This is a genomic window from Pseudomonas sp. RIT409, from assembly GCF_003052515.2.
Taxonomy (GTDB): domain Bacteria; phylum Pseudomonadota; class Gammaproteobacteria; order Pseudomonadales; family Pseudomonadaceae; genus Aquipseudomonas.
This window is the reverse complement of sequence record NZ_QARE02000008.1, coordinates 173015-230396: the sequence shown is the minus strand read 5'-3', so window position 1 is coordinate 230396 and position 57382 is coordinate 173015. Positions and strand designations below refer to the sequence as shown.

51 protein-coding genes, 4 tRNA genes and 1 riboswitch (2 of these 56 cut by a window edge) are annotated in these 57382 nt (G+C 60.0%); of the genes, 37 read left to right on the top strand and 18 right to left on the bottom strand.

Features of this window, described 5'->3' with window-relative positions; genetic code table 11:
* The 6 genes from DBP26_RS12905 to arfB all read left to right on the top strand — a co-directional run.
* Positions 1–441, top strand: the 3' portion of a protein-coding gene (locus tag DBP26_RS12905; RefSeq protein ID WP_177411051.1) for a ScpA family protein. Its footprint begins 258 nt before the window's first position; only the last 441 of its 699 coding nucleotides appear in the window; its start codon lies beyond the left edge, outside the window; its stop codon occupies positions 439–441.
* A gap of 17 nt (positions 442–458) precedes the next feature.
* On the top strand, positions 459–1250 hold the full coding sequence (scpB, locus tag DBP26_RS12900) for an SMC-Scp complex subunit ScpB (RefSeq protein ID WP_108240331.1): 792 nt from the start codon (positions 459–461) through the stop codon (positions 1248–1250).
* Between the two features lie 97 nt (positions 1251–1347).
* Entirely contained in the window at positions 1348–1539 is a 192-nt protein-coding gene (locus DBP26_RS27290; RefSeq protein WP_256600452.1) for a DUF1289 domain-containing protein, read from the top strand.
* Between the two features lie 184 nt (positions 1540–1723).
* On the top strand, positions 1724–2869 hold the full coding sequence (gene rluB, locus DBP26_RS12890; protein WP_108240333.1) for a 23S rRNA pseudouridine(2605) synthase RluB: 1146 nt from the start codon (positions 1724–1726) through the stop codon (positions 2867–2869).
* Positions 2870–3124: 255 nt separating this feature from the next.
* On the top strand, positions 3125–4549 hold the full coding sequence (locus DBP26_RS12885; RefSeq protein ID WP_108240334.1) for an amino acid permease: 1425 nt from the start codon (positions 3125–3127) through the stop codon (positions 4547–4549).
* 153 nt (positions 4550–4702) lie between these two features.
* Positions 4703–5116, top strand: coding sequence for an alternative ribosome rescue aminoacyl-tRNA hydrolase ArfB (arfB, locus tag DBP26_RS12880; RefSeq protein ID WP_108240335.1), 414 nt, complete (start codon positions 4703–4705; stop codon positions 5114–5116).
* Between the two features lie 51 nt (positions 5117–5167).
* Here arfB and DBP26_RS12875 read toward each other — a convergent pair whose 3' ends face one another.
* The 6 genes from DBP26_RS12875 to phhA all read right to left on the bottom strand — a co-directional run bounded on the left by DBP26_RS12875 (position 5168) and on the right by phhA (position 9549).
* The gene (locus tag DBP26_RS12875; protein ID WP_108240336.1) at positions 5168–6382 is read right to left on the bottom strand and encodes an MFS transporter; all 1215 of its coding nucleotides are present in this window, start codon (positions 6380–6382) and stop codon (positions 5168–5170) included.
* A gap of 177 nt (positions 6383–6559) precedes the next feature.
* Positions 6560–6739: a hypothetical protein gene (locus DBP26_RS12870; protein ID WP_108240337.1), complete on the bottom strand. Its 180-nt coding sequence runs from the start codon at positions 6737–6739 to the stop codon at positions 6560–6562.
* 78 nt (positions 6740–6817) lie between these two features.
* A complete protein-coding gene (locus DBP26_RS26860) occupies positions 6818–7108 on the bottom strand; it encodes a hypothetical protein (RefSeq protein ID WP_146749630.1) in 291 nt (96 codons plus the stop codon).
* A 68-nt stretch (positions 7109–7176) separates the two neighbouring features.
* On the bottom strand, positions 7177–8373 hold the full coding sequence (locus DBP26_RS12865) for an amino acid aminotransferase (protein ID WP_108240338.1): 1197 nt from the start codon (positions 8371–8373) through the stop codon (positions 7177–7179).
* Positions 8374–8730, bottom strand: coding sequence for a 4a-hydroxytetrahydrobiopterin dehydratase (locus tag DBP26_RS12860; RefSeq protein ID WP_108240339.1), 357 nt, complete (start codon positions 8728–8730; stop codon positions 8374–8376).
* Between the two features lie 15 nt (positions 8731–8745).
* On the bottom strand, positions 8746–9549 hold the full coding sequence (gene phhA / locus DBP26_RS12855; protein ID WP_108240340.1) for a phenylalanine 4-monooxygenase: 804 nt from the start codon (positions 9547–9549) through the stop codon (positions 8746–8748).
* 279 nt (positions 9550–9828) lie between these two features.
* Between phhA and DBP26_RS12850 the strand changes: the two genes are divergently transcribed.
* Positions 9829–11382 carry a sigma-54-dependent transcriptional regulator gene (locus DBP26_RS12850; RefSeq protein WP_108240341.1) on the top strand — a complete coding sequence of 518 codons (1554 nt, stop codon included), beginning with the start codon at positions 9829–9831 and terminating at the stop codon, positions 11380–11382.
* A 123-nt stretch (positions 11383–11505) separates the two neighbouring features.
* Here the strand turns inward: DBP26_RS12850 and DBP26_RS12845 are convergent, their stop codons facing one another.
* Complete coding sequence (locus DBP26_RS12845; RefSeq protein ID WP_108240342.1) at positions 11506–11772, bottom strand: DUF2790 domain-containing protein; 267 nt, start codon at positions 11770–11772, stop codon at positions 11506–11508.
* 448 nt (positions 11773–12220) lie between these two features.
* Here DBP26_RS12845 and acs point away from each other — a divergent pair, with 448 nt between their 5' ends.
* Positions 12221–14176, top strand: coding sequence for an acetate--CoA ligase (gene acs / locus DBP26_RS12840; protein ID WP_108240356.1), 1956 nt, complete (start codon positions 12221–12223; stop codon positions 14174–14176).
* A gap of 594 nt (positions 14177–14770) precedes the next feature.
* Here acs and DBP26_RS12830 read toward each other — a convergent pair.
* The gene (locus DBP26_RS12830) at positions 14771–15733 is read right to left on the bottom strand and encodes a hypothetical protein (RefSeq protein ID WP_108240344.1); all 963 of its coding nucleotides are present in this window, start codon (positions 15731–15733) and stop codon (positions 14771–14773) included.
* Between the two features lie 10 nt (positions 15734–15743).
* On the bottom strand, positions 15744–16232 hold the full coding sequence (locus DBP26_RS12825; RefSeq protein ID WP_108240345.1) for a type VI secretion system tube protein Hcp: 489 nt from the start codon (positions 16230–16232) through the stop codon (positions 15744–15746).
* Between the two features lie 674 nt (positions 16233–16906).
* Between DBP26_RS12825 and DBP26_RS12820 the strand changes: the two genes are divergently transcribed.
* The 13 genes from DBP26_RS12820 to astE all read left to right on the top strand — a co-directional run bounded on the left by DBP26_RS12820 (position 16907) and on the right by astE (position 30485).
* Entirely contained in the window at positions 16907–17683 is a 777-nt protein-coding gene (locus DBP26_RS12820; protein WP_108240346.1) for an ABC transporter substrate-binding protein, read from the top strand.
* A 90-nt stretch (positions 17684–17773) separates the two neighbouring features.
* Positions 17774–18463 (top strand): ABC transporter permease, encoded by a 690-nt coding sequence (locus tag DBP26_RS12815; protein WP_108240347.1) that lies wholly within the window; start codon positions 17774–17776, stop codon positions 18461–18463.
* The gene (locus DBP26_RS12810; RefSeq protein ID WP_108240348.1) at positions 18460–19158 is read left to right on the top strand and encodes an ABC transporter permease; all 699 of its coding nucleotides are present in this window, start codon (positions 18460–18462) and stop codon (positions 19156–19158) included. Before DBP26_RS12815 ends, DBP26_RS12810 begins: the two co-directional genes overlap by 4 nt.
* Position 19159: 1 nt before the next feature.
* A complete protein-coding gene (locus DBP26_RS12805) occupies positions 19160–20272 on the top strand; it encodes a succinylglutamate desuccinylase/aspartoacylase family protein (protein ID WP_108240349.1) in 1113 nt (370 codons plus the stop codon).
* Positions 20273–20293: 21 nt separating this feature from the next.
* Positions 20294–21058: an ATP-binding cassette domain-containing protein gene (locus DBP26_RS12800; protein ID WP_108240350.1), complete on the top strand. Its 765-nt coding sequence runs from the start codon at positions 20294–20296 to the stop codon at positions 21056–21058.
* 143 nt (positions 21059–21201) lie between these two features.
* Positions 21202–22185, top strand: a complete 984-nt coding sequence (gene argR / locus DBP26_RS12795) for a transcriptional regulator ArgR (RefSeq protein WP_108240351.1) — start codon at positions 21202–21204, stop codon at positions 22183–22185.
* 362 nt (positions 22186–22547) lie between these two features.
* Complete coding sequence (locus tag DBP26_RS12790; protein WP_108240352.1) at positions 22548–23768, top strand: aspartate aminotransferase family protein; 1221 nt, start codon at positions 22548–22550, stop codon at positions 23766–23768.
* A 175-nt stretch (positions 23769–23943) separates the two neighbouring features.
* Positions 23944–24975, top strand: a complete 1032-nt coding sequence (gene aruF / locus DBP26_RS12785) for an arginine/ornithine succinyltransferase subunit alpha (protein WP_108240353.1) — start codon at positions 23944–23946, stop codon at positions 24973–24975.
* Between the two features lie 91 nt (positions 24976–25066).
* On the top strand, positions 25067–26092 hold the full coding sequence (astA, locus tag DBP26_RS12780; RefSeq protein ID WP_108240354.1) for an arginine N-succinyltransferase: 1026 nt from the start codon (positions 25067–25069) through the stop codon (positions 26090–26092).
* Entirely contained in the window at positions 26089–27561 is a 1473-nt protein-coding gene (astD, locus tag DBP26_RS12775) for a succinylglutamate-semialdehyde dehydrogenase (protein WP_177411050.1), read from the top strand. The genes astA and astD overlap by 4 nt, the downstream gene beginning before the upstream one ends.
* A 187-nt stretch (positions 27562–27748) precedes the next feature.
* Positions 27749–29095, top strand: a complete 1347-nt coding sequence (gene astB, locus DBP26_RS12770; RefSeq protein WP_108238162.1) for an N-succinylarginine dihydrolase — start codon at positions 27749–27751, stop codon at positions 29093–29095.
* Between the two features lie 76 nt (positions 29096–29171).
* Positions 29172–29459, top strand: a complete 288-nt coding sequence (locus DBP26_RS12765) for a topoisomerase II (protein ID WP_108238163.1) — start codon at positions 29172–29174, stop codon at positions 29457–29459.
* 18 nt (positions 29460–29477) lie between these two features.
* Positions 29478–30485, top strand: coding sequence for a succinylglutamate desuccinylase (astE, locus tag DBP26_RS12760; protein WP_108238164.1), 1008 nt, complete (start codon positions 29478–29480; stop codon positions 30483–30485).
* A gap of 54 nt (positions 30486–30539) precedes the next feature.
* Here the strand turns inward: astE and DBP26_RS12755 are convergent, their stop codons facing one another.
* Complete coding sequence (locus tag DBP26_RS12755; RefSeq protein WP_108238165.1) at positions 30540–31034, bottom strand: 6,7-dimethyl-8-ribityllumazine synthase; 495 nt, start codon at positions 31032–31034, stop codon at positions 30540–30542.
* Positions 31035–31162: 128 nt separating this feature from the next.
* Positions 31163–31321, bottom strand: a riboswitch (FMN riboswitch).
* Between the two features lie 186 nt (positions 31322–31507).
* Here DBP26_RS12755 and ltaE point away from each other — a divergent pair.
* The 7 genes from ltaE to DBP26_RS12720 all read left to right on the top strand — a co-directional run bounded on the left by ltaE (position 31508) and on the right by DBP26_RS12720 (position 37527).
* Positions 31508–32512: a low-specificity L-threonine aldolase gene (ltaE, locus tag DBP26_RS12750; protein ID WP_108238166.1), complete on the top strand. Its 1005-nt coding sequence runs from the start codon at positions 31508–31510 to the stop codon at positions 32510–32512.
* A gap of 144 nt (positions 32513–32656) precedes the next feature.
* Positions 32657–35281: an alanine--tRNA ligase gene (gene alaS, locus DBP26_RS12745; protein WP_108238167.1), complete on the top strand. Its 2625-nt coding sequence runs from the start codon at positions 32657–32659 to the stop codon at positions 35279–35281.
* A gap of 91 nt (positions 35282–35372) precedes the next feature.
* The gene (locus DBP26_RS12740; protein ID WP_108238168.1) at positions 35373–36605 is read left to right on the top strand and encodes an aspartate kinase; all 1233 of its coding nucleotides are present in this window, start codon (positions 35373–35375) and stop codon (positions 36603–36605) included.
* Between the two features lie 183 nt (positions 36606–36788).
* Positions 36789–36977: a carbon storage regulator CsrA gene (csrA, locus tag DBP26_RS12735; protein WP_002554426.1), complete on the top strand. Its 189-nt coding sequence runs from the start codon at positions 36789–36791 to the stop codon at positions 36975–36977.
* Between the two features lie 62 nt (positions 36978–37039).
* A tRNA-Ser gene (locus DBP26_RS12730) sits at positions 37040–37130 on the top strand.
* Positions 37131–37237: 107 nt separating this feature from the next.
* Positions 37238–37314, top strand: a tRNA-Arg gene (locus DBP26_RS12725).
* Positions 37315–37450: 136 nt separating this feature from the next.
* Positions 37451–37527, top strand: a tRNA-Arg gene (locus DBP26_RS12720).
* A 42-nt stretch (positions 37528–37569) separates the two neighbouring features.
* On the opposite strand, the gene DBP26_RS12715 is transcribed toward DBP26_RS12720, so the two are convergent.
* Positions 37570–38073, bottom strand: coding sequence for a cell envelope protein SmpA (locus DBP26_RS12715; protein WP_108238169.1), 504 nt, complete (start codon positions 38071–38073; stop codon positions 37570–37572).
* Positions 38074–38449: 376 nt separating this feature from the next.
* Between DBP26_RS12715 and mgtE the strand changes: the two genes are divergently transcribed.
* Positions 38450–39892, top strand: a complete 1443-nt coding sequence (gene mgtE, locus DBP26_RS12710; RefSeq protein ID WP_108238170.1) for a magnesium transporter — start codon at positions 38450–38452, stop codon at positions 39890–39892.
* Between the two features lie 133 nt (positions 39893–40025).
* Here the strand turns inward: mgtE and DBP26_RS12705 are convergent, their stop codons facing one another.
* The 3 genes from DBP26_RS12705 to DBP26_RS27285 form a co-directional block, all read right to left on the bottom strand.
* Positions 40026–40349, bottom strand: coding sequence for an Arc family DNA-binding protein (locus tag DBP26_RS12705; RefSeq protein WP_108238171.1), 324 nt, complete (start codon positions 40347–40349; stop codon positions 40026–40028).
* 437 nt (positions 40350–40786) lie between these two features.
* Positions 40787–40984, bottom strand: coding sequence for a PA3371 family protein (locus tag DBP26_RS12700; protein WP_108238172.1), 198 nt, complete (start codon positions 40982–40984; stop codon positions 40787–40789).
* Between the two features lie 53 nt (positions 40985–41037).
* Positions 41038–41451, bottom strand: coding sequence for a hypothetical protein (locus DBP26_RS27285; RefSeq protein WP_256600479.1), 414 nt, complete (start codon positions 41449–41451; stop codon positions 41038–41040).
* A 130-nt stretch (positions 41452–41581) separates the two neighbouring features.
* On the opposite strand from DBP26_RS27285, the gene DBP26_RS12690 reads away from it, so the two are divergent.
* Both DBP26_RS12690 and DBP26_RS12685 read left to right on the top strand, forming a co-directional pair.
* A tRNA-Arg gene (locus tag DBP26_RS12690) sits at positions 41582–41658 on the top strand.
* 89 nt (positions 41659–41747) lie between these two features.
* Positions 41748–42242, top strand: a complete 495-nt coding sequence (locus tag DBP26_RS12685; protein ID WP_108238174.1) for a GNAT family N-acetyltransferase — start codon at positions 41748–41750, stop codon at positions 42240–42242.
* Between the two features lie 68 nt (positions 42243–42310).
* Here the strand turns inward: DBP26_RS12685 and mqo are convergent, their stop codons facing one another.
* A complete protein-coding gene (gene mqo, locus DBP26_RS12680) occupies positions 42311–43948 on the bottom strand; it encodes a malate dehydrogenase (quinone) (RefSeq protein WP_108238175.1) in 1638 nt (545 codons plus the stop codon).
* A gap of 426 nt (positions 43949–44374) precedes the next feature.
* A complete protein-coding gene (locus DBP26_RS12675; RefSeq protein ID WP_108238176.1) occupies positions 44375–46015 on the bottom strand; it encodes a methyl-accepting chemotaxis protein in 1641 nt (546 codons plus the stop codon).
* Positions 46016–46460: 445 nt separating this feature from the next.
* Between DBP26_RS12675 and DBP26_RS12670 the strand changes: the two genes are divergently transcribed.
* Positions 46461–48065 (top strand): tetratricopeptide repeat-containing response regulator, encoded by a 1605-nt coding sequence (locus tag DBP26_RS12670; RefSeq protein ID WP_108238177.1) that lies wholly within the window; start codon positions 46461–46463, stop codon positions 48063–48065.
* On the top strand, positions 48062–48754 hold the full coding sequence (locus tag DBP26_RS12665) for a HAMP domain-containing sensor histidine kinase (protein ID WP_108238178.1): 693 nt from the start codon (positions 48062–48064) through the stop codon (positions 48752–48754). The genes DBP26_RS12670 and DBP26_RS12665 overlap by 4 nt, the downstream gene beginning before the upstream one ends.
* Before the next feature lie 406 nt (positions 48755–49160).
* On the opposite strand, the gene DBP26_RS12660 is transcribed toward DBP26_RS12665, so the two are convergent.
* Together DBP26_RS12660 and DBP26_RS12650 are read right to left on the bottom strand one after the other, a co-directional pair.
* Entirely contained in the window at positions 49161–49877 is a 717-nt protein-coding gene (locus tag DBP26_RS12660) for a FadR/GntR family transcriptional regulator (protein ID WP_108238179.1), read from the bottom strand.
* Between the two features lie 1273 nt (positions 49878–51150).
* The gene (locus tag DBP26_RS12650; protein ID WP_108238181.1) at positions 51151–52893 is read right to left on the bottom strand and encodes an IlvD/Edd family dehydratase; all 1743 of its coding nucleotides are present in this window, start codon (positions 52891–52893) and stop codon (positions 51151–51153) included.
* A gap of 220 nt (positions 52894–53113) precedes the next feature.
* Between DBP26_RS12650 and DBP26_RS12645 the strand changes: the two genes are divergently transcribed.
* The 4 genes from DBP26_RS12645 to DBP26_RS12630 all read left to right on the top strand — a co-directional run.
* Positions 53114–54427 (top strand): MFS transporter, encoded by a 1314-nt coding sequence (locus DBP26_RS12645; RefSeq protein WP_108238182.1) that lies wholly within the window; start codon positions 53114–53116, stop codon positions 54425–54427.
* An 84-nt stretch (positions 54428–54511) separates the two neighbouring features.
* Complete coding sequence (gene araD1, locus DBP26_RS12640) at positions 54512–55504, top strand: AraD1 family protein (RefSeq protein WP_108238183.1); 993 nt, start codon at positions 54512–54514, stop codon at positions 55502–55504.
* Between the two features lie 134 nt (positions 55505–55638).
* On the top strand, positions 55639–57219 hold the full coding sequence (locus DBP26_RS12635) for an aldehyde dehydrogenase (NADP(+)) (RefSeq protein ID WP_108238184.1): 1581 nt from the start codon (positions 55639–55641) through the stop codon (positions 57217–57219).
* Positions 57220–57327: 108 nt separating this feature from the next.
* Positions 57328–57382: the 5' portion of an MFS transporter gene (locus DBP26_RS12630; RefSeq protein WP_108238185.1), read on the top strand. 1271 nt of this gene lie beyond the right edge of the window; 55 of the gene's 1326 nt are visible here — the first part of the coding sequence; it begins with the start codon at positions 57328–57330; the stop codon falls past the right edge of the window.

The window sequence follows — 57382 nt, the reverse complement described above, 5'->3', positions numbered from 1 at the left end:
GCCGAACTGATTCGCCGCTTGCAGGAGTACGAGCGCTTCAAGGCGGCCGCCGAGGCTATCGATGAATTGCCTCGTGTCGGCCGCGAAGTGGTGGTGCCCAAGCTCGATGCGCCGCAGGCGCGGGCGCGCAAGCTGTTGCCGGATGTCGCGCTGGAAGAGCTGCTCATGTCCATGGCCGAGGTGTTGCGCCGGGGGGACATGTTTGAAAGCCATCAGGTGAGCCGGGAAGCGTTGTCCACCCGCGAGCGTATGAGCGACGTGCTTGAACGGTTGAAAGGCGCGGGTTTCGTCCCCTTTGCCGAGTTGTTCACGGCAGAGGAGGGGCGACTGGGTGTCGTCGTGACGTTCATGGCGGTGTTGGAACTGGTCAAGGAGCAACTGGTCGAGCTGGTGCAGAACGAGCCGTTCGCTGTCATTCATGTACGGGCGCGAGCCGAGTAATAAGCAAGAGCGAATTGATGAACCTCAACGACCCCCGTGAACTCGCCCCTCTGCTTGAAGCCTTCCTGTTGGCGTCCGGCAAACCGCAATCGCTCGAGCGGCTCTACGAGCTGTTCGAAGAAGGCGAACGCCCGGAACCGGCGGTGTTCAAGAAGGCCCTCACATTGTTGGGCAAATCCTGCGACAACCGCGCGTTCGAGCTGATGGAAGTGGCGTCCGGTTATCGCCTGCAGATTCGCGAGAAATTCGCGCCTTGGGTGGGGCGCCTTTGGGAAGAACGACCGCAACGCTACTCGCGCGCGCTGCTGGAAACCATGGCGCTGATCGCCTATCGCCAGCCGATCACAAGGGGAGAGATCGAGGATGTACGGGGTGTGGCGGTCAACAGCAACATCGTCAAGACGTTGATGGAACGCGAGTGGATCAGGATCGTCGGCTACCGTGACGTGCCGGGCAAACCGGCGATGTTCGCCACCACCAAGGCATTCCTTGATCATTTCAACCTCAAGAGCCTGGAGCAATTGCCACCCTTGGCCGACTTGCGTGAGATGGAGGCCGAGCCCGTGCTGGAGTTCGACGACGCGCCGGTGCCCGACCATCTGCAAGCCATGGCGGACGCCACGTTGGCTGAAGAGGGCGAAGCCGAGCCGGAACCGCCTCGGGACGAAACCAGCTTCCGCAGCCTGCTCGCCGAACTGGACACCATGGAGCAGGGTCTTAAAACCGACTTCGATGACCTGTTGCCCGATGAGGCCGATAAAGTCTCTGAATTGGAAGATTCGCCGCCAGACGACCAAGATCCACGCTGATGGCGTGGGCTGCGAGAGCGTGTGTCTCGCCCCTGGGCCGTCGAGCACCGGCGGAAGCCCCCTTCAGCGCAGCGAAACAATTCACCAGGTCTCTCACGTGAGCACGAAAGATCCCTGCATCAGCATTTGCAAATTCGATGACGACATCTGCCGCGGCTGCGGGCGCAGCAAGCGGGAGATCAAGTCCTGGAAGAAAATGGACAAGGACGAAAAACGCGCCGTGCTGGCGGCGTCGGCAGCGCGCCTGAAAGACATGAAGAAGGCCGCCGGTCGGCGGAAAAAGAAATAAGGCGGACATTTTCATCTAGTCTCTGATGCGCGACGTGCGCCATGGGCGTATGATTCGCGGCCTTTTGGCGAACCTCACTCGCCAAGACATTTCAGTTTCAGCCCACGCTCTGGCCTTCAGAGTCGGGCAACAGGCCATGCCCGCTCGCGCATGACCCTGATTCGACACACCGGGAGGTGCCCAGATGAGTGAACAAGACAAGCAAGAAACCGAGATCCGCCCTGCAGGCGAGAAGCTGCAGAAAGTGCTGGCGCGGATCGGCGTAGGGTCGCGTCGTGATGTCGAAGCCTGGATCGGCGAAGGCCGGATCAAGGTCAATGGCGTCGCGGCCACCCTGGGCCAGCGCGTCGACCTGCACGATGCGATCACGGTCGATGGCCGAGTGATCAAGCGTGAGGAAGGGGCCGAAACGGTCCGTCGCGTGATCATTTACAACAAGCCGGATGGCGAAATCTGCACCCGCGACGACCCGGAAGGCCGTCCAACCGTGTTCGACCGCCTGCCGCGCCCGAAAGAAGGCCGCTGGATCAACATCGGTCGCCTGGACATCAATACCACCGGTCTTCTGATGTTCACCACCGACGGTGAACTGGCAAACCGCCTGATGCATCCGTCGTTCGAAATGGACCGTGAATACGCCGTGCGCGTGCGCGGCGAGGTCGATGACGACATGCTGTTGCGCCTGAAGAACGGCGTGATCCTCGAAGACGGTCCGGCGCGTTTCACCGATATCCAACAAGCGCCGGGTGGCGAGGGTTTCAACCATTGGTACCACTGCGTGGTGATGGAAGGCCGTAACCGTGAGGTGCGGCGTCTGTGGGAATCCCAAGGTCTGGTGGTCAGCCGCCTGAAACGCGTGCGTTTCGGTCCGGTATTCCTCAATTCCGACCTGCCAATGGGGCGCTGGCGCGAAATGAGCCAGCAGGAAGTCGACATCCTCAGCGCAGAGGTCGGCCTCAAACCTGTGGCGATGCCGCAGATGAACGCCAAGGCCAAAGACCGTCTGGAGCGCTTGCAGCGGCAACACTCCCGCCCGCTGAGCAAGAACGAGCGGGTGCGTCAGTTGCGTCCGGCGCGTGATGCGTCGTCGTCCGAAGCAGAGCGTCCTGCACGCAGCCCAGCCGACAGCGGGCGCCCCGCGCGTACGCCGCGCCCAGCGGTGGAAGGTCGTACCGGCGGCCGCGCGACGCCAGTGGCGGAGCGGCCGAGCGAGGTGGCCAAGCGGCCAACCAAGCCGAAAGCGACGCGTCCCGGCATCAAGCTGAGCGACGACAAAGCGCCTGCGAGCAAGCGCCGCGGTGCTCCCAATGGTCGCCGCAAGCCTGAATGACGCAGGTTTGAGCTAAAAAAACGCCAGTCCCTGTGACTGGCTTTTTTTTGGGGGACATCCTCCTACGCCCACGTAGGGTGGACATCGGTTCGGCACCGTCTGGTTTGGGGTGTACAATGCCGCGCGTTTTTTCTGTGATCCATGGGCGCCTGCGCGCCATCCATTCGGGGTTACCCACCTCGTTTCCATTCCGCTGCGCCATAAGCGCGTCGGGTTCGATTCCGTCACAGACAAGAACAATAAGGTGACACTGAAATGAGTGAACACATGTCCCATTCGGGTGACTTGAAGCGCGGCCTCAAAAACCGCCATATCCAGCTGATTGCCCTCGGTGGTGCTATAGGCACCGGGCTTTTCCTGGGATCTGCCGGGGTTCTCAAATCGGCCGGCCCGTCGATGATTCTGGGCTATGCCCTGTGCGGTTTCGTTGCCTTCATGATCATGCGCCAACTGGGCGAAATGATCGTCGAAGAGCCGGTCGCCGGGTCTTTCAGCCATTTTGCGCACAAGTACTGGGGTGGCTTCGCCGGCTTTCTGTCCGGCTGGAACTGCTGGGTGCTGTACATTCTGGTGGGCATGTCGGAATTGACTGCCGTCGGCAAATACGTCCAGTACTGGTGGCCGGAAGTCCCTACCTGGGCCTCGGCCGCGGTGTTTTTCGTGATGATCAACGTCATCAACCTGGCCAACGTCAAAGTGTTCGGCGAGACCGAATTCTGGTTTGCGATCATCAAGGTCCTGGCCATTCTGGGCATGATCGCTCTGGGCAGCTACCTGCTGGTCAGCGGCAACGGTGGCCCGCAGGCCTCGGTCAGCAACCTCTGGGACCGCGGCGGGTTTTTTCCCAATGGCGTCAGCGGGCTGGTCATGGCGCTGGCTTTCATCATGTTCTCGTTTGGCGGCCTTGAGATGCTGGGCTTCACCGCTGCCGAAGCCGATCAACCGAAAACCGTCATTCCCAAAGCCATCAATCAGGTGATCTACCGCATCCTGATCTTCTACATCGGTTCGCTTGGGGTGTTGTTGTCGTTGACTCCCTGGGATGCTCTGCTCACTGACCTCAATGCATCGGGCGATGCCTACAGCGGCAGCCCGTTCGTGCATGTGTTCTCCATGCTCGGCAGTACGACGGCGGCTCACATTCTCAACTTCGTGGTACTGACCGCCGCGCTGTCGGTGTACAACAGCGGCACGTATTGCAATGCGCGGATGCTGTTCGGCATGGCTGAGCAGGGCGATGCGCCGCAGTCGCTGGCGAGGGTGGATGAGCGTGGGGTACCCGTGCGGGCCATCCTGGTCTCGGCGGCCGTCACGCTGATTGCGGTGCTGCTGAACTACCTGATTCCGCAGGACGCGCTGCAGTTGCTGATGTCTCTGGTGGTTGCGACGCTGGTGATCAACTGGGCCATGATCAGCATCTCGCACCTCAAGTTTCGTCAGTACCTCATCAGCAAGGACCGCCAGCCAACGTTCAGGTCGCTCTGGTATCCGTTCGGCAATTACGTGTGCCTGGCCTTCGTGGTGATGATTCTGGTGATCATGCTGATGATTCCCGGCATCCGCATTTCGGTCTACGCGATCCCGGTCTGGCTGGTCGCGATGGGGCTGTTCTACATCGTCAAGATCCGGCGTCATGCCGAAAGCCAGTCGATGGCGCAACGCAATTCGATTATCAAGTAGTGTGGGGGGGCGCGCCGATGGCCCGGTGCGCATTCACTCCTGCGTAAAGCGTCGGCTGAAGCGACCGTTCTGCCGACGCTGACTCCCCGCCAGTGAAACCCTCCTCACCGAGCGGTGAAGGCCCTGATATGACGTCTCGATACGGGCAACCCCATGTTGATCATTTCCAACAACGTCCACCTGCCTGACCACGAAGTGGAACTGACCGCAATCCGCGCTCAGGGCGCTGGCGGGCAGAACGTCAATAAGGTCTCGAGCGCGGTGCATCTGCGTTTCGATATCAACGCATCGTCCCTGCCGTCATTCTATAAAGAGCGGCTGCTCGCTTTGCGTGACAGCCGCATTACCAGCGATGGTGTGATTGTCATCAAAGCTCAGCAATACCGAACGCAAGAACAGAATCGCGCGGACGCGTTGGAGCGGCTGACCGAGTTGATCGTCAGTTCGGCGAAGGTCGAGAAGAAACGCCGACCGACAAAGCCGACGCTGGGGTCGAAAACCCGTCGGCTGGAAGCAAAGTCCAAACGCGGATCGATCAAGGCAGGGCGGGGGAAGGTCGACTTTTGACGAGCTGTCGCGGGCCGCTCTTGGCCCTTGATCGGCGGCAGGTTCAGTTCCTCACAAACCCGTAGCCGTTTCTCGCATCACCTTCGCCTGTTTGTACAAGTAGATGCTCAATCCCAGCCCGCCCAGTGACGCCAGCGCCGCGAACAGGAATATCGAGGAAAAGCCAAAGCCTGACGCCACTGCCCCGGCCAGAGGGCCGGTGATACCCAGGGAAAGGTCGATGAACAGGGAGTACGCACCCACGGCGGCGCCACGGCTCGAAGCGGGTACCAGGTTGACCGCCTCGACCCCCAGCGCCGGAAACACCAGCGAGAAACCAAAGCCGGTCAGTGCCGCCCCGGCCAGCGCCAGGTTTGGATTGGGAGCCAACCACAGCAGCAGCAACCCCAGCGCTTCGACGGACAGGCAGGCAATGGCCACACGAAAGCCACCGATTCGGTTGATCATGTTGCCGAACAACAGCCGTGCACAGATGAAGCAGGCGCCGAACAGGCTCAGGCACAGCACTGCATTCGGCCAGGCGTGGCTGGCGTAATACAAGGTGATGAAGGTCGCGATGGTACCGAACCCGATTGACCCCAGGGCCAGCCCCGTACCGTGGGGCAGCACGCGGCCAAGCACATGGAGAAAGGGCATCCGTTCCCCGTGGACGATCGGGGCCGGTGTCTTTTTCCAGGCCAGCGAAATGCCCAGCGCCGCCAGGAGTATGATGCTCACCCCCATCGCCCACAGGCCTAGGGATTGGACCAGCAACACGCCCAGAGGAGCGCCGATCGCCAGCGCGCCGTAGCTGGCGATGCCGTTCCAGGAAATCACCTTCGCGGTGTTCCTGGCCCCGACCCGACCGATGCCCCAGCCTATCGAGCCGGAACCGACCAGGCTTTCCGCGCTGCCCAACACCAGACGACCGACGAACAGGCACACCAGGCTGACCATCGGCCAGGCATCGAGCCAGCCCGCGAGCAGCATGAACACCCCGCTCAGACCACAACCGAACAGCCCGATGATCACGGCCTTTTTGGGCCCCTTGTTGTCGATGATCTTGCCGGCCTGAGGGCGGCTGAGCAGCGTGGCGAGGTACTGCACGCTGATGACCAGCCCCGCGGTGACTGCGCCGAAGCCCAGGTCGGTGTGCACATACCCCGGCAGAACGGCCAGTGGAATCCCGATGTTCAAGTAACCGATGAAGGTGAAAAGGACGATGGAAACGACCTGCAGTGTGACGGCGATAGGGCGTTGGGGTGCGGCGCTTGAAGCGTCTGGCATGAGCAACAATCCACGATTACGGCTGGAAAGGAGGGGCGAGGGGGTAGAACTGAATGAATCGTAGACGCTTGAACGGCAAGCGGTGCCACATGATAACGAGGCTTTCCCGTTCGTGGCAGTCGAAGGTTGAACCTGAGGTGAATGGAAACTGGATCGCGTGGGGTCAGACGCTTCGGATCATTTAGCGGCGGGCGCCAGAAGCTGTGTCGTGACCAAGGCAGCCAGGGCATTTTCCAGGGTGCCGAAGCGAGCCAGCAGGGCCTGTTGTTTTTCTGGGGGTAAGCGGCTCCAGATCTCGATCATTTTCTCGGTGGTGCCGATCAGTGTTTGTGCCTGGGTGTCGGTAAATTCGGTCATGGTCCGTTCTCGAAGCCTGTCAGCCCTTATGGAAGTACGCCTGCGAGACGCTCTTGCATAGGGGCTGAGCGTCAGCCTTCAGCGTTGGCCTTGGGCTTTTTTGCTTTCACTCTTTTTTACACCCGCCTCCCGCTCGATCGGCTGACCGAGTTCACGACGGGCTGCTGCGCTTTGTTGGGTTTGGCTTGGGAAGGGGAAGTTCGGGATTTCGTGCATCGTCTGTCGCTCCTCACAAGTTGCTTGGTTCAGTCCGCTGAAGGTGCAGGTTACCCCATTCAGCGAACCTCCCTGAGCTGCCGGGCCGGCAGCGCGTCCATAAAACGCCACCGGAGGATACAGCACAACGGATGACAAACAGACGTTCAGCATGGCCGTTGGTCATGTAGTGGGCGTCTTGGCGCACAACCCGCCATCGACCTCGGCCTTACCCCGGCGATTCAGTCCCTGCACACCGCCGCGAACGCTGCCGCCAGCGCGTCCAGGCGGCTGGCATCGATGCCGGCGACGTTGGCCCGACCGGCGGCGACCATGTACACGCTGTGTTCTCTGCGCAGCCGAGCCACTTGGTCGTCGTTCATGCCGGTGTAGGAGAACATGCCCCGTTGCACGCCGATGTGTGCAAAGCGTTCGCCGAGCCCCAGGGGGGTCAGGGCCTCGACCAGCCCCTGACGCAATTGCGCGATACGGCTGCGCATGGCTTCCACTTCGTCCGCCCAGAGCGACTTGAGCTGCGGATCACCCAGAATCTCGGCCACGACTGCGGCGCCATGATCCGGTGGATTGGACCACAGGTTGCGGGCGGTGGCGGAAAGTTGGCTGCGGACATCGGCCAGTTTCTCACTGCTGTCGGCACACACCAGCAATGCGCCCGTGCGTTCACGGTACAGGCCGAAGTTCTTCGAGCAGGAACTGGTGATCAGCAGCTCCGGTAATTCGGCGGCGAACAGGCGCACGGCCCAGGCATCTTCGTCCAGCCCTTCGCCGAAGCCCTGGTAGGCAAAGTCGATCAGTGGCAGCAGATTGCGGCGTTTGACGATTTTCAACACTTCATGCCAGTCATCGTGACTCAGATCGAAACCGGTGGGGTTGTGGCAACAGGCGTGGAGCAGGACGACATCGCCTTCCGGAATCCTGTCCAGGGTGTCGAGCATGGCCGGTACGTTGAGCCTGTTGTCGCTCCCCACGTAGGGGTAATGGCTGACGTGCAAGCCGGCTGCGGCGTAGATGGTCTCGTGGATCGGCCAGGTCGGGTCGCTCAGCCAGATGCCCTTGCCCGGCAGGCAGTTGGCGATGAAATCGGCGGACAGGCGCAGGGCGCCGGTGCCGCCAGGAGTTTGCGTGGCGCCGACGCGCTGATGCCGGATCAGCGGAGAGTCAGCACCCATGACCAGTTCACAGATCAGCGTACCGAACCGCGGCTCGCCATGACCGCCGATGTACGTCTTGGTCGGCTGGGCGTCCACGAGGCGCTGCTCGGCCAGCTTGACGGCCCGGGGGATGGTGGTCAGCCCCTGCGCATCCTTGTACACACCGACGCCCAGATCGAACTTGTTCGGGTTCGGATCCTTGGCATACGCCTGGATCAGGCCCAGGATCGGATCATCGGGTACACGCTGAATCTGTGAGAAATGCATTTACTTACGGCCCTCGGCGCTCTTGGCCACCTCGTCAGTGCGGGCGGCCATGATGAAATCGTTGCGGTGCAACCCTTTGATGGAATGGCTCCACCAGGTCACGGTCACTTTACCCCACTCGGTCAGAATGCCTGGGTGATGACCTTCGGCCTCGGCAATTTCGCCGACCGCGTTGGTAAACGCCAGCGCAAATTTGAAATTCTTGAACAGCCAGGCCTTTTCCAGCTGCATCACGCCGTCCCGGACTTCGATGTTCCAGTCCGGAATCTGGCGCAGCAGCGTCGGGAGTTCGGCTTCGCTGACCTGCGGTGCGTCGGCGCGGCAGGCTTCACAGTGGTGTTGGCTCAGCGTGGTCATGATTGCAATCCTTGTTCAGACAGTAACGGGTTCGGAGGCCGGATTTTTTGGCGCGAAGCGGGGTGCATGAAGCCCGGCCTGCATGGCGGTTCGGACCATCTCCATGATGTCGGCATGGGCCAGATCGAACAGGCGCTTGAGGTCAGGCAGCACGAAGTAGAGCGGCTGCAGGATGTCGATGCGGTAGGGCGTGCGCATGGCTTCCACCGGGTCGAACGCCTGGTGCGCCGGTTCCGCCGACAGGCTGTACACGGTTTCCTTCGGCGAAGACAGGATGCCGCCACCGTAGATCCGGCGGCCGTGAGCGGTGTCCACCAGCCCGAACTCGATGGTCATCCAGTACAGACGGGCAAGATACACGCGTTGCTCTTTCGTGGCTGCCAGACCGAGCTTGCCGTACATGTGAGTAAATTCGGCGAACCAGGGGTTGGTCAACAGCGGGCAGTGTCCGAAGACTTCATGGAAGATGTCAGGCTCTTGCAGGTAGTCCAGCTCTTGCTCGGTACGGATGAACGTCGCCACAGGAAAACGCTTGTCGGCCAGCAGCTCGAAAAACGTCTGGAAAGGAATCAGCGCCGGAACACGGGCGACCTGCCACCCCGTGGCCGTGTCCAGCACATGGTTGATCTCGCGCAGTTGTGGGATTCGATCATGGGGCAATTTCAACTGCTCGATGCCGTCCAGGTAGTCCTGACAAGCTCGTCCTTCCACCACTTTCATCTGGCGGGTGATCAAGGTATTCCACACCCGGTGATCGGCCTCGGGGTAGTCGATGAAGCCGCTGGCGTCCGGTTCACGGGCGACATACTGCGTGCTCATGCTGCTCTCCTGTAGGTTTAATTGTTATCTGGAGCAAACGTGGCCGATGGCCCGCTTGTGGCTATAGATAGCGTCTTTTACGGCGATTCCGGATGAGGTTGGGGTCATCGGAGGCGGAAAACACCAAGTTCTCTGTAAAGAATTCCTGACGGAAGAAGTGTCGGCTTTTGGAATCGCGGGTAGCGAGCGCCCGTTTACGCCCCATCCTGTAACGGAAACTTGACGACGATTTGGCACCCGGCTCAAATCTTCTCGACACCTCCACCCGAGTGACTTTCCATGCGGATCAAAGTGCACTGCCAAAACCGCGTCGGCATCCTTCGCGACATCCTCGATCTCCTCGTCGCTTATGGCGTAAACGTGTCCGGCGGAGAAGTCGGGGGGGAGCGTGGGGATGCGATTTATCTGCGCTGCCCGAACCTGATCAACCTGCAATTCAAGGCGTTGGTGCCGAAGTTCGAAACGATTCCCGGGGTATTTGGTGTCAAGCGGGTAGGCCTGATTCCTAGCGAGCGTCGGCATATGGAGCTGAATGCGTTGCTGGGGGCGTTGGAGTTTCCGGTTCTGTCCATCGACATGGCAGGCTCGATCGTGGCGGCCAATCGGGCAGCGGCGCAGTTGCTGGGGGTGCGTGTCGACGAGGTGCCGGGTATACCCCTGTCGCGCTACACCGAGGACTTCGATCTGCCTCAACTGGTGCGAGCGAATCGTTCGCGGACCAATGGCTTGCGAGTCAAGGTCAAGGGCGACATCTTTCTCGCTGATATCGCACCCTTGCAGTCCGAGCACGAAGACAGCGAAGCCATGGCCGGAGCCGTGTTGACGTTGCACCGCGCGGATCGCGTCGGGGAGCATATCTACCAGGTACGCAAGCAAGAACTGCGGGGTTTCGACAGCATCTTCCAGAGTTCGAAACCCATGGCAGCGGTGGTCCGCGAAGCACGACGCATGGCGCCTCTGGATGCGCCGTTGTTGATAGAAGGGGAAACCGGAACCGGCAAGGAATTGCTGGCGCGGGCCTGCCACTTGGCGAGCCCGCGTGGCCAGGCGCCGATCATGGTGCTCAACTGCGCCGGGTTATCCGAGTCGATGGCCGAAACCGAACTGTTCGGGTACGGGCCTGGTGCTTTCGACGGTGCGCGGGCGGAGGGAAAATTGGGGCTGTTGGAACTGACGGCGGGCGGCACCCTGTTTTTGGACGGCGTCGGCGAAATGAGTCCGCGGCTACAGGCCAAATTGCTTCGCTACCTGCAAGAGGGCTGTTTTCGCCGTGTTGGAAGCGATGAAGAAGTCTTCCTGGATGTGCGAATCATCTGCGCGACGCAGGTGGACCTGTCCGAATCGTGCGCGCGGGGGGAATTCCGCCAGGATTTGTATCATCGGCTGAACGTACTGTCCCTGCACATTCCGCCGTTGCGGGAGTGCCTGGACGGTCTCGAGCCTCTGGTGCAGCATTTCCTCGACCAGGCGAGCCGGCAGATCGGCTGCCCGCTGCCCCGTATCGCGGTCGACGCGATGCGGCGGATGGAGCAATACCATTGGCCGGGTAACATTCGTCAGTTGGAAAATGCGTTGTTCCAGGCCGTTTCACTGTGCGAAGGCGGCCAGGTGAAGGCCGAGCATATCCGTCTGCCAGATTACGGCGCGCGCTCGCCATTGAACGACTTTTCGTTGGAGGGCGATCTGGAAGCCATTGTCGGGCGTTTCGAGAAGTCAGTTCTTGGTCAGTTGTATGGCCAATACCCTAGCAGCCGTTTATTAGGAAAACGATTAGGCGTTTCCCACACGACAATAGCTAATAAGTTGAAACAGTATGAAGTTGGGAATAAATAAAAGAGGCTTCGTTATTTACCTGTCACTGAAGCGCGAATGATTTCACGGCGGGCCGGCGGTGGCGTTGCAAGAACGCTGCCGCCGTCGGGCCGTACTGCCACAGGCGATGTCGCGTCAGGGCGGTCAGCCGTTGCTGCACCCGTTGCCCATCACCATGTACTCCATGATGTGACGCTGACCGCGGGAGTCTTCATAGGTCATGTGCTGCGGTACGACGGCACACACGTTAGGCGTATTGTCCACCGAAATGACCTTGGCGATGTCCGGATGGCTCGCGTAAGTGTAGTGCTCGATGCGTTGCTGTTGGGCAGCCACCTTCGCGCCCGATTCTTCTGCCATTGCCATGGCACTGAAACCACAAAGAGCCATTACCACCAGTGCAGCTTTCATTACAGGTTTCCTCTCAGTTGCTTCGTCAACTCGGTCGAACCGGAATTCTGTTCGGCAGGGTGCGCAAAACCCTTTTGGGGTTCTGTGTGAAGTCAGTTGTTACCAGGTTGGGTGAGTCGATCGACAAGCCGGAGTGGGGGGCGTTAGTTGTCAATCGTTTGCCGTGTTGGCGGAATGAAGTTTATGCCTCTGCCGGGCGGTTATATAGAAACCATTTTGATAAAGACTGTTATGCATTTCGGTAACAATCGTCGAAATGACGGAGTAAGGCGTTCGGTTCTCGTTCCTTGGTCGTAGTTCAAGCGGCAGGATTCGCCGAAAGGCGGGGCCTTTAGCGCTTTTCAGCGTTATGCTGAAGGCCGGTAAGACCATCGTCGAATGGCTTCCTGAGCCATCGGCGGATACAACGGGTCCATACAAAAACAACATTTCCACCGAGGTAAGAAAGATGAGTGCGGCTTCCCTGTACCCCGTTCGCCCTGAAGTGGCAGCCAATACGCTGACAGACGAGGCGACCTACAAGGCCATGTACCAGCAGTCGGTGGTCAACCCCGATGGCTTCTGGCGCGAGCAGGCCCAGCGCCTGGACTGGATCAAGCCTTTCACCCACGTCAAACAGACCTCCTTCGATGACCATCGTGTCGACATCAAGTGGTTCGCCGACGGCACGCTGAACGTTTCCTACAATTGCCTCGACCGCCATCTGGCCGAGCGCGGCGATCAGGTCGCGATCATCTGGGAAGGGGACGACCCCTCCGAGAGCCGCAACATCACCTACCGTGAACTGCACGAAGAAGTCTGCAAGTTCGCCAACGCCCTGCGCGGCCAGGATGTGCACCGGGGTGACGTGGTCACGATCTATATGCCGATGATTCCCGAGGCCGTTGTGGCGATGCTGGCCTGTGCCCGCATCGGCGCGATCCACTCCGTGGTGTTCGGCGGGTTTTCACCCGAGGCGCTGGCCGGGCGGATCATCGACTGCCGCTCTAAAGTGGTCATCACGGCCGACGAAGGCCTGCGCGGCGGCAAGAAGACTGCACTCAAAGCCAATGTCGACCGAGCGCTGACCAACCCCGAAACCAGCAGTGTGCAGAAAGTCATCGTGTGCAAGCGCACGGGCGGCGACATCGAATGGAACCGCCATCGCGATATCTGGTATCACGCGCTGCTGGAAGTGGCATCGTCCACGTGTGCCCCAAAGGAAATGGGCGCTGAAGAATCGCTGTTCATCCTGTACACCTCCGGTTCCACCGGCAAACCGAAAGGCGTTCTGCATACCACCGCCGGTTACCTGCTGTATGCCGCGCTGACCCATGAGCGCGTGTTCGACTACAAGCCGGGGGAAATCTACTGGTGCACCGCCGACGTGGGCTGGGTCACCGGCCACAGCTACATCGTCTATGGGCCGTTGGCCAACGGCGCGACCACGCTGCTGTTCGAAGGCATTCCGAATTACCCGGACATCACTCGCATGTCGAAAATCATCGACAAGCACAAGGTCAACATTCTGTACACCGCGCCGACTGCCATCCGCGCCATGATGGCCGAAGGCACCAAGGCGGTCGAAGGTGCCGATGGCTCCAGCCTGCGTCTGCTCGGTTCGGTCGGCGAACCCATCAACCCCGAGGCCTGGAACTGGTACTACAACACGGTTGGCAAGCAGAACTGCCCGATCGTCGACACCTGGTGGCAGACCGAAACCGGTGGCGTGCTGATCAGCCCACTTCCCGGCGCCACTGCGCTCAAGCCGGGTTCTGCGACCAAGCCGTTCTTCGGGGTGATTCCGGCCCTTGTGGATAACCTTGGCAACCTGATCGAAGGCGCCGCTGAAGGTAACCTGGTGATCCTCGACTCGTGGCCGGGGCAGTCACGGAGCCTGTACGGTGATCACGACCGTTTCGTCGACACCTATTTCAAGACCTTCCGCGGCATGTATTTCACCGGCGACGGTGCGCGTCGCGATGAGGACGGCTACTACTGGATCACGGGCCGTGTCGACGACGTGCTCAACGTCTCCGGCCACCGCATGGGTACTGCCGAGATCGAGAGCGCGATGGTCGCGCACCCGAAAGTCGCCGAGGCCGCTGTAGTGGGTGTGCCCCACGATCTCAAAGGGCAGGGCATCTATGTCTACGTCACCCTGAACGGTGGCGAGGTGCCGGACGAAGCCCTGCGCATTGAACTGCGCAACTGGGTGCGTAAAGAGATCGGCCCGATCGCCTCGCCGGACGTGATTCAGTGGGCGCCAGGCCTGCCGAAAACCCGTTCCGGCAAAATCATGCGCCGTATCCTGCGCAAGATCGCCACGGGTGAGTACGACGCGTTGGGCGATATTTCGACCTTGGCTGACCCAAGTGTCGTGGCGCATCTGGTCGAAACGCACAAGACCATGACGGCCGCCTGATAGCCCTCCTGCAATAAAAACGCCCCGTCCGGTGAGAGCCAGATGGGGCGTTTTTGTGATGTTGATCTTGAGCGCTGATCGTAGGCTTAGTCGTTGGTTGGCAATGAGAAACCTTGGCACTATGCCCTACGCGCTGCATAGCCTTTAATGTCCAGGGGTATGCAGGTAGCTTGGTCAATAGTTGCCTAGCCGCGTGTCTATCTCGTCTCTTATATCCGTAAGCCATCGACTATTGAGTGCCGCCGATGGCGTAGCAAAGTGCTGCCAGAAAAAAGCCGTTAATAAGAAGCCAAATATGGATTGTCCAAATACGCCTTCTCAAATGTTGAGGGATGTTCAAGTGAGCGTCTCTGGTGATGTCGCCTCGTCGATGCATGACTTTCGGCATATACATAATTGCGAAAATTATGCTAAGTCGCATCTGTCGGCCTATCACTCCTCCCTGCCACAGATTTCGGGTGGCGGTAACGCCCGCGCAGTCAGACAGATGGCTCTCTAGAATATCGATATTCTTGTAAGTGAACCACACCAGTACCGTGAGGTTGGCCCACGACGAAATCAACCAGATCAAACTAAGGACTATTACCGTCGGCATTATGGCCGCCACTCGTAAATTACTTCACCAACGTGCTCACCACCCCATTCACCGCCCAGACCTCCGGCATACCCACCTGTGGCAGCGGAGACAACCGCGCATCCGAGTGCACCCCAGCCCCCCGTAGGAACGCCAAATAGAACCATACAGAGCGGTGTCAATACCGCCGCTCCGATCGTACCTCCGACCATCCCTCCAGTGACGCTACCTACTAGCTTTGTCCCTTCAATATACTTCGCCTTTCTGCACACCTCCTCCCGACCAGTCGCGCAAGCCTCTTTGATCTCAAGATGAGTCGACAAGCCATTCAATCCAATCCCAATCGGCGTCCCCGCTTTCAGAAACCTGGAAGCCTTGGCGATACTTTCCAGACGTGCTGCATAACCCTGGATTTCTGGTGTGTGCAGGTAGCTTTTTGTCGATATGCCCAACATTTTCTTGATCGATCCTTTGTTGTGCATGCCCGTCCCCCAGCGGGCAATACCTTTTAACTGCGTATCAAGCTTGGAGAACAGCACACGACGCTGTGTAATGAATGTTTGTCGGGCGATTGTCGTGCCTTTTCTGAGGGAGTCCTTGTGAAGTTGTTCGATGTCCTTGAGCGTTTGTGCAACTTCACTCAGGTGTTTTTCCCAACTGCCGCTGGCAGCGCCGATGCCGAGCGAGCTGTAGTTCAGGACGTTTTGCAGCAGGTCATAATTCTTGACCACATGACCGTCACCCCCGGCCTGCTGTGCGAGCAGATGGCGCCGGACTTTATCGGCGTAGTCCATCATCTGCATCTCTTCGGCGGTCAGCGTGCTTGTCGAAAGGTCGCCCATGATGACCAATTGACCGGGCACGACCACGATATTGCGAAGGTGCGCATTGAGAACGTCGAATTTTTGATTGCCGCCCACCCGGTTTTTCAACGTGGCGTAGGTCTGCATCTGGTCGTTGATGAAGAAGTAAGGTCTGGCCATATCCGTCTTCTCAACTGAAGCGTTTGTTGGCGATACGATCCCAGCCGCCGGAAATGTTACCTGCGGCGGCGCCGTCGCTGCGTTTCTGTTGGGTGTACACGACATGGATGCGACCGAAGTTGATCTGTACCCGCTCCATCGGCTCGCCGCTTTCACCCTCTTGTGAGAAGTCGGAAATGATCACTTCTTCGAGCCTGACTTCGTAGTATTTGAGCTTGTCGCCCCCAGCTCGGTAGAGAACCAGTGTCAACTCTTTGATGTGCTCCCCCGAGCAACTGGCTTCAAAGAGGCGCGCGCTGGAAGTGTCCAGTCGTTTGCTGAAACTGAAGTCCGTGAGGGTCGCACGTCCCGAACCTGCTCCGCCGTTGGAGCTGGCGGTCGCCGAGGTGCTCTGATTGACGCCGAAGTTATACCCGGTGATTTCGATCCAGCCTTTGTGTCGATCATCCATCGATTCGCCGGCGATGCCATCGAGCTTGATAAATCCATCGAATGCCATACCACTACGTCCCTGCTGAGTTGAGAAGGGGCGAGGATAGAGGCTGCGCAGCGAGGTCTGAAAGCCTGATTTGACGTGCTTTTTGTATTCTCAGAAAGGTCTTACGCCGCCTGATTTCTTAACCTACAAAATGCGGAATTTCAGGTGCGTATCGTTGCGCATCATTCTGGCCTCACCAGGTGAAGCTGCAGGCCGCTCCCGACGTCATGGTTGGCAGTGGAGGCGGTGACGGGCCGAAAGAGGGATATATATCGATTTGTTACCGAGCGAGGCATCGCCGTAACCCTTTGCACGTACTTGGGGCCTAACACCCCGAGCGCTGTGCAATTCATCGCCCCAATCGACCCACTCGACACGCTGGACTTGCCGGATTAGAAGGCTTTGCCAATAATGGGCGCGTTATTTGCTTCGTTGATGGGTTTGCTGCCAATTGCCTATGCATGAAATGTCTGGGCTGTCAATTAGGTTGTCTGGCTTTCTCGGTGCTTCTGTAACTAGTTGTCGCATTGAAGAAATATCGACTTACCGCCTGCCGCTAAAATGCCGATCACTCGCCGAAGGCTTGTCGAACTCGAGACTCGACGGCGCTTCGCGTCGCAATGTCAAAGCTTCCTCTGCACATTGAGCGCTTCGCTCACTGCCACTTGTCGCGTTATACCGATGGAGTTTCAAGAATGAAAAAGCTCATGCTGCTCGGCGCCCTGGCGCTGTCCGTACTGGCACAGCCCGTTTTCGCCGATGAGAAGCCTCTGAAGATCGGCATCGAAGCGGCCTATCCTCCATTTGCTTCGAAAGCGCCGGACGGCAGCATCGTTGGCTTCGACTACGACATCGGCAACGCCTTGTGCGAAGAAATGAAGGTCAAGTGTGTCTGGGTCGAGCAAGAGTTCGACGGCCTCATTCCTGCCCTCAAAGTGCGCAAGATCGACGCGATCCTGTCCTCGATGTCCATCACTGAAGATCGCAAGAAGTCTGTCGACTTCACCAACAAGTATTACAACACTCCGGCCCGCCTGGTCATGAAGCAGGGTACTGTCGTCAGCGACGGCCTGACCGAAGTCAAAGGCAAGAACATCGGCGTGCAGCGCGGTTCGATCCACGAGCGCTTCGCGAAGGAAGTGCTGGCGCCACTGGGGGCCGAAGTCAAACCCTACAGCTCGCAGAACGAGATCTACCTGGACATCGCTGCGGGTCGTCTGGATGGCACAGTGGCGGATGCGACGCTGTTGCAGGATGGCTTCCTGAACACCGACGCGGGCAAAGGCTACGCGTTCGTCGGCCCTGCATTCACTGACGTCAAGTACTTTGGCGACGGCGTGGGCATCGCCGTACGCAAGGGTGACAAGGCCAATCTGGACAAACTCAACGCCGCCATCGCGGCGATCCGTGAGAACGGCAAATACAAGGCGATTCAGGACAAGTACTTCAACTTCGACATCTACGGCAAGTAAGTCGACGTCCGCACCCAATGGCGCACGCAGCAGGTTTTCGATCCTTCTGATTGCGCCATTTTTCTTTCCCGCGCTCGAGGGCCCCACTACATGTTGAAAGGCTACGGAGCCGTCATCCTTGACGGGGCATGGCTGACTCTGCAACTCGCGCTCTGTTCCATGGCGCTGGCCATCGTGCTCGGGCTGGTCGGCGTGTCACTGCGGCTGTCGCCAGTGCGCTGGCTGGCCTGGCTGGGCGACGTGTATTCGACGGTCATTCGTGGCATTCCCGATCTGGTGTTGATTCTGCTGATTTTCTACGGCGGTCAGGACTTGCTCAATCGCATCGCCCCGTTGCTGGGGCACGACGACTACATCGACCTGAATCCGCTGATGGCCGGTATCGGCACGCTGGGCTTCATTTTCGGTGCCTATCTGTCCGAGACCTTTCGCGGCGCCTTCATGGCCATCCCCAAGGGCCAGGCCGAGGCCGGCATGGCGTATGGCATGAGTCAGTCACGCGTGTTCTTCCGTATTCTGGTTCCGCAGATGATCCGACTGGCGATTCCCGGTTTCACCAACAACTGGTTGGTGCTGACCAAGGCCACTGCGCTGATTTCCGTCGTCGGTCTGCAAGACATGATGTTCAAGGCCAAGCAGGCCGCCGACGCGACCCGCGAGCCGTTCACGTTCTTTCTCGCCGTTGCGGCCATGTATCTGGTGATCACCAGTGTCTCGCTGTTGATCCTGCGTCAGGTCGAAAAACGCTACTCGGCGGGCGTAAGGGTGGCAGAGCTATGATTTTCGATTACAACGTCGTCTGGGAAAACCTGCCGCTGTACTTGAGCGGTGTGGCGGTCACCCTGAAGCTGCTCGCGCTCTCGCTGTTTTTCGGCCTGCTGGCGGCGCTGCCATTGGCGCTGATGCGGGTCTCGAAAGTGGCGTGGGTCAACGGGCTGGCCTGGACCTACACCTACGTGATTCGCGGCACGCCGATGCTGGTTCAGTTGTTCCTCATCTACTACGGGCTGGCGCAGTTCGAGGCGGTCCGAGAGAGCTTCCTCTGGCCGTGGCTGTCCAGTGCGACCTTTTGTGCCTGCCTGGCTTTCGCGATCAACACCAGTGCCTACACCGCGGAAATCATCGCCGGCAGCTTGAAGTCCACGCCTGCGGGGGAAATCGAGGCCGCGCGGGCGATGGGCATGTCCAAGGCCAAGATGTATCGGCGCATTCTGCTGCCCTCGGCGCTGCGCCGGGCGCTGCCCCAGTACAGCAACGAGGTGATCATGATGCTGCAGACCACCAGCCTGGCGTCCATCGTGACGCTGATGGACATCACGGGCGCGGCGCGTGACATCAACGCACGTTTCTACCTGCCGTTCGAGGCCTACATTACGGCGGGCGTGTTCTATCTGACCCTGACCTTCATTCTGGTGAAACTGTTCAAATTGGCCGAGCGCCGCTGGCTCGGTTACCTCGCACCGAGGAAGCACTGATATGCAACGCATCGATCATGACTTGCCGTGGGGCAATCTCGGCACGCAGCGCAGCGTGAGCGTGTTCCGTTTTGGTCAGGGCGAGCGCAAGGCTTACATCCAGGCCAGCCTCCACGCCGATGAACTGCCTGGCATGCGCACGGCCTGGGAGCTGAAACAACGCCTCGCGGACCTGGAGTCACAGGGTTTGCTCAAAGGGGTGATCGAACTGGTGCCTGTGGCCAATCCGATCGGTCTCGGGCAAGTGCTGCAGGGCAATCATCAGGGGCGTTTCGAATACGGCACCGGCAAGAATTTCAACCGTGATTTCACTGAACTGAGCGAGCCGGTGGCCGAGCAGCTGGCGGGCAAACTGGGGGACGATCCGCATGCCAATGTGGAGCTGATTCGCCGCGCCATGGTCGATGTGCTCGAGCAACTGCCGCCTGCGAGCAGCGAGCTGGCCGGCATGCAGAGGGTGCTTCTGCGCCATGCGTGTGACGCCGACATCGTTCTGGACCTGCACTGCGACACCGATGCCGCACTGCACATGTATGCGCTGCCGCAACATTGGCCACAATGGCGCTCGTTGTCGGCGCATCTGGGTGTCAGCGTCGGGTTGTTGGCTGAAGATTCGGGCGGCAGCTCGTTCGATGAGGCCTGTTCGTTGCCCTGGCTACGGCTGGCGCGGCGTTTCCCTGAAGCGAAGATTCCTCTGGCCTGCCTGTCGACCACCCTGGAACTGGGCGGGCAATCCAATACGGGCAAGGCGCAAGCCCACGCCTACGCCGAGGGAATCCTGGCATTCCTCGCCGAACAGGGTCTGATAGGCGGCGAATGGCCGAAGGCGATCCATGAGGCGTGTGAGGGCATGCCTTTCGAAGGCACCGAAATGATTTACGCACCTCATCCGGGCGTGCTGACCTTTCTGCGTCCGGCAGGCGTCTGGGTCGAGCCGGGCGAGCCGTTGTTCGAAGTGGTCGATCCCCTCACCGATCGGGCGACCATAATGTGCGCCACCACGGCCGGCGTCCTGTTTGCCATCGAAAAGTTGCGTTACGCCCAACCGGGGCTTTGGATGGCGAAGGTGGCGGGTCGTACTCCGCTGCGCAGCGGCCGTCTGCTCAGCGATTGATTACCTGTGAGAACCGAGAACATGAACAAACTGGAAATCCAGGACTTGCATAAATGCTACGGCACTCACGAAGTCCTCAAAGGTGTTTCGCTGACCGCCAAGGCAGGCGACGTGATCAGCATCATCGGCTCCAGCGGCTCGGGCAAGAGCACGTTCCTGCGTTGCATCAACCTGCTGGAGCAGCCCAAATCCGGGCGGATCCTGCTCAACAACGAAGAGCTGAAGCTGGTCGCGAACAAAGACGGCGGCCTCAAGGCAGCGGACCCCAAGCAATTGCAGCGCATGCGCTCGCGTCTGTCGATGGTGTTTCAGCATTTCAACCTGTGGTCGCACATGACGGCGTTGGAAAACATCATCGAAGCGCCCGTGCATGTGCTGGGTGTGCCAAAAAAAGAGGCGTTGGAAAAGGCCGAACACTACCTGAACAAAGTGGGCGTGGCTCATCGCAAGGACGCCTATCCAGGCCACATGTCCGGCGGCGAGCAGCAGCGCGTCGCGATTGCCCGGGCGCTGGCCATGGAGCCGGAGGTGATGTTGTTCGATGAGCCGACCTCGGCGCTGGATCCGGAGCTGGTGGGCGATGTGCTCAAAGTCATGCAAGCCCTGGCTCAAGAAGGCCGTACCATGGTCGTGGTCACCCACGAGATGGGGTTTGCCCGGGAAGTCTCCAACCAATTGATTTTCCTGCACAAGGGTTTGGTCGAAGAATACGGCGACCCCCGTGAGGTGCTGGTCAGTCCGAAGTCCGAACGCCTCAAGCAGTTTCTGTCCGGCAGCCTGAAGTAGCCAGGCGCGCCGTCGCGAACGGTGCGTTTTACCTCGGAACAGTTCATGCTGCGCGTCGACCGCCGACACGAATTGCAGACCCAGAACCCCATTGCACGCCTGGCGTGCGACCCCCAACAGTGACACGTTTCGGATTGCACGCCATGACTGCCCATCGAATCGGATTTCTCATCTGGCCCGGCACCAAAGCCCTGACTCTGGCGCTGGCAGAGGAGGCCCTGCGTGTCGCTCAGCGGGTGCACCCCGAAGTGGCTTATGAACTGGCGTTCATGCACGCCGAGCCTGAAGAGCAGGGCAACGGGTGGCAGTTGCCGGGTGAGTCGTGGGCCGGGCGGCTGGAAGGTTGTCAGAAGGTTTTCCTGCTTGCCGACGAGCCGCCCGCGCCGATGTCGTCTGCGCTGGCCGGCGCGCTCAAACAACTGGTGCGGGCAGGTTGCGTGATCGGTGGTCTGTCGGCAGGTGTGTATCCGTTGGCGCAATTGGGGCTACTCGACGGCTATCGAGCGGCCGTGCACTGGCGCTGGCAGGATGACTTTGCCGAGCGTTTCCCGAAAGTGATCGCGACCAGCCATTTGTTCGACTGGGACCGGGATCGCATGACTGCCTGTGGCGGCATGTCGGTGCTGGATCTCATGCTGGCCGTGCTCGCGCGCGACCATGGGGCCGAGTTGGCCGGTGCGGTGTCCGAAGAGCTGGTGGTCGAGCGCATTCGCGAAGGGGGCGAACGTCAGCGCATTCCGCTGCAGAATCGCCTGGGGTCCAGTCATCCCAAGCTGACTCAGGCGGTGCTGCTGATGGAAGCCAACATCGAGGAACCGTTGACCACCGACGAAATCGCCCAGCATGTGTGCGTGTCCCGCCGTCAGTTGGAGCGCATCTTCAAGCAGTACCTCAATCGCGTGCCGAGCCAGTACTACTTGGAGCTCCGTCTGAACAAGGCGCGTCAGATGCTCATGCAGACCAGTAAGTCGATCATCCAGATCGGCTTGTCCTGCGGCTTTTCCTCGGGTCCGCATTTCTCCAGTGCCTACCGTAATTTCTTCGGTGCCACGCCTCGGGAAGACCGAAATCAGCGACGCAGCAGCAGCCCCTTCGAACTCTCCTCCGTTCCCGCCGAGCGTGGCTGAGCCCGGCCCTTGGTCGCGCGGGTGACCCTCTGTAGGCGCGAGTGTGCCCACGATGAATCTGTGTCAGTCGCCGACAGGCTCGCTTGAGTGCGTGAGCACCCACAAGCCCGCTCCGACAGAGAAGGGCAGTTCCGTTGCTCGAACCCGGCAAATCAAATCGACAGACCGCTGCTACAACCACTCGCCAACGTTTAAACTGCGCCTTTCCGACGCAATTTGTCGCATTGCCGAAAGCCTCGGAAAAACCCGGTTTTGCGCTATAAGAAGTTGTCGCTTGGCGGCAAGGCCGGGGTGAAAGCAGTCCTTACAATCCTTCCATCGCTCGCCAGTTCCAGGCAGGCGTTCCTCTTCAGGAGACTCCGATGTCCGTTGAGCAAGTACCGGTGCAACGTGCCGATTTCGACCAGGTGATGGTCCCCAACTACGCTCCTGCCGCGTTCATTCCTGTGCGTGGCCAAGGCTCCCGGGTGTGGGATCAGTCGGGACGTGAACTGGTGGATTTCTCCGGCGGCATCGCGGTCAACGTGCTAGGCCACGCTCATCCGGCGCTGGTAGGCGCATTGACCGAACAAGCCAACAAGCTGTGGCACGTCTCCAACGTATTCACCAACGAACCGGCATTGCGGCTGGCGAAAAAGCTGGTCGACGCGACGTTCGCCGATCGCGTGTTCTTCTGTAACTCGGGTGCGGAAGCCAACGAAGCGGCTTTCAAGCTGGCCCGCCGCGTGGCCCATGATCGGTTTGGAACCGAGAAATACGAAATCATCGCTGCGTTGAACAGCTTCCATGGCCGCACGCTGTTCACTGTCAGCGTCGGTGGTCAACCGAAGTATTCGGACGGGTTCGGTCCGAAAATCAGCGGCATCACCCATGTGCCGTACAACGATCTCGCGGCACTGAAGGCGGCGATCAGCGACAAGACCTGCGCGGTGGTACTGGAGCCGATTCAAGGCGAGGGCGGTGTACTGCCTGCCGAGCGGGAGTACCTGCAAGGCGCCCGCGAGTTGTGCGACGCGCACAACGCGCTGTTGATCTTCGACGAAGTGCAGAGCGGCATGGGCCGCAGCGGCCACCTGTTCGCGTACCAGCACTACGGCGTCACCCCGGACATCCTCTCCAGTGCCAAGAGCATCGGCGGTGGTTTCCCGATGGCCGCGATGCTGACCACCGAGGCGCTGGCCCAACACCTGTCGGTCGGCGTGCACGGCACAACCTACGGCGGCAACCCGCTGGCCTGCGCGGTGGGCGAGGCGGTCATCGACGTGGTCAATACCCCGGAAGTCCTCAAGGGCGTCACGGCCAAGCATGCGCTGTTCAAGGCGCGTCTGGAAAAGATCGGCCAGCAATACGGCGTCTTCAGCCAAGTGCGCGGGATGGGTCTGTTGATCGGCTGTGTGCTGACGGACGCCTGGAAGGGCAAGGCCAAGGACTTCTTCAACGCTGCCGAGCACGAAGGCGTGATGATCTTGCAAGCCGGTCCCGATGTCGTGCGTTTCGCGCCGAGTCTGGTGATCGAAGAGGCGGACATCAACGAGGGGCTGGAGCGTTTCGAGCGCGCGGTGGCGAAGCTGACAGCGGCGTGACAGCCACCCCGTAACCTGTAGGAACGCGCTTGCGCCTGTCGCGGCCGTGTCGACTGACACACCGCGATCGCCCAAGTGCGGCCCAGACCAAGCGCGCTCCTACAGGCATCTGCATGAATGATTTTATTTTTCTGGTACCGGGCAATCGCCCTGATTTTTTTCAAGGAGTGACACCATGCTGGTAATGCGCCCCGCGCAAATGGCGGATCTGAGCGAGGTCCAGCGGCTTGCCGCGGACAGCCCGATCGGTGTCACGTCCCTGCCGGATGACGCCGGTCGGTTGAGCGACAAGATCGCCGCGTCCGAAGCGTCGTTCGCCGCCGAGGTGAGCTTCAATGGCGAAGAGACCTATTTCTTCGTGCTCGAAGATACCGAATCCGACCGTCTGGTGGGGTGCTCGGGAATTGTTGCGTCCGCGGGCTACTCCGAGCCGTTTTACAGTTTTCGCAACGAAACCTTCGTCCACGCCTCCCGCGAACTGAAGATTCACAACAAGATTCACGTTCTGTCCCAATGCCACGATTTGACCGGTAACAGCCTGTTGACCAGTTTCTACGTGCTGCCGGAGCTGGTGGGGACGCTGTGGTCCGAACTCAATTCCCGTGCCCGACTGTTGTTCGTCGCCGCCCACCCGGAGCGTTTTGCCGACTCGGTGGTAACCGAGATCGTGGGTTACAGCGATGAAAATGGCGATTCGCCGTTCTGGGACGCCATCGGCCGCAACTTCTTCGACCTCAATTACGCTGAGGCCGAGAGGCTGTGCGGGCTGAAAAGCCGGACATTCCTGGCCGAGCTGATGCCTCATTACCCGATCTACGTCCCGCTGCTGCCCGATGAAGCGCAGGAGGCCATGGGGCAGGTTCACCCGCGTGCGCAGATCACCTTCGACATTCTGATGCGCGAAGGCTTCGAAACCGATCATTACATCGACATCTTCGACGGTGGCCCAACCCTCCACGCGCGCACTTCCGGCATCCGCTCCATTGCGCAGAGCCGTGTGGTGCCGGTGAAAGTCGACCCGGTCCACAGCGACGACGCCGTCAAAGGGGGGCGTCCGTACCTGGTCGCCAACAGTCAGTTGCAGGACTACCGCGCGGTGATGCTGGAGCTCGATTGGGTCCCCGGCAAACCGGTTACGCTGAGTGTGGCCGCCGCCGAAGCGTTGGGCGTCGGCGAAGGCGCCAGCGTGCGCATCGTCGCGGTTTGACAGTTGAGTCATCGGTGGCCGCAGCGGCTGCCGTATCGCAGGTTAGCGAGTTGGCCGGTGTCCCCATGAAGACCCGGCGTGAGGAGAAAGCATGATCGTTCGTCCCGTACGCAGCACTGACCTACCGGCGCTGATCGACCTGGCACGCAGCACCGGCGCAGGCCTGACCACGCTGCCTGCCAATGAGGAGCGTCTGGCGCACCGGGTGAGCTGGGCGGAGAAAACCTTTCGTGGCGAAGCCGAACGGGGCGACACCGACTACCTGTTCGTCCTCGAAAACGATGACGGACGTGTGGTCGGGATCTCCGCCATCGCCGGTGCGGTGGGCTTGCGTGAGCCTTGGTACAACTACCGCGTCGGACTGACCGTCAGCGCCTCGCAGGAATTGAACATCTACCGTGAAATTCCCACGCTGTTTCTGGCCAACGACCTGACAGGCAATTCCGAGCTGTGCTCGCTGTTTCTGCATGCGGATTACCGCCACGGTCTCAACGGCCGACTGCTGTCCAAGGCGCGCATGATGTTCATCGCGGAGTTTCCCGAATTGTTCGGCGCCAAGATCATCGCCGAGATGCGCGGCATGTCCGACGAACACGGGCATTCACCTTTCTGGGAAAGCCTGGGGCGTCACTTTTTCAAAATGGAATTCAGCCAGGCCGATTACTTGACCGGGGTCGGCAACCGGGCGTTCATCGCTGAACTGATGCCGAAATTTCCGTTGTACAGCTGTTTCCTCTCCGAGGCGGCGCGCAGTGTCATCGGCCGCGTGCACACCAGCACCGAGCCAGCGCTGACGATGCTCAAGGCCGAAGGCTTCAGCTATCAGGGGTACGTCGACATCTTCGACGCCGGGCCGGCCATTGAGTGCGAGACCGGCAAGATCCGTGCGGTGCGCGACAGCCAGGCGTTGGTGCTGGCCGTGGGCACGCCAGGGGACGACGCGACGCCTTTCCTTATCCACAACCGCAAGCGCGAAGACTGCCGCATCACCGCGGCACCGGCGCGCTTCGCCGCGGGCACGTTGGTGGTCGATCCCACGACGGCCAAGCGTCTGCGTCTGACTGCGGGCGATCAGGTGCGTGCGGTGCCGCTGTCTCCAGCCCGGGAGGGAGTCTGATGTCTACGTTGCATATCGCAGGTGCCTGGCAGGACGGGCAGGGCGAGCCGTTCGAATCGCTGAATCCGGTCACTCAACAGGTGATCTGGAAAGGGCGCAGCGCCACGTCGACGCAAGTCGACACGGCCGTCAAAGCCGCGCGTCAGGCATTTCCGGCCTGGGCGACTCGCACGCTGGAGGAGCGCATCGCCGTTCTGGAAGCCTTTGCCGCAACGCTGAAGCGACGTGCCGACGAGCTCGCTCGCTGCATCGGCGAGGAAACCGGCAAGCCGTTGTGGGAGTCGGCCACGGAAGTGACCAGCATGGTCAACAAGGTCGCCATTTCGATCCAGAGCTACCGTGAACGTACTGGAGAGAAGAGCGGTCCGCTGGGTGACGCCACGGCGGTTCTACGCCACAAGCCCCATGGTGTGGTGGCGGTGTTCGGGCCTTACAATTTCCCGGGTCACCTGCCGAACGGGCACATCGTCCCGTCGCTGCTGGCAGGCAATGCCGTGGTCTTCAAGCCCAGCGAGCTGACGCCGAAAGTCGCTGAATTGACGGTGCAGTGCTGGGTCGAGGCAGGCTTGCCGGCCGGCGTTCTGAACCTGGTGCAAGGCGCGCGGGAAACCGGCATGGCACTGGCCGCGAACGCCGGGATCGACGGGCTCTTCTTCACCGGCTCCAGTCGCACGGGTAATGCCCTTCACCAACAATTCGCGGGGCGTCCGGACAAGATTCTCGCTCTGGAAATGGGCGGCAACAATCCGCTGGTCGTGGATCAGGTCGCCGATGTCGATGCGGCGGTTTACACCGTGATCCAATCTGCCTTCATCTCGGCAGGCCAGCGCTGCACCTGCGCCCGGCGTCTGCTCGTTCCGCGCGGTACCTGGGGTGACGCGTTCGTGGCGCGGCTGGTGCAAGTGAGCGAGACCATTCAGGTGGGCGCGTTCGATGAGCAACCGGCGCCGTTCATGGGTTCGGTCATTTCCCTGGGCGCGGCGCGGGCGCTGATCGATGCGCAGGATCGGTTACTGGCCTGCGGCGCGGTGGCGCTGCTTGAGATGAGTCAGCCGGACGTCAATGCCGCGTTACTCACGCCCGGGATTCTCGATGTGACCCAAGTGGCGGATCGCTCGGACGAAGAGCTGTTCGGCCCTTTGCTGCAAGTCATCCGCTACACGGATTTCGACGCGGCCATTGCCGAGGCCAATAACACGCAATATGGGTTGGCGGCCGGGTTGCTGTCAGACTCGCAAGCTCGCTATCAGCAGTTCTGGCTGCAGAGCCGGGCGGGGATCGTCAACTGGAACAAGCCATTGACGGGGGCTGCGAGCAGTGCGCCATTCGGTGGCGTCGGCGCGTCGGGCAACCACCGCGCCAGCGCCTATTACGCGGCGGATTACTGCGCCTACCCGGTGGCATCGCTGGAAAGCCACGCGCTGGCATTACCGACGAGCCTGACGCCGGGTATTACGCTTGACGTATAGGCGGGTGGCTTGTCCCGCGATCTGTCGCGAAGCGGCAGCAAGGTCGGAAAATGCGTTGCTTCAGACAGACCGCGTCTCCTGACTTCGACGGGTTTCCCGTCGATCGCGGGACAAGCCACGCGCCTACAAAGACCGCGCTGCACACGAACATTGATGTTTATAAAAACAGATCCACGGAGCCTCACCGATGAAATCCTGCGAAGTCAACTTTGACGGTCTAGTGGGGCCGACCCATAACTACGGCGGGTTGTCCTACGGCAACGTTGCGTCCCAGAGCAATTGCCAGCAGTCGTCCAACCCGCGTGAGGCGGCCTTGCAAGGCTTGGCGAAGATGAAAGCGCTGATGGACATGGGCTTCACCCAAGGGGTCCTGGCGCCGCAGGAGCGCCCGGATGTGGCCGGGCTTCGCACGCTCGGTTTCAGTGGCACCGATGCGCAGGTCATCGAGCGTGCCGCACGCCAGTCCATGCCACTGCTCGTCGCCAGTTGCTCGGCGTCCAGCATGTGGGTTGCCAACGCGGCGACCGTGAGCCCGAGCGCCGACACTGGCGACGGCCGCGTGCACTTCACCGCCGCCAACCTTAATTGCAAATACCACCGCAGCATCGAACACCCGACCACCAGCCGCGTGCTGGGGGCGATGTTCGCCAATCCGTCCCATTTCGCTCACCATCCAGCGTTGCCTGCCGTCGCCCAGTTCGGTGACGAGGGCGCTGCCAACCATACGCGCTTCTGCCGCAGTTACGCCGAAGCCGGGGTGGAATTCTTCGTGTTCGGCCGCTCCGCCTTCGACACCCGCTTTCCTGCCCCGCAAAAGTACCCGGCACGCCAGACCCTCGAGGCGTCGCAGGCGGTCGCCCGGCTGCACGGCCTGAACGATGACGGCGTGGTCTACGCGCAGCAGAACCCAGCAGTGATCGATCAGGGCGTTTTTCACAACGACGTGATTGCTGTCGGCAACGGCGAGGTCCTGTTCTATCACGAGGATGCTTTCCTCAACACCGACCACGTGCTGCGCGAACTGCATGACAAGCTGGCGCGTCGCGGCGGACGCTTCCAGGCGATCTGCGTGCCGCGCATCGAGGTCGGCGTGGAGGATGCCGTGCGGTCCTACCTGTTCAACAGCCAGCTGCTGTCCCGCCCGGACGGTTCGATGGTGTTGATCGTGCCGGAAGAGTGCCGCAGCAACGCGCGCGTGTGGTCCTACCTGCAACGCCTGATTGCCGATGAAAGTCCGATTCGTGAGGTGAAAGTCTTCGACCTGAAACAGAGCATGCAGAACGGCGGAGGGCCAGCGTGCCTGCGCCTGCGAGTGGCGTTGAATGAAACGGAACTGGCGGCGGTCAACCCAGGCGTTATCATGACCGCGCCGCTGTACGACACCCTGACCCAATGGGTGGACCGGCACTATCGTGATCGCCTCAGCGAACACGATCTGGCCGACCCGCAATTGCTGATCGAATGCCGTACTGCGCTGGATGAACTGACACAGCACCTGAAGCTGGGCGCGGTCTATCCTTTCCAGATCGATTGATGCATCCATGGCATCGCGTATGGCCTGATCATCCCGGGCGAGCGATGTCTTCGCGTTTCACAGAGAGAATGTTGATATGACCGACGCCTTGCGTTTGCTTCTTGAAGACACCGACGGCACCCAGCTGGAAACGTCCTGCACGCGGTTCGCCGTGATCTGGCAAGGCAAGGAGGTGTGGATTCAGCAAGACGGCCGTGGCCAGTTGCTCATCGGCGTCGACGTCGATGAGGGGGATACCGAGTACGCCAATCTGCTGCTGCGTCCGATGGCGACCAACCTGGTGAGCCTGCAACTGGAAATGGAGGCGGCCGAGTCGGGCGAGGAAGACGATGGGCATGTGCATGGCCCGGACTGCAACCACTAATCTCTGGCAGGTATTCCCATGCTCGCCCTCGGCAAACTGCTTGAACTGACGTTGGCGGGACGTGAGCCCGCCGAAAAGACTCAACTGACTGTCGAAGGCGTGCGCATGCGCTGGCTGGCCGAGGGGGCACTGGAAGTTCGTCCACCCGAGGCCAGGGACAATGGCACGGACCTGCTCTTGTCCGCGGGCATCCATGGCAATGAAACCGCGCCCATCGAACTGCTCGATGACCTGATCCATGCCATCGCCCGCAGCGAGCTCAAACCCCGGGCCCGCATCCTGTTCCTGTTCGGCAATCCCGAAGCGATGCGCCGTGGCGAGCGTTATGTGGAGCAGGACGTCAACCGGCTGTTCAACGGGCGCCATGAGCTAAGCAGTGGCAACGAGGCGATCAGGGCCTGCGAACTCGAGCGTTTGGCAGCCAGCTTTTTCAGTGTGCCCGGTCGGTATCGGCTGCATTACGACCTGCACACGGCCATTCGAGGTTCGAAGATCGAGCAGTTTGCGCTCTATCCCTGGAAGGAAGGGCGCCAGCATTCACGTCGCGAGCTGGTGCGGCTGCATGGAGCGGGAATGAATGCGGTCTTGCTGCAGAACAAGCCCTCCGTGGTGTTCAGCGCCTACACCTATGACAAGTTGGAAGCAGAGGCCTTCACCCTGGAATTGGGCAAGGCTCGGCCCTTCGGGCATAACCAGCACGTCGACCTGTCGCGTTTGCGGACCATGCTCGACCACTTGATTCAGGGCACGGAGCCGCTGGTGGGGGGCGAGCTCGACGGGTTGAAGCTGTTCAGCGTGGCACGGGAAATCATCAAGCACAGCGATGCGTTTCGGCTGCATTTGCCGGCGGACATCGAGAATTTCACCCAACTGGACAAAGGGTATGTGCTGGCCGAAGACCTGGCCGATTCGCGCTGGGTGGTCGAGGAGGAGGGCGCGCGCATCATTTTCCCCAATCCGAAGGTCAAGAACGGGCTGCGTGCAGGGATTTTGATCGTACCGACCACCGACGAGCAGTTGGCCTGAACCCATTGCGTCTGGAGAGGGGAAGCGGCGCTCGCGGGAGCGCCGCCATGTCGATCAGCCCGCCGCTTTCTGCGGCTCGCCCAGGCGCCGCACGGCGCGCAACTTGGTGAGCGTGTCGGCACACGTTTTCGCGGCCTCCTGGCCCTTGTGCACGAAGTGATTGAAGAAATAGGTGTGGTGCTCTTCACCGGCATGGAAGTGGTGAGGGGTCAGGACCACCGAGAACACCGGTACTTCGGTTTCCAGTTGAACCTGCATCAAGGCGCTGATCACTGATTGGGCGACGAATTCGTGACGATAGATCCCGCCATCGACCACCAGACCGGCAGCGACCACGCCGCCGTAGCGTCCGGTCTTGGCCAGCAGTTTGGCATGCAGCGGGATCTCGAAAGCGCCCCCGACTTCGAAGAAATCGATGTCGCTTTCGGTGTAGCCATGTTGGGCCATCTCGGCGACGAAGCCTTTGCGCGCCTGATCAACAATATCTTTGTGCCAGCAGGCTTGAATGAAGGCGACACGCTCGTGAGCGTGGATTGCGGTGGGTTGCATCTGTTCTGACTCCTGTTTAATGAACAAACAGGGCGTGTTGGATCGAAGGGGAGGCCAGGGTACGGTCGTCCACGCTCAGAGGCGTAATGCCCCTGTGAAGCAATGACGAGACGATCCTGCGGTACCCACCCCGTTCTCTCTTCATCCGGACTATGACCGTCGGCTCTGGGATCGCACCAGATCTGCTGACCTTTTGCCCAGTACATCCAGGCAAAAGCGCTCGCGGGCTAGACGTGTTTCGCGCCATCACCGCCGGTGGGGAATCGCACCCCGCCCTGAGAACGTCGCCGACGGCATCTGTCGTCGGCGTGCCGTTTGTAACATAGATTCTCCTGCCATGCATGTAGCCGTTTCGATGGGTTTCATCGCCTTTTCTTATAAGCACGGCTTGGCAATCCTGTGTTCAGCCTTGATTATCGTTCGCTCCGGCCTCACCACCAGAGGTTCAGGCCATCTTTTCAGGGAGCTCCATCGTGACCGTTATCGATCTGCGCAGCGACACAGTGACCCAACCCACCGCCGGCATGCGCCAAGCCATGGCGAATGCGCCGCTGGGCGACGACGTTTACGGTGAAGATCCCACGGTCAACAAACTGGAGTCCTGGCTGGCCGAGCGGCTTGGATTCGCCGCCGCGCTGTTCGTACCCACGGGTACCATGAGCAACCTGCTGGGGTTGATGGCGCACTGCGAACGCGGTGATGAGTACATCGTCGGCCAGCAAGCGCACACCTACAAATACGAAGGCGGTGGCGCGGCGGTGCTGGGGTCGATCCAGCCGCAACCGCTGGACAATCAACCCGACGGTTCACTGGACCTGGATCAGGTCCTGTCGGCCATCAAGGCGGATGACTTTCACTTTGCGCGTACCCGCTTGCTGGCACTGGAAAACACCATGCAAGGCAAAGTGCTGCCGCTGGACTACCTGGCGGCTGCCCGCCGGTTGACCCACGAGAAAGGGCTAAGTCTGCATCTGGACGGCGCGCGTCTGTACAACGCGGCGGTCAAGCTCGGGGTCGACGCCCGAGAAATCACCCGCCACTTCGACTCGGTGTCGGTCTGCCTGTCCAAAGGCTTGGGTGCGCCGGTGGGCTCGGTGCTCTGTGGGTCTCACGCGTTCATCGCCAAGGCACGACGCCTGCGCAAGATGGTCGGTGGCGGCATGCGTCAGGCGGGCTTGCTCGCGGCGGCCGGATTGTATGCGCTGGAGCATCAGGTGGCTCGCCTGGCCGAGGATCACGGCAATGCTGCGCTCCTGGGCCAGTCGCTGGTCGAGCTGGGCTTCGAAGTCGAGCCTGTCCACACCAACATGGTCTACGTGCAGATCGGTGAACGTGCCGAAAAACTCAGGGCCTTTTGTGCCGAGCGGGGCATCGTGCTGAGCGCGGCGCCGCGCCTGCGAATGGTCACGCATCTGGACGTCAACGCGGCGCAGATCCAACAGGTGGTAGCGGCCTTCGCCGAATTCGGCAGCCGATAGTCGATCAATAAACCAATTGGCAGCTTCTATCGTACAAAGTGACTGTACCGTTGCAGCAACGCCTATATAATGCGGCCCTTTGCCGTCGTTTCGTCGAATGACGTTATGCACCTGGCTCCGGCCGCAGTTCCCGTGGAAGAACCTATGAAAAGCGCAGAAATCCGTGAAGCCTTCCTTCGCTTCTTCGAAGAGCAAGGCCACACCCGTGTAGCCTCCAGCTCCTTGATTCCGGGCAATGACCCGACCCTGCTGTTCACCAACGCAGGCATGAACCAGTTCAAGGATTGCTTCCTGGGCCAGGAAAAGCGGGCTTACACCCGTGCTGTCAGCAGCCAGAAGTGCGTGCGAGCCGGGGGCAAGCACAACGACCTGGAGAACGTCGGCTACACCGCTCGTCACCACACTTTCTTCGAAATGCTGGGCAACTTCAGCTTCGGCGATTACTTCAAACGTGATGCCATCACCTTCGCCTGGACCTTCCTGACGTCCGAAAAGTGGCTGAACCTGCCCAAGGAAAAGCTATGGGTCACGGTGTACGCCACCGACGATGAGGCCTACGACATCTGGACCAAGGAAGTCGGCGTACCCGCCGAGCGCATGGTTCGTATCGGTGACAACAAAGGCGCGCCTTACGCTTCCGATAACTTCTGGACCATGGGCGATACCGGGCCTTGCGGCCCGTGCACCGAGATATTCTACGACCATGGCGCCGACATCTGGGGCGGCCCGCCCGGCTCGCCGGAAGAGGACGGTGACCGTTACATCGAGATCTGGAACAACGTCTTCATGCAGTTCAATCGCACCGCCGACGGTGTGCTTCACCCACTGCCAGCGCCATCGGTGGACACCGGCATGGGCCTGGAGCGGATCAGCGCGGTGCTGCAGCACGTGCATTCGAACTACGAGATCGATCTGTTCCAGAGCCTGTTGAGCGCGGCGGCCAAGGCCATCGGCTGCACCAACGACAACCAGCCTTCGCTGAAAGTCGTCGCTGACCACATTCGCTCTTGCGGCTTCCTGATCGCCGATGGCGTGCTGCCCTCCAACGAGGGCCGTGGCTATGTGCTGCGCCGGATCATTCGTCGCGCCTGCCGTCATGGCAACAAACTCGGCGCCAAAGGGAGCTTCTTCTATCAGATCGTCGCCGCACTCGTGGCCGAGATGGGCGATGCGTTCCCCGAGCTGAAGTCCCAACAGGCGCACATCGAGCGCGTACTGAAAGGGGAAGAAGAACAATTCGCCAAGACGCTCGAGCAAGGCCTGAAGATTCTCGAACAGGACCTTGCCGAGCTCAAGGGCACGGTCGTGCCGGGCGATGTCGTGTTCAAACTGTACGACACCTACGGTTTCCCGATGGACCTCACCGGCGATATCGCCCGTGAGCGCAACCTGACCCTCGACGAAGTCGGCTTCGAGCGTGAAATGGACGCTCAGCGTGAGCGCGCACGCTCGGCCAGCGCCTTCGGCATGGACTACAACAGCCTGGTCAAAGTGGATGTCGCCACCCAGTTCACCGGCTACCACGCCACCCACGGCGAGGCGAAAGTCGTGGCCATCTATAAGGACGGCCAGTCGGTGCCGCACCTGAACGAGGGAGAGGAGGGCGTCGTGGTGCTCGACCAGACGCCTTTCTATGCCGAATCGGGTGGTCAGATCGGCGACAGCGGTTACCTGTCGGCAGGCGCTGCGCGTTTCGACGTGCGCGACACCACCAAGACCGGCGGTGCCTTCCTGCACCATGGTGTGCAGGTTTCCGGCAGCCTGGCTGTCGGCACCGCACTGCAGACCGAAGTCGACGCAGAAGTTCGCAAGGCGACGTCCCTGAACCACTCGGCCACGCACTTGCTGCACGCCGCATTGCGTCAGGTGCTCGGCGATCACGTCCAGCAGAAAGGGTCGCTGGTCGACAGCCAGCGCCTGCGTTTCGACTTCAGCCATTTCGAAGCGATCAAGCCTGAGCAGATCAAGGCGCTGGAAGACATCGTCAACGCCGAAGTCCGCAAGAACACCGCGGTGGAAACCGAAGAGACCGACATCGACACCGCCAAGAAGAAGGGCGCAATGGCCCTGTTCGGCGAGAAGTACGGCGACACTGTTCGCGTACTGACCATGGGGGGAGATTTCTCCGTTGAGCTGTGTGGCGGTATCCATGCCAATCGCACTGGCGACATCGCGCTGTTCAAGATCGTCAGCGAAAGCGGTGTCGCTTCCGGCGTACGCCGCATCGAGGCTGTGACGGGCGCGGTGGCGCTGGCGTACCTGAACACTGCCGAAGAACAATTGAAGGAAGCCGCGACCCTGATCAAAGGCAATCGCGACAACCTGCTGGACAAGCTGACAGCTGTCCTGGAGCGCAATCGCCTGTTGGAAAAACAGCTGGAACAACTACAGGCCAAGGCGGCCAGCGCGGCGGGCGACGACTTGTCGAACGCTGCGGTGGAGGTCAAGGGTGCCAAGGTTCTCGCCGCCCGTGTCGACGGGCAGGACGGCAAAGCCCTGCTGGCGCTGGTCGACCAGTTGAAGAACAAACTCGGCCGCGCAGTGATCCTGCTCGGCGGTGTGCATGAGGAAAAGGTCGTGTTGGTGGCAGGCGTCACCAAGGACCTGACTGGCCAACTCAAAGCCGGTGATTTGATGAAGCAAGCGGCCGCCGCCGTGGGCGGTAAAGGTGGTGGTCGTCCTGATATGGCACAGGGTGGTGGCGTTGATGCTGCCGGCCTGGACGCAGCGCTCGCGCTGGCGGTTCCGTTCGCCGAACAGGGAATTTAAGTCGACCCATCGCAGCCCTCGCCAAGGGGGCTGCGGCGCTACGCGGTTTGAATGTTTAACGGGCGCCCTAACGGGCCGAGGCGGCTTTGAGATGGCTTTAATCGTACAAAAATTTGGCGGCACCTCCGTGGGCTCTATCGAGCGCATCGAGCAGGTGGCCGACAAGGTCAGGAAATTCCGCGAAGCGGGTGATGATCTGGTGGTGGTGCTGTCCGCCATGAGCGGCGAAACCAACCGCCTGATCGACCTGGCCAAGCAGATCAACGATCAACCGGATCCTCGCGAACTGGACGTGATCGTTTCCACCGGCGAGCAGGTCACCATCGCCTTGCTGGCGATGGCACTGATCAAGCGCGGTGTGCCGGCGGTGTCCTACACCGGTAATCAGGTGCGCATCCTGACCGACAACTCGCACAACAAAGCGCGCATTCTGCAGATCGACGACCACAAGATTCGCTCCGACCTGAAGGCCGGTCGTGTCGTGGTGGTGGCGGGTTTCCAGGGTGTCGATGAAAACGGCAACATCACGACACTGGGGCGTGGCGGTTCCGACACCACGGGCGTGGCGCTTGCCGCCGCGCTGAAGGCTGACGAATGTCAGATCTACACGGACGTCGATGGCGTTTACACCACGGATCCGCGTGTCGTGCCGCAGGCGCAGCGCCTGGAGAAGATCACCTTCGAAGAAATGCTGGAAATGGCCAGCCTCGGCTCCAAGGTGCTACAGATCCGCTCGGTGGAGTTCGCCGGCAAATACAACGTCCCGCTGCGCGTGCTGCACAGCTTCAAGGAGGGTCCGGGTACCCTCATTACCATCGATGAAGAGGAATCCATGGAACAGCCGATCATTTCGGGCATCGCCTTCAACCGTGACGAGGCCAAGCTGACCATTCGTGGCGTCCCGGATACCCCAGGCGTTGCCTTCAAGATCCTTGGCCCGATCAGTGCCGCGAACATCGAAGTGGACATGATCGTGCAGAATGTCGCGCACGATAACACCACGGATTTCACCTTCACGGTGCATCGTAACGAGTACGAGAAAGCCCTGAGCGTGCTGGAAAATACCGCGAAGGAAATCGGTGCCCGCGAGGTGATCGGCGATACCAAGATCGCCAAGGTCTCTATCGTCGGCGTCGGTATGCGCTCCCACGCGGGTGTGGCCAGCCGCATGTTCGAATCGCTGGCCAAGGAAAGCATCAACATCCAGATGATCTCGACGTCCGAAATCAAAGTCTCGGTCGTCATTGAGGAGAAATACCTGGAGCTGGCCGTGCGCGCCCTGCATACGGCGTTCGAGCTCGACGCGCCCCGCAAGGGCGAATAACGGCTGGGACGAAAGGCGCGGTGGATACCGCGCCTTTTTGTGTGTCCGACGCGCGTGCGAAAAAAGTGTGTTTTTCCGGCGCTAGTCAATACTCAGGGTGCTGGCCCGTTGCCGCTTGTGGCAGGGCCGACACCTTTCGGTTGTGCAGTCTGCAGTCCCTGAATTCAGGTTGAGGAGATAGGTATGCTGATTTTGACCCGTCGGTGCGCAGAGAGCCTGATTATCGGTGACGGTGAGATCACCGTGACGGTGCTCGGCGTAAAAGGTAATCAGGTACGAATTGGCGTCAACGCGCCCAAGGAAGTGGCTGTTCACCGCGAAGAGATTTACCTGCGCATCAAGAAAGAGAAGGATGAGGAACCAAGCCATTAATTTTATTTGAATTTTTGGTTTGCAAACGGGGAAAAGGGTGGTTATTATACGCCCCGTGTTGCGGAGAGCTGGCCGAGTGGCCGAAGGCGCTCCCCTGCTAAGGGAGTACACCTCAAAAGGGTGTCGGGGGTTCGAATCCCCCGTTCTCCGCCATTATTTGCTTAGTACGTTGTAATCTGGCTTCTTCGGTAAGTGGTTGAATTTACTAGAAAAAGTGCTTGACCAAGAGATTTGACGGCCTATAATGCGCGGCAACAAATGCACTCGTAGCTCAGCTGGATAGAGTACTCGGCTACGAACCGAGCGGTCACAGGTTCGAATCCTGTCGAGTGCACCATTTAAGCGTTGTGAGTAGTGATACTTACAGCAGCTTTAAAAAAGAGCCTGACTTAAACAGGTCTTCGGAAGAGCCACTCACTTCCAGAAGTAAAATGCAAAAAGCCAGAGGTGAACTGGTTTAAAAAGCGCCACCTGCACTCGTAGCTCAGCTGGATAGAGTACTCGGCTACGAACCGAGCGGTCACAGGTTCGAATCCTGTCGAGTGCACCATAAAACGAAAAGCCCGCATTCAGATGCGGGCTTTTTGCTTTTCTAGGGTCTGCTTTTAGAGCGGCCACCTTTAACGCATCCGTGCTCGTCGAACGCGACCTGTCGGCTTCTGCCTTTTTTCTCGGCGTACACGTAGCGCACTTCACTGTTACGCCCGATGATTTTGTCAGGCTTCCCAAGCAGGCTTTCCACATCCCGCTTGGTCATGCCTGTCGGTGTCTGCTGATTGATGATCGCCTTGCGCCGTTGTTCCGCGCTCAACACATTTCCGCAGCCATCGTCCCGTTGGCCGACGATCACCAGGTCCTCTGAAGGTTGCTTGGTGGGCTTGGCGGCCTTGGTGGACGTCAAGATGGTGGGGGGCCGGCTGCCTGGCAGCGGGCTGTCCGCTTTCTGCAGGCGTGATGCTTGCCCGGCCGGACAGCTCAAGGTTGTGAAGGTGATATGACCGCGTTCGTCTTCACAGCGATTGACCGTGGCCGTCCATCCATACACGGGCAGTCCGAGCAGCGCAGCAATAACGATATTCCGAGTGTCGAACCCCATGGCGCATTCCTCCTTGGTGAATGTCCAGGCAGGCTAGTCAGATGAAAAAGGGGCGGCGAGCGTGTTTTCTTCTCGGGATGTGACGTCGTACCGTGCCGCCTTGTAAAACCCTTGGTGCAACTGCGTTTTGCTGTCGGCCCAAGGGGTGTGGTCAAGTGTGAACAAACCTTTGCATTGTGTTGCAAGCGATTGTTCCGCGTTGAATTTTTAACATGCAAACCCGGCAAGCGGTGTATGATTGCGCCCGTCAGCCCCGCCGGGGCTTGTGGAATACCTCCATGGACTTACCCAGTAGCCATTTAGAACCAAGCTGTACCAATCACGAATCGACTGATTGATCTTCCGGCGGGTCCACTGCTGGGAGTGGAGTTCGCCTATGACCGAAATAGAAGTAAAGAAGACTCAGGAAAGCCTTCAGGATCGTCTGGCCCAGGTTATCGACCTGTTGCAGCGTCAGCGTGTCGTGGAAGACCTGACACATCGCCAGGATGGTCAGCACCAGGAGCGTGTTGATAATCTCGTTCACCGGCAGAATTTGGTCGAGCTGCAACGCAAGCTCGATGATCTGCACTCCGCCGACGTTGCCTATATTCTCGAAGCCCTGCCTGTTGAGGACCGACTGACGGTCTGGCAACTGGTCAAGGCTGAGCGCGACGGCGATATCCTTCTCGAAGTTTCCGATTCTGTCCGCGAAACGTTGATCGCCGACATGGACGATCACGAATTGCTCGCCGCTGCCAAGGAAATGGACGCGGACGAGCTCGCCGACCTTGCGCCCGAGCTGCCTCGCGATGTCGTTCATGAGTTGATGGAAGCGCTGGACAGCCAGCAGCGTGAGCGGGTGCGTTCTGCGCTCTCCTATGATGAGGATCAGGTCGGGGCCCTGATGGACTTCGAGATGGTCACCATCCGCGAGGATGTCAGCCTCGAAGTGGTCTTGCGCTACCTGCGCCGTCTCAAGGAGCTGCCTGGTCACACCGACAAGCTGTTCGTGGTGGATCACGACGGTGTGCTCAAAGGTGTGTTGCCGATCAAGCGGCTGCTGGTCAACGACCCTGACAAGCAGGTGTCCGAAGTCATGGCCAACGATCCGGTCAGCTTCCATCCGGACGGCGATGCGTACGAAGCCGCGCAGGCCTTCGAACGCTATGACCTGATTTCTTCACCTGTCGTCGACAAGAATGGCAAGCTCATCGGCCGGCTGACCATTGATGAGATGGTCGACCTCATTCGTGAGGAAAGCGAGACAGAGGTCTTGAACATGGCCGGTCTGCGCGAAGAAGAGGATATCTTCGCCTCAGTGTGGCGTTCGCTGCGCAACCGCTGGTCGTGGCTGGCCGTGAACCTGATTACCGCCTTCATCGCCTCGCGGGTGATTGGCCTGTTCGAAGGTTCCATCGAAAAACTGGTGGCGCTGGCGGCGCTGATGCCGATCGTGGCGGGCATTGGTGGTAATTCGGGTAACCAGACCATCACCATGATCGTTCGCGCCATGGCGCTGGACCAGGTGAGCACCGGCAATACCTCGCGTTTGATGCGCAAGGAGCTGGGCGTTGCACTGGTCAACGGTCTGATCTGGGGTGGAGTGATTGGTGTGGTCGCCTACATGCTGTATCACAGTTGGTCATTGGGTGTGGTGATGACTGCCGCAATGACGCTCAATCTGTTGTTGGCAGCCTTCATGGGCGTGTTGATTCCCATGACGCTCGCACGACTCGGACGTGATCCAGCGATGGGCTCCAGTGTCATGATTACTGCCATGACGGACAGCGGCGGCTTCTTCATTTTCCTGGGCTTGGCGACGCTGTTTCTGCTTTGATGAAGCCGCGCCTCTCCTGAGCAACCGCCGTACAGCGCGGTTGTTCAATGTCCGTCACCGCGATAGCGCGGGTGGGCGGGCACAAAAAAAGCCAGCAATTGCTGGCTTTTTCTCTACTTGCTGCGCGATCGAATTATTCTTCGTCGCCCAAGCTGGTGTCGTGAGCAATGAGCGACACCAACGCGTTTTGCTGACGATGGGCGAGTTGGCGAAAACGTTGCAGCAACTCGCGCTCGTGCAATGACAGCTCAGGGCTGTCAAGGCGAAGCTTGGCCTCATCCCCTAACGCGCCTTCCTGAATCAGGCTTTGTTCGAGGCGTGCAATGATTTCAGAATTCATGCTGCGATGGTTGTCCTTGGAGACCTCGGCAATGCGCTCGCGCATGCCTTCCGGAAGACGGACAACGAACTTGTCAGCTGTGCGACTGGAATAATTGGCCTGTTTCATAGGGCTCATATTTTTAACCGATTTAGTTCAAAAGGGAGGCGGTTCATGCATTGGGCCGCGAGATTCAACAGTCTGACTGTCTTCACGGCGAAATGTTCAACCTGCCCAGAATAAAGGTCCGACATGATGCAGCAAATCGTCGAAACCTTGGCGTCAAATCTGTGACAAATATTGAACTAGATAAAGGCGTTTAGCCAGCACCAATTATCAGAAATGCGTTCTGGTTAGCAAAGTTCCGAGGCACCCTTCACCCCCGGCGATAGCCGCAGACTACGCGGGCTTGCACCGTGATGGCTATCTGTCTTCAGGGTAGAGCCCATCGCGGATATTTTCGAGAAAACATTCAGGAAAGAGACGAAGGGTCACGCGATCAAGGAAGGGGGGGCGGTGCGGCAATAAACGAAATGTGTTTGACGAGACGAGTCAAGCTTGCGCGGGAACCGTTCCTACGGCTTGGCTTGGCGCAGTACCGGGTCGAACTTGATCCGACGGCCAACGATCAGTGACATCAGGAATAACATGGCGAATACGCCAGCGCTGATCTTCGCAATCAGCCCCAATGGCTCAAGCGATGCGTCTAGCAATTGATCTACGGCGAGAGCCATCAAGGTCAGAACAAGGAAGGACAGAGCAGCTTTTGACATGGCAGTTCTCGTAAAAAAGGAAAAACGGGTGGTTCAGACACCGTGCAAATAATTCAGAACACCCAGCGTTCGGTGCGGTCAACAGGAATAGCGTCGTCTGTGTCAGTGGCCAGCATGGCGTCGGAGCGGTGGCTCTGCATTGCCGCATAGCGAGGCGGCTGTTTAGCCAGATAATGCGGTTGGGCTTGCTGTGCGACGTTCTCGGTCTGGCTGGCGTTGTCTTGAAAATTGAAGGCTACCAATGCGACAAGGGCTGCGGCATTCAGGAGGGAGAGCGTCATGTTCATCTCGTTTACCTTCACGTGGGTAGGTGTCTGAAAGGGAGTTGCACGATCAGAGAGAATGCAGCGTGCATGCCAAGCTGATATCAGAAAATAATCCTTAAAAAACAATGAGTTATATTTGAATTGCAATGGTTGTGGGTTGCAGTTTGCAAGGATCCCAACTGCCGACATTGCATTTTGCATGACGGACCTTTCCCACAGGTTCGATCAACGTAAGACCATGGTTCGAAACGCCAATCACGACATGACAAAACAATGGCTTGCCGTTAACATGCACGCCGTCTCGCTGGCACCGTTCAGGCGCCGGCACCGTGTCTCAGTAGCTCAATTGGATAGAGCATCCCCCTCCTAAGGGGAAGGTTGTGAGTTCGAACCTCGCCTGGGACACCATTTCAAATACGCTTCCCAGTCCAGGCTCTGTTTTTGGATCGCTTGCGACCGTCAGGCCAACCCGGCTGGCCCTGCTGAAGGATAGGTTGATGACCCCTCTAGATATCACCATCGAGCGTTATGTGCCTGGCGATGAGCAGGGCATCATTGACGTGATCGTGCCGATCCAACGCGAAGAATTTGGTATCGATATCACCCCCGAAGACCAACCCGATCTGATGGCTATTCCTTCCTTTTATCAGGCAGGCAAAGGCGATTTCTGGGTGGCTCGTGCGCAAGGGCGGGTGATTGGCACGATCAGCATGAAAGACATCGGCAACGATGAGGTCGCGCTGCGCAAGATGTTTGTGGCGGCTGCATGGCGAGGGCGCGAGTTTGGCGTGGCGAAACGTCTGCTCGAGTGCCTGATGGAAGCTGCGGCTGCGCGAGGTGTGACGCGAATCTATCTGGGAACGACGGCTAAATTTCTCGCTGCGCACCGGTTCTATGAGAAGCACGGCTTCGAGCTGATCGAGCCGACCGACCTTCCAGCGAGTTTTCCTTTGATGGCCGTGGACACGCGTTTTTACGCCTACACCGTCTAGCGCGAAGCGCATAAAAAAAGCCACGGGGTTTGCGCCCCGTGGCTTTCGTGTTTACCGCATCAGCGGCATTACAGCGCCATGTCGTTTGCAGGCTTGCTTTCAAGCGGCTTGCTCGGCTCGGTGCGCGTGCCGACGCTCTGGTCGATGACCGGCGGCTTGTCCAGTTGCAGGACTTCGGCGGTGTAGTTCCATTCCTGCTGCACTGCAGCCGGCGAGTCGTTCAGCTTGGTGCCGTAGCTTGGGATGATCTGATGGATCTTGGCTTGCCACTCAGGCGTTGCCACTTTGTCCTTGAAGACCTTCTCCAGCACGTTCAGCATGATTGGCGCTGCGGTCGACGCACCTGGCGAGGCGCCCAGCAGTGCGGCAATGCTGCCATCCTGCGAGGAAACGACTTCGGTACCCAGCTTCAGCACGCCGCCTTTTTCGGCATCACGCTTGATGATCTGAACACGCTGGCCAGCTTGCCATAGACGCCAGTCTTCTTTCTTGGCATGCGGGAAATACTCCTGCAGCGCCTTGAAGCGGTCATCGTCAGACAGCATCAACTGACCGGCGAGGTACTCGACCAGCGGGTACTGCTCGATGCCCACTTTGGTCATCGGCCAGAAGTTGTGGGTGGTCATGCTGCTGAACAGGTCCAGGTACGAACCCTGCTTCAGAAACTTGGTCGAGAAGGTGGCAAACGGGCCAAAAAGGATCACGCGCTTGCCGTCCAGCACGCGGGTGTCCAGGTGCGGAACCGACATGGGTGGCGCGCCGGTAGAGGCGATGCCATAGGCCTTGGCCATGTGCTGCATGGCAATGTCCTGGTTCTCGGTCACCAGGAACGAACCGCCGACCGGGAAGCCTGCATAGTCGCGGCCTTCAGGAATGCCGGATTTCTGCAACAGCTTCAACGCGCCGCCGCCTGCGCCGATGAACAGGAATTTCGCGTCGGTGCCACTGGTGGTGCCGTCTTTCAAGTTTTTGTACGAGACGTGCCAGCTGCCGTCATCGTTACGCTTGATGTCCTCGACCTCGGTGGAAAGCTTCAGGTTGAAGTTCGGGCGGGTCTGCAGAGAGCTCACGTATTGGCGGGTGACTTCACCCCAGTTGACGTCGGTGCCGATCGGCGTCCAGGTCGTGGCCAGCTTCTGGTTCGGGTCGCGGCCTTCCATCATCAGAGGCACCCACTTGGCGATCTGCGCGTGGTCCTCGGAGAACTGCATTGGGCGGAACAGCGGGCTGGCTTGCAGGGCCTCGTAACGTTTTTTGAGGAATTTGATGTTGTCATCGCCCCACACGAAACTCATGTGCGGTGTGGAGTTGATGAACGAGTGCGGGTTTTTCAGCACGTCGCTGCGCACTTGCCAGGCCAGGAACTGACGGGTCACCTGGAAGGCTTCGTTGATCTCGATGGCCTTGGAGATGTTGACCTTGCCGTCTTTGTCTTCAGGCGTGTAGTTCAACTCCGCCAGGCCAGAGTGGCCAGTGCCGGCGTTGTTCCAGCCGTTGGAGCTTTCTTCGGCTACGCCATCAAGGCGCTCGATCATTTCCATCGACCAGCCCGGTTCCAGCTCATTGAGCCAGACACCCAGCGTCGAGCTCATGATGCCGCCGCCGATCAGCAGCACGTCCACTTTTTTGCTTTCGGCCGCATGGGCTTGAAGCATCCCCAAAGAAATCGCCAGGCCCAGCAGCGCCTTGCTCGTCGTTTTGATCATGGTGCCTTCCACTTGATTTAACGTTATCCGCCTGCCGCTTGGTCGAGGCGAAACCAAATGGCCGCGTCAGGTCCGACGTGACGGTTTCGGTTTCGCGCCCGGCGGGCGAGGGTGGGGTCAAGGCCGATGATGCAGACCTCGAGTTGTGTGTCCCTCCGCGCTGGCTTTTTGTTAAATCGTTGGATTCAGCAGCTTGAGTAAACAACAAACAGTTCGCAAACCCGCTCATCAGGTCCAGGTCCGCGAAAGGCGGCGATTGTACCCGAAATGTGATTTGCGACAAAACAGATGACTATTTAGTCAATACGCCAATGTGTCACAGGTGGCCGAAAGACAGCTCCATGGCCTGCGACGGCGCGTTTTGTCGACGGCGGCAAAAGGCCGATCTTCCGCCGACAGGGCGCGCTACGACACTGGCGGCAAGGGTTAAAGCGTGAATTTGCCCACCATGCTGTTGAAGGAGATGGCCAGCCGCGAGAGTTCTTGGCTCGATGCGTTGGTCTGGTTGGCGCCCGCAGCCGTCTGTGCCGAAAGGTCCTGGATGTTCACCAGATTGCGATCGACCTCACGAGCCACTTGCGCCTGTTCTTCTGCGGCGCTGGCGATGACCAGGTTGCGCTCGTTGATTTGACTGACGCCTTCACTGATGCGCTCCAGTGCCTGTCCTGCCTCGGTCGCCAGGCCTTGCGTGTTGACCGCCAGCGCCTGACTCTTGCCCATGGCATGCACCGCCTCGTCAGCGCCGTTGCGAACCTGAGAAATCATCGATTCGATTTCGCCAGTGGAGGCTTGAGTCCGGGCAGCGAGTGCGCGGACCTCGTCGGCCACCACGGCAAATCCGCGGCCCTGCTCACCGGCGCGTGCGGCTTCGATCGCAGCGTTGAGTGCCAGCAGGTTGGTCTGTTCGGCAATGCCGCGGATCACGTCCAGCACCTTGGTGATGTCGCGAATCTGGCCGGCCAGCGCCTCGACGCGCTGGGTCGAATCATTGATTTCGACGGTCATGGTGTTCATCGCCGCGACGGCTTGTTGCACCTGATGTTGCCCTTTGGCCGCCTCCTCAGCGGTGCGGGTCGAGACTTGCGATGCGCTGGCGGCGTTGCGGGCGACTTCCTCGACCGCCGCTGTCATTTCGTTGACTGCTGTTGCGGCCTGCTGGATTTCGTCGTTCTGGCGCTGCAGCCCACGGCTGCTGTCGTCGGTTACAGCGGTCAGTTCCTCGGCAGCCGAGGCCAATTGGTCCGAGGCGTTGGCGATCTGCTGCACGGTGTTCTTCAGGTTGCCCTGCATATTCGACAAGGCCTTGAGCAACTGGCCGGTTTCGTCTTCGCCACCACTGGCGATGGTTTGGGTCAGGTCGCCACTGGCGACGCGCGCGGCGCTGTCGACCGAGAGAAAAATCGGACGAGTAATCATGCGGGTGACGATCAACCCCAAGGCAATGGCGCATAGCACCGCGAGCAGCGCACCGATGCCCAGCATCCAACTGACTTGACGGTCGGTCTCGACACCGGCCTGTGCCGATTCGCGAGCCTGACGCGCATTGGATTCAATGATGATCTTCAGCTCGGCCATGGTCTTGCGGTAGCTGGGTGTGACGCTGCTCGCCGCCTGCTTGCTGGCCTGTTCAATGTCGCCACTTTGCAGCATCGCGAGGGTGCTTTGCACGGCGGACAGGTAAGCGGCCCAATCCCGTTCGAAGTCATCGCCAGCGGCTTTCTCATCTGCCTCGAGCGGTGTCCCGCGATAAACCTTGAACTCGCTTTCCGCCTGGGCCTGGTTTTCTTTCAGCGATTGAATCGCGGCGTTGATTTCGTCCGGGCTCGCTTTGGTGGCGCTCAGGGCAAGTGCCTTGTAGAAGTCGCGGTTGGTGGCGATGACGTTGGCCTTGACCGAGTCCACTTTGGCGATCGAGACCAGGTTGTCCTCGACAGTGTTCTGAAACAGATCGTACAGGCGGGAAATACCGGTCTGTCCCAGCACACCGATCACAACCGTGATGAGTGCGCACAGGCAAAACGCAGACAGCAATTTGGTCTTGAGTTTCAGATTCGAGAGCCAGGACATGGAGAGTACTCGGGCAGGGAGGAGGGGGCGGCACACAGGCGCTTTCCCTGCGTATCGGCGGAGAAATCCCGGACTTTACCGGTTTCGAAACAAGCAGATGAACGCCCTTATCTCGACGATCCTGGACCCATTAGCGAGTGGACATTCCAGCGCAATGAGAGGTGTTGGTCTGACAATGGAGGGGCGCCGTGCGGACGGTTCAAAACGTGCAATCTGCGATCACGGTCGCTTTTTCCCGCGCCCATCATCTAAGCTTTACCCCTGCGCCGCCGATAACCCGGACAAGCGGCAATTCACCGCACCGCAAGTCGCCCGAGCTGGTATGAATTAGCTTGATGGCAAATTGATGTTGGCTATCATCGTTACCCGCAGCACGGGGGCGATGCCGTCGACGTATTGTGTAATTGCCCTTGGGCCGATTTTTTCTCCCGTGACAGGAATCTCGATGCTGGCGTGGAACCAAAAAACCTTTCTGATCGTCGATGATTTCTCCGATTTCCGCAGTTCGGTCAGGTCGATGCTGCGCGAATTGGGCGTCAAGGAAGTGGACACTGCAGACAACGGTGAACAGGCCATCAAAGCCTGTTCGCAAAAGCGCTATGACTTCATCCTTCACGATTTCAACCTGGGCGATGGCAAGAAAAATGGCCAGCAGGTGCTCGAAGACCTGATGACTGATCGCCTGATCAGCCATGAAAGCGTGTTTGTGATGGTCACGGCCGAAAACAGCCAGGCAATGGTGATGAGTGCGCTGGAATGGGAGCCTGACGCTTACCTGACCAAGCCGTTCAACCGCGCCAGCCTTGCCCAGCGACTGGAAAAAATCGTCCAGCGCAAGACCGTGCTCAAACCGATTCTCCAGGCCCTGGACCGTGGCAAGCCGGCCGAAGTGCTGGCCGCTTGCGTCAACCTGACCAAACAGGATCCGCGCTTTGCGCCGTTGTGCATGCGTTACAAGGCCGACGCCTTGCGTGATCTGAATCAGTTCGAACCGCTGGAAGCCTTCCTCAAGTCGATACTCGCCGACCGTCCCCAGCCATGGGCCTATTCGGCACTGGGCAAGCTGCTTCATAAACGAGGCCGCAACGCCGAAGCACAAGGCGTTTATGAGGAAGCCATTCGCGCCTTCAACAGCATGCCGGTGCTGTTCGACGGTTTGGCCGACGTGCTGATCACCAGCGGCGACGGGCGCCGAGCGCAGAAAATGCTGGAAGAAGCCGTGCGCCTGTCGCCGTATGCGGTCCGACGCCAACGGCTGTTGGGTAAGCTGGCGTTGGAAAATCAGGACTTCGACAGCGCCTCCAAGGCCTATCGCCAAGCTGTTTCCCAAGGGCAGTTTTCACGCTTCAAAGACCCCGAAACCAATCTGGGGCTGGCGCAGGCGCTGATCAGCAAAGGTGGCGAACGGGGGCTCGACGCCCGTACCCGGGTCGAAATCAACCAGACCCTCGGTGAAGTGGCCAAGGAGCACACCCACGATGCCGGTCTGCAGGTGCGCGCCCGTTTGATGAAGGCGACCAGTGTCGCGACCTCCGACCCGGAAATGGCGGCAAAACTGACTGAGCAGGCCATGACCCGTCTGGAAGGCATGGAGCAATTTCTCAGCGCCGACGCTGCGCTCGCCGTGGCCGCGCAGCTCAAGCAGTTGGGCCAGGAATCGGCCGGCGCGGGCATTCTCAAAAGCTGTGCGGAAATCTACGGCGACGATCCGCAGGTCATGCAGAACATCGCCAAACAGACCGACGATCCGGACATCCTCAGCGCCGGTAAGGCGGCGATCGATTTCAACCTGCAAGGCATCCGCAGTTACCGCGCCGGCAAGCTGGGTGAAGCACAGGACCTGTTCCGTAAAGGCCTGGCACTGCAACCAAAGAACATCAGTATCGCGTTGAATATGGCCCAGTCGCTACTGCACATGGGGGTGCAGAACCTTGACGCGGCCAGCCTGCAGGAGTGTCGCAACAGCCTGAAAATGGTGGGCATGATGCCCGAGACGGACCCCCGCTACGAGCGCTACCAGAAACTGCGGCTCAAGGCATTCGGCGAATGACGGATCAGGAACTGGGGCTGGATTTTTCGATGGTGATCGCCTCCACCGTCCATGACATGAAAAACTCGCTGGCGTCGCTGATCCAAGCCCATGGCCAGTGGGTCCGGCAATTGCCCGAGGCGCAGCGCGGCACCGCGGAACAGGGGGTGATCGATTACGAATTCGCACACCTCAACGGCATGCTGGTGCAGTTATTGGGCTTATACAAACTGGGCGTGAACCAACTGCCGTTGCGCCCGGATTATCACGAGCTGGATGACTTCATCGAAGCCCAGTTGGCCTTTCACCAGGAAGTTCTCGCCAGCCGCGGCATCGCGGCCCGGTATGAGGTTGAAGACTTCGGTCTGCCGGGTTTCTTCGACCGCGAGCTGATCGGCTCGGTGGTCTCGAACGTGGTGATCAATGCCATTCGCTTTGCGCGCAAGGAGGTGTTGATTTCGGCCAGGCAGGTAGACCAACAACTGGTCATCAGCGTCAACGATGACGGGCCTGGCTTTCCTGAACCGATGATCGCGCATCAGGCCGATTATGTGCTGGGCATCAACCAACGCAGCGGCAGCACCGGGTTGGGTCTGTACTTCGCTGCCAATATCGCTCGCCAGCATCAGCGGCAGGGTGTGCGCGGACGCATCGAAATCGCCAACGGCGGCGAGTTGGGTGGCGGAGTGTTCAGGATTTACCTGCCCTGACCGAACGACCTGATACCCCGTCTTAGCTTAGGCGTGCCTGCCAAGCTCAAAGCTGCGCTCACGGGCTTTCGGAGTGAGCGGTATATCGGACCGAGCGCTCACTGCGCATTCGCCACATTCATCTTCGGTGGTGTCCAGCCAGCAGATCGCGCAGGCGCGGTGAATGCGTCAGTAGGATGACAGCTGAACAGGGCATACGAAAGCTGCGCCCGGCAAGGGGCGACAATTGACGTTGTTGTTGTGGGCGCGGCGCAGGACTGAGGAAACTGGGCGACGTCCCGTCTTGAATGGATCCCTGTTTCAAGCGTCTTAGTCGCCATCGCGCGATCTTTTAGCAGAAAATATAAGCCGCAGTGACGCGCGATGACCGCCGGGCAGTCAGCGCTACGCTCAGAGCGTCCAAGGTTTACAACCCTTTACCCAGCACGACGTTGAGCGCATTGCGCGCATCGTCCAGTTGCACCAGCGTGGCGTGATGCGCACCCAACGCATCGCGGTTTTCGATGGCGGTGAGGATGGCCTTGTGACGCGGCAGCGCCAATTCGTGCAGATTTGGCCGCTGATTGGAGTGCTTCAAGGCTTCGCGTAGCGCGAGCGACAGCATGTTGCACAGGTGCGCCAGCAGGTCGTTGTGGGTGGCGTCGGCGATGCGGCTGTGGAAATCCAAGTCCGGTTGCAGCACGTCTTCGACGGTCGGGGCGAGGGCCATGCGCTCGTAGGCTTCGCCGATGGCGGCGACTTCCTCAGGCGTAGCGTGCTGGGCGGCGAGGGCGGCGGCAGCCGGTTCGATGATGCTGCGCACGCTGGTCAGCAGTGCAAAGAATTCGTTCTGAGGGGAACATTGCATCAGCCAGTGCAGAACGTCAGGATCCAGAATGTGCCATTCACGTCGGGGCTTGACCACCGTGCCGACGCGCGGGCGCGAGTACACCAGCCCTTTGGCCACCAACACGCGCGTTGCTTCGCGCAAGACCGGACGGCTGACCGCATATTCTTCGCAGAGCAAGGCTTCGGCGGGGAGTTTGTCGTCTGGTTTGAAGCGGCCTGAGACGATCTGCATGCCGATGTCCTGAACGATACGCGAGTGCATGCTTTTACGGTCGGAGGGCTTACGGTAATCCATGGGGCGCGAGGCAATCCTGAGCGATGAATGCGGCGCATCATAGCATTGGCGTGACGGTGGTAGGCGGGCTACAGCGATGAAGCCATTGGTCCGGTTGCGGCGAGCTGATCCATTGGCGATGTTGACGCTGATTCACCGTTCCGCTTTTACAGCGGGTCACTTTCCTTTCGGGGTCAGTCCAGCCATTTGCTCCTGGTTTGGCCCGGCTACGCCGGGTTCCCTCCTTCCGGCGTTACTCCGTGGGCACGCCGCGGACGGCCATCCATGGCCGCGCGGCTTTCGCGGCTCCCGGCCGCTCAACCCACTGCGCAACGCCTCCACTCGGCCTGCACCCAAGTCGCGGTCCGTGGTGTCTGGACTGTCGCGCACTAAAAGCAAAAGCAAAAGCAAGGCAAGGCAAGGCAAGGCAAGATCAACCTATACCCTGAACCAAACGACGCTCTGCTTTTCGCTCTTCGCTTTTGATCTTCCTACACAAACAGCCCAGCCACCGCCGAACGCGACTTGGGTGCAGGCTGAGCGGAGGTGTCGTGGAGTGGGTTGAGCGGCCGGGAGCCGCGAGAGCCGCGCGGCCATGGATGGCCGTCCGCGGCGTGCCCACGGAACGGCGCCGGAGGGAAGGGACCCTGACGCAGTCAGGGCCAAACCAGGAGCAAGCGGTTTTCCTCCATTTTGCCAAGACAAAATGGAGTCGCTCGTAAGGAGCGAAACCTGGGTCCCAGCCCACGCGCAAACGGATCTGCCCCCCATCTCAGCAGCGCCGATAACCAAGCTATGCTCCGCTTTTCGCTCTTCGCTTTTGATCTTCCTTACAAAAACAGCCCAGCCACCGCCGAACGCGACTTGGGTGCAGGCTGAGCGGAGGTGTCGTGGAGTGGGTTGAGCGGCCGGGAGCCGCGAAAGCCGCGCGGCCATGGATGGCCGTCCGCGGCGGGCCCACGGAGCGGCACCGGAGGGAAGGAACCCTGACGCAGTCAGGGCCAAACCAGGAGCAAGCGGTTTTCCTCCATTTTGCCAAGACAAAAATGGAGTCGCCCGTAAAGGGGCGAAACCCTAGCTCCCAGTCCACGCGCAAACGGATCTGCCCCGATTTCAGCCATACCTACGAAGCCATCGGTTCCGACACCGAGGACCGCTCCACAAGGAAGTTGCCCGTAAGGGGCGAAACCAACTCCCAGCCCACGCGCAAACGGATCTGCCCTCAGTTTTAGCCACACCGCGCCAGCACCCCTGTGGTCTGATGGGCGCCTGAGCGTGGCTACGGCCATTGATCTCAATGAGAATGCCGTGGCACCTCAGCCCCGCGGGTGCCCACCAAGAAGTCGAAATCACAGCCTTGATCGGCCTGCATCACGTGGTCGATGTACAACTGACGATAGCCCCCAATCAGCTTCTGCTGCGGAGCCTGCCAATCGGCGAGACGCGCATCGAGTTCCTCCTGGGAAATGTCCAGATGCAGGCGCCCAGTGGCGCAGTCCAGCTCGATCCAGTCGCCTTCCTTCACCACCGCCAACGGCCCACCCGCTGCCGCCTCCGGCGCAACGTGCAATACGACCGTGCCGTACGCGGTGCCGCTCATGCGCGCGTCGGAAATACGCACCATGTCGGTTACGCCCTGCGCCAGCAGCTTGGCAGGCAGGCCCATGTTGCCCACTTCGGCCATCCCCGGATAACCCTTCGGTCCGCAGTTCTTCATGACCAGAATGCTGTTGGCGTCCACGTCCAGGTTCGGGTCGTTGATGCGCTCTTTATAGATATCGAAATTGTCGAACACCACGGCACGCCCTCGATGCTGCATCAGCGCCGGCGTGGCGGCGGAAGGCTTGAGCACCGCACCTTGCGGCGCCAGGTTGCCGCGCAGAACGCAGATCCCACCATCGGCGCGGATCGGGTTGTCCAGTGCGCGGATGACTTCGTCCTCACCGTAAATCGGCGAATGCTTCACGTTCTCCCGCAGGCTCTTGCCGTTGACCGTCAAGGCGTTCGGATGGGGCAGCAGACTGGCTTCGTCCATGCGCCGAAGCACCGCGGGCAGGCCGCCGGCGTAGTAGAACTCCTCCATCAGAAAACGACCGGAGGGCTGCAGATCGACAATGGTCGGCGTGCCGCGGCCGATGCGGGTCCAGTCGTCTAGCTCCAGGTCCACGCCAATGCGCCCCGCGATGGCCTTGAGGTGAATCACCGCATTGGTCGACCCCCCAATCGCCGCGTTGACTCGGATGGCGTTTTCGAAGGCTTCTTTGGTCAGGATCTTCGACAGCCGCAGGTCTTCGTTCACCATCTGCACCGCCCGCATGCCTGACATGTGCGCCAGCACGTAGCGGCGAGCGTCCACCGCCGGGATGGCGGCGTTATGTGGCAATGAAGTGCCCAGGGCCTCGGCCATGCAGGCCATGGTCGACGCGGTGCCCATGGTATTGCAGGTGCCTGCCGACCGGGACATGCCCGCTTCGGCGGAGAGGAATTCGTCGAGGCTGATCTGGCCAGCCTTATAGGACTCGTGCATTTGCCAGACGATGGTGCCCGCGCCGATGTCCTTACCTTTGTGTTTGCCGTTGAGCATAGGCCCGCCGGTGACGACGATGGCGGGCACATCGCAACTGGCCGCGCCCATCAGCAGGGCAGGGGTGGTCTTGTCGCACCCGGTCAGCAATACCACGCCGTCGATCGGGTTACCGCGGATGGCTTCTTCCACGTCCATGCTCGCCAGGTTGCGCGTGAGCATGGCAGTCGGACGCAGGTTCGATTCGCCGTTGGAGAAGACAGGAAACTCGACCGGGAAACCACCGGCCTCGATAACGCCACGCTTGACGTGCTCGGCGATGGTTCGGAAATGGGCGTTGCAGGGGGTCAGTTCGGACCAGGTGTTACAGATGCCGATAATAGGTTTGCCGTGGAACTGATGGTCGGCGATGCCCTGGTTCTTCATCCAGCTGCGGTACATGAAGCCGTTCTTGTCGGCGGTGCCGAACCACTGGGCCGAACGCAGGGTAGGTTTCTTATTGGAATCAGACATAAATCAGCACTCTTATTGTAAGACTTAATTTTTAGCGTGGTGAGTAAAATAGGCCGAAATTCTGGCGATTGGAAGTGTTGTAACCGTAAATAGTATTACTATATAGTCGGATCCTATCGAGGGACGACCCTGTCAGCCAATCTCCTGCAGTCTCGGCACACACGAAGTCAGAGGCGAGCCCCGAGCCTTCCATAACAAAAACAATGTGGAGACCGCTTGCATGAGCCAGGAACTGAGGCTTATTCGCCGCATCACCTTGAAACTCATCCCGTTTCTGATCCTGCTGTACCTGATCGCCTATGTGGACCGATCTGCCGTGGGCTTCGCCAAATTGCACATGGGCGCAGACGTCGGCATCGGTGATGCCGCTTATGGCCTGGGCGCAGGGCTGTTCTTCATCGGCTACTTTCTGTTGGAAATCCCCAGCAACCTGATGCTCGAACGGTTTGGCGCCCGGCGTTGGTTTGCGCGGATCATGGTCACCTGGGGTGCGATCACCATGGGCATGGCGTTCATACAGGGGCCGACCAGCTTCTATGTGATGCGCTTTCTGCTCGGCGCGGCGGAAGCTGGCTTCTTCCCCGGCGTGCTGTACTACATCACCCAGTGGTTCCCGGTCCGCCATCGCGGCAAGATCCTGGGGCTGTTCATCCTCTCGCAACCCATTGCGATGATGATCACCGGCCCGATTTCCGGCGGGCTGCTGGGCATGGAAGGCATTGGCGGCCTGCACGGCTGGCAATGGTTGTTCCTGTGCATCGGCGCCCCTGCAATCCTGCTGACCTGGCCTGTGCTGCGCTGGTTGCCGGACGGTCCTAAAGACGTCAACTGGATGGACCCGGTCGAGAAAGACTGGCTGGCCGGCGAGCTGAAACGTGACCTGGACACCTACGGTCAGACGCGCCATGGCAATCCGTTGCGCGCCCTGAAAGACTCGCGGGTCTTGTTACTGGCGCTGTTCTACTTGCCTGTCACCCTGAGCATTTACGGGTTGGGCTTGTGGCTACCCACGCTGATCAAACAGTTCGGCGGCAGCGACCTGGTCACCGGTTTCGTGTCCGCCGTGCCCTACATTTTCGGCATCGTTGGTTTGTTGATCGTCCCGCGCAGTTCCGACCGCCTGAATGACCGCTACGGCCATTTGGCTGTGTTGTATGTCATCGGTGCGTTGGGCCTGTTCTTCAGTGCTTACCTGGGCGCACCGGTGTGGCAATTGGCGGCGCTGTGCCTGGTGGCGTTTTCCCTGTTTTCCTGCACCGCAATTTTCTGGACGTTGCCGGGACGATTCTTCGCCGGCGCCAGCGCGGCTGCGGGCATCGCACTCATCAACTCGGTGGGCAATCTCGGTGGCTACATTGGGCCATTCGTCATCGGCTGGCTGAAAGAAATAACCGGCAACCTTGCCACGGGGCTTTATTTCCTGTCGGGCGTAATGGTGTGCGGCTTGATCCTGACGGGTGTGGTGTACCGCGTGCTCGAACGCAAGCACGTACTGCCGGAAAGCGAATTCGCCTCCAGCGCCCATTCGCGCTGACAGTTTGATTGCGGCCACATCGGGTCGAGGCACCGCGTGTCCGCGATCACGAGGCGTGGCATAGCTCACAGAAGGAGTGTTCACATGCATTTGGTTCAATTCGAATTGGGTAATGGTCAGCGCCGTGTCGGGTTGGTGGACGGTGCGCTGGTGCGTGAAGTGCAGGGCGCGACCAGCACCCGCGACCTGGCCTTGGCAGCCATCGATAAACATATTTCCCTGGCTGAGCAGGTCGATAGCCTGGGGCTCGGTGACAGCCACGACTATTCGCAATTGCGCGCCGATTTGCGCATCCTGCCGCCGCTGGATCACCCCGATCCTGCGCACTTGCTGGTCAGCGGCACGGGCCTGACCCACTTGGGCAGCGCCTCGGCCCGGGACAAGATGCACCAACACGGCAATGACGAGTCGGCCATGACCGACACCATGCGCATCTTCAAATGGGGCATCGAAGGCGGAAAGCCTCAGGCCGGTCAGGCAGGGGTGCAACCGGAGTGGTTCTACAAAGGGGACGGCAGCATTGTCGTGCGCCCCGGCGAGGCCTTCCCGCAACCGCCGTTCTCGGAAGATGCCGGTGAGGAACCGGAACTGAGCGGCCTGTACGTGATCGGCAACGATGGCAAGCCCTACCGGCTGGGTTTTGCCATCGGCAACGAGTTCTCCGACCACATCATGGAGCGCAAGAATTACTTGTATCTGGCGCATTCGAAGCTCCGCGCCTGCTCATTCGGCCCTGAGCTGCGCGTCGGCGACTTGCCGCAGCATCTGGCAGGCACCAGCCGCATCCTGCGCGACGGCCAGGTGCTGTGGGAGAAAGAGTTCCTCAGTGGTGAGGCCAACATGTGCCACAGCCTGGAGAACCTCGAATACCACCATTTCAAATACAGCCAGTTCCTGCGCCCGGGTGACGTGCATGTGCATTTCTTCGGCACGGCGACGCTGTCCTTCGCCGACGGGGTCAAGACCCGGCCGGGAGACCACTTCGAGATCAGCCAGCGTGAGTTTGGCGCACCCCTGGTCAATGGCATCGCTGCGACCGAGGCGGTGTTTCAGCCGGGTGGAATCACACAGCTTTAAACGACAACGCCAACTCGATCGTTCCTAGGTTCGACGGGCAATGCCCTCGCGAACCCTCCGCTCCGCTCGGTGCAGGCGTCTGCAGCTTGTGCCAGGCGCTGTGGAGGAACGACCCCGCCACCGGAGTACCGTTCATGTTCCCCATCACAGGCCACAATTTCATCAATGGCGCCCGTAGCGCCGCAGGCAGCATCATCGTCTACAGCGTCGATGCCCACACCGGCGAGCATCTTCCCTATGACTTCCATCAGGCGACGGAAGCCGAAGTGGACGCCGCCGCCAGAGCCGCTGCATCGGCCTACCCGATGTACCGCGCCTTGAGCGCAGAAAAACGCGCACAGTTCCTCGATGCGATTGCCGACGAAATCGACGCGCTGGATGACGAGTTCATCGCCACCGTGTGCCGTGAAACCGCGCTGCCGACCGCTCGCATTCAAGGCGAGCGTGCCCGCGTGACCGGCCAGATGCGCCTGTTCGCCAAGGTCTTGCGCCGTGGCGATTTCTACGGCGCGCGCATCGACCTACCGCTGCCGGATCGCAAACCTGCACCTCGTCCCGATTTGCGCCAGTACCGCATCGGCCTGGGCCCCGTCGCGGTATTCGGCGCCAGCAACTTTCCGTTGGCATTTTCCACGGCGGGCGGTGACACGGCGTCGGCTTTGGCCGCCGGCTGCCCCGTGGTATTCAAGGCCCACAGCGGTCACATGGCCACCGCGGAAATCGTCGCTGGCGCGTTGGTGCGGGCCGCTGAAAGGACCGGCATGCCCAATGGCGTTTTCAACATGATCTATGGCGGTGGGGTCGGCGAGTGGCTCGTCAAGCATCCGGCCATTCAGGCAGTGGGCTTCACGGGTTCGCTCAAAGGCGGTCGGGCGCTGTGTGACATGGCCGCCGCGCGACCTCAGCCCATTCCGGTGTTCGCCGAGATGTCGAGCATCAATCCGGTGATCATCCTGCCGCAGGCGCTGGAGGCGCGCAGTGAACGCATCGCCACTGAGCTGGCCGCTTCCATCGTGCAAGGTTGCGGTCAATTCTGCACCAACCCCGGCCTGATCATCGGCGTGCGTTCGCCTGCCTTCACTGAGTTCCAGAAGCGTCTTGCCGATCAGATCAACGATCAGCCGCCCCAGACGATGCTCAACGCCGGCACTCTGGGCAGCTATACCCGAGGCCTGAAGGCGCTGCAGTCGCACGCTGGCATCGAGCAACTGGCTGGCAGTCATCAGCAGGGCGATCAAGCTCATCCGCAGTTGTTCAAAGCTGATGTGCGCCTGCTGTTGGAGGGCGATGCGTTGCTGCAGGAGGAAGTCTTCGGCCCGACGTCCATCGTTGTCGAAGTGGCCGATCAGGCCCAGCTCACCGACGCCTTGCTCGGCTTGCATGGTCAGCTCACCGCAACGTTGCTGGTCGACGGCGATGATCTGCAGCGTTTCAGCGAACTGACCGGGCTACTGGAGCAGAAGGTGGGGCGCATCCTCATCAACGGCTATCCCACCGGCGTCGAAGTGGTTGATGCCATGGTCCACGGCGGCCCGTACCCCGCCACGTCCGATGCTCGAGGCACGTCGGTCGGCACCCTGGCGATCGACCGCTACTTGCGGCCCGTGTGTTTCCAGAATTACCCCGACAGTGCGCTGCCTGATGCCCTGAAAAATGCGAACCCCCTGGGCATTCAGCGGCTGGTGGATGGCGTCAATACCACCCACGGCTGGTAATCGATCGCTCCCACGCGCCAAACGCTGCGCGTCACGTCAGACGCTGCAGCCTTGAGCGTGGGAGCGAGCAACACCGATACATCTATAAAAACAATCGAGGTGCGCCCCATGACTGCCAACGCTATCCCGCTGGAACAGGTCGACACCGATGCGCTGGAAGACC

Coding starts and splice junctions, on each gene's coding strand:
- DBP26_RS12665 (WP_108238178.1), top strand. CDS start 48,062: ATGACGGATCAGGAACTGGGGCTGGATTTTTCGATGGTGATCGCCTCC.
- DBP26_RS26860 (WP_146749630.1), bottom strand. CDS start 7,108: ATGCTGAACGTCTGTTTGTCATCCGTTGTGCTGTATCCTCCGGTGGCG.
- scpB (WP_108240331.1), top strand. CDS start 459: ATGAACCTCAACGACCCCCGTGAACTCGCCCCTCTGCTTGAAGCCTTC.
- DBP26_RS12875 (WP_108240336.1), bottom strand. CDS start 6,382: ATGCCAGACGCTTCAAGCGCCGCACCCCAACGCCCTATCGCCGTCACA.
- DBP26_RS12715 (WP_108238169.1), bottom strand. CDS start 38,073: ATGGGGTTCGACACTCGGAATATCGTTATTGCTGCGCTGCTCGGACTG.
- DBP26_RS12645 (WP_108238182.1), top strand. CDS start 53,114: ATGAGCCAGGAACTGAGGCTTATTCGCCGCATCACCTTGAAACTCATC.
- DBP26_RS12865 (WP_108240338.1), bottom strand. CDS start 8,373: ATGCATTTCTCACAGATTCAGCGTGTACCCGATGATCCGATCCTGGGC.
- astB (WP_108238162.1), top strand. CDS start 27,749: ATGAAATCCTGCGAAGTCAACTTTGACGGTCTAGTGGGGCCGACCCAT.
- DBP26_RS12845 (WP_108240342.1), bottom strand. CDS start 11,772: ATGAAAGCTGCACTGGTGGTAATGGCTCTTTGTGGTTTCAGTGCCATG.
- DBP26_RS12810 (WP_108240348.1), top strand. CDS start 18,460: ATGATTTTCGATTACAACGTCGTCTGGGAAAACCTGCCGCTGTACTTG.
- mqo (WP_108238175.1), bottom strand. CDS start 43,948: ATGATCAAAACGACGAGCAAGGCGCTGCTGGGCCTGGCGATTTCTTTG.
- acs (WP_108240356.1), top strand. CDS start 12,221: ATGAGTGCGGCTTCCCTGTACCCCGTTCGCCCTGAAGTGGCAGCCAAT.
- DBP26_RS12700 (WP_108238172.1), bottom strand. CDS start 40,984: ATGTCAAAAGCTGCTCTGTCCTTCCTTGTTCTGACCTTGATGGCTCTC.
- rluB (WP_108240333.1), top strand. CDS start 1,724: ATGAGTGAACAAGACAAGCAAGAAACCGAGATCCGCCCTGCAGGCGAG.
- DBP26_RS12850 (WP_108240341.1), top strand. CDS start 9,829: ATGCGGATCAAAGTGCACTGCCAAAACCGCGTCGGCATCCTTCGCGAC.
- mgtE (WP_108238170.1), top strand. CDS start 38,450: ATGACCGAAATAGAAGTAAAGAAGACTCAGGAAAGCCTTCAGGATCGT.
- araD1 (WP_108238183.1), top strand. CDS start 54,512: ATGCATTTGGTTCAATTCGAATTGGGTAATGGTCAGCGCCGTGTCGGG.
- phhA (WP_108240340.1), bottom strand. CDS start 9,549: ATGAGCACGCAGTATGTCGCCCGTGAACCGGACGCCAGCGGCTTCATC.
- DBP26_RS12670 (WP_108238177.1), top strand. CDS start 46,461: ATGCTGGCGTGGAACCAAAAAACCTTTCTGATCGTCGATGATTTCTCC.
- DBP26_RS12705 (WP_108238171.1), bottom strand. CDS start 40,349: ATGAGCCCTATGAAACAGGCCAATTATTCCAGTCGCACAGCTGACAAG.
- DBP26_RS12790 (WP_108240352.1), top strand. CDS start 22,548: ATGTCCGTTGAGCAAGTACCGGTGCAACGTGCCGATTTCGACCAGGTG.
- arfB (WP_108240335.1), top strand. CDS start 4,703: ATGTTGATCATTTCCAACAACGTCCACCTGCCTGACCACGAAGTGGAA.
- DBP26_RS12765 (WP_108238163.1), top strand. CDS start 29,172: ATGACCGACGCCTTGCGTTTGCTTCTTGAAGACACCGACGGCACCCAG.
- csrA (WP_002554426.1), top strand. CDS start 36,789: ATGCTGATTTTGACCCGTCGGTGCGCAGAGAGCCTGATTATCGGTGAC.
- DBP26_RS12815 (WP_108240347.1), top strand. CDS start 17,774: ATGTTGAAAGGCTACGGAGCCGTCATCCTTGACGGGGCATGGCTGACT.
- DBP26_RS12755 (WP_108238165.1), bottom strand. CDS start 31,034: ATGCAACCCACCGCAATCCACGCTCACGAGCGTGTCGCCTTCATTCAA.
- argR (WP_108240351.1), top strand. CDS start 21,202: ATGACTGCCCATCGAATCGGATTTCTCATCTGGCCCGGCACCAAAGCC.
- DBP26_RS12805 (WP_108240349.1), top strand. CDS start 19,160: ATGCAACGCATCGATCATGACTTGCCGTGGGGCAATCTCGGCACGCAG.
- DBP26_RS12825 (WP_108240345.1), bottom strand. CDS start 16,232: ATGGCATTCGATGGATTTATCAAGCTCGATGGCATCGCCGGCGAATCG.
- alaS (WP_108238167.1), top strand. CDS start 32,657: ATGAAAAGCGCAGAAATCCGTGAAGCCTTCCTTCGCTTCTTCGAAGAG.
- DBP26_RS12830 (WP_108240344.1), bottom strand. CDS start 15,733: ATGGCCAGACCTTACTTCTTCATCAACGACCAGATGCAGACCTACGCC.
- DBP26_RS12800 (WP_108240350.1), top strand. CDS start 20,294: ATGAACAAACTGGAAATCCAGGACTTGCATAAATGCTACGGCACTCAC.
- DBP26_RS12650 (WP_108238181.1), bottom strand. CDS start 52,893: ATGTCTGATTCCAATAAGAAACCTACCCTGCGTTCGGCCCAGTGGTTC.
- DBP26_RS12870 (WP_108240337.1), bottom strand. CDS start 6,739: ATGACCGAATTTACCGACACCCAGGCACAAACACTGATCGGCACCACC.
- DBP26_RS12675 (WP_108238176.1), bottom strand. CDS start 46,015: ATGTCCTGGCTCTCGAATCTGAAACTCAAGACCAAATTGCTGTCTGCG.
- DBP26_RS12660 (WP_108238179.1), bottom strand. CDS start 49,877: ATGGATTACCGTAAGCCCTCCGACCGTAAAAGCATGCACTCGCGTATC.
- astE (WP_108238164.1), top strand. CDS start 29,478: ATGCTCGCCCTCGGCAAACTGCTTGAACTGACGTTGGCGGGACGTGAG.
- astA (WP_108240354.1), top strand. CDS start 25,067: ATGATCGTTCGTCCCGTACGCAGCACTGACCTACCGGCGCTGATCGAC.
- DBP26_RS12635 (WP_108238184.1), top strand. CDS start 55,639: ATGTTCCCCATCACAGGCCACAATTTCATCAATGGCGCCCGTAGCGCC.
- DBP26_RS12820 (WP_108240346.1), top strand. CDS start 16,907: ATGAAAAAGCTCATGCTGCTCGGCGCCCTGGCGCTGTCCGTACTGGCA.
- DBP26_RS12860 (WP_108240339.1), bottom strand. CDS start 8,730: ATGACCACGCTGAGCCAACACCACTGTGAAGCCTGCCGCGCCGACGCA.
- DBP26_RS12740 (WP_108238168.1), top strand. CDS start 35,373: ATGGCTTTAATCGTACAAAAATTTGGCGGCACCTCCGTGGGCTCTATC.
- DBP26_RS12685 (WP_108238174.1), top strand. CDS start 41,748: ATGACCCCTCTAGATATCACCATCGAGCGTTATGTGCCTGGCGATGAG.
- aruF (WP_108240353.1), top strand. CDS start 23,944: ATGCTGGTAATGCGCCCCGCGCAAATGGCGGATCTGAGCGAGGTCCAG.
- DBP26_RS12885 (WP_108240334.1), top strand. CDS start 3,125: ATGAGTGAACACATGTCCCATTCGGGTGACTTGAAGCGCGGCCTCAAA.
- DBP26_RS27285 (WP_256600479.1), bottom strand. CDS start 41,451: ATGCAAAATGCAATGTCGGCAGTTGGGATCCTTGCAAACTGCAACCCA.